At 69.1% G+C, this 56100-nt stretch carries 50 protein-coding genes and 2 pseudogenes (2 of these 52 only partly in view); 21 read left to right on the forward strand and 31 right to left on the reverse strand.

Annotation, left to right across the window (positions count from 1 at the left end; translation table 11 throughout):
• Positions 1-208, reverse strand: the 5' end (the start) of a protein-coding gene (locus AVAK2825_RS07525; RefSeq protein ID WP_284396109.1) for an RluA family pseudouridine synthase. It extends 806 nt beyond the left edge of the window; 208 of the gene's 1014 nt are visible here — the first part of the coding sequence; the start codon lies at positions 206-208; the stop codon falls past the left edge of the window.
• Positions 209-615: 407 nt separating this feature from the next.
• Positions 616-804, reverse strand: coding sequence for a hypothetical protein (locus AVAK2825_RS07530; RefSeq protein WP_272567848.1), 189 nt, complete (start codon positions 802-804; stop codon positions 616-618).
• On the opposite strand from AVAK2825_RS07530, the gene AVAK2825_RS07535 reads away from it, so the two are divergent.
• The 4 genes from AVAK2825_RS07535 (at position 788) to queF (ending at position 6832) form a co-directional block, all read left to right on the forward strand.
• On the forward strand, positions 788-4039 hold the full coding sequence (locus tag AVAK2825_RS07535) for an Rne/Rng family ribonuclease (RefSeq protein ID WP_284396111.1): 3252 nt from the start codon (positions 788-790) through the stop codon (positions 4037-4039). The two genes, AVAK2825_RS07530 and AVAK2825_RS07535, sit on opposite strands and share 17 nt — an antisense overlap.
• Before the next feature lie 114 nt (positions 4040-4153).
• Positions 4154-4930, forward strand: coding sequence for a peroxide stress protein YaaA (gene yaaA / locus AVAK2825_RS07540; protein ID WP_284396117.1), 777 nt, complete (start codon positions 4154-4156; stop codon positions 4928-4930).
• A gap of 86 nt (positions 4931-5016) precedes the next feature.
• Complete coding sequence (locus tag AVAK2825_RS07545) at positions 5017-5913, forward strand: 2OG-Fe(II) oxygenase (protein WP_284396119.1); 897 nt, start codon at positions 5017-5019, stop codon at positions 5911-5913.
• A gap of 73 nt (positions 5914-5986) precedes the next feature.
• Positions 5987-6832, forward strand: coding sequence for an NADPH-dependent 7-cyano-7-deazaguanine reductase QueF (gene queF, locus AVAK2825_RS07550; RefSeq protein ID WP_284396122.1), 846 nt, complete (start codon positions 5987-5989; stop codon positions 6830-6832).
• A 45-nt stretch (positions 6833-6877) separates the two neighbouring features.
• Here the strand turns inward: queF and AVAK2825_RS07555 are convergent, their stop codons facing one another.
• Positions 6878-7732 carry a SirB1 family protein gene (locus AVAK2825_RS07555; RefSeq protein ID WP_284396124.1) on the reverse strand — a complete coding sequence of 285 codons (855 nt, stop codon included), beginning with the start codon at positions 7730-7732 and terminating at the stop codon, positions 6878-6880.
• A gap of 73 nt (positions 7733-7805) precedes the next feature.
• Positions 7806-9371, reverse strand: a complete 1566-nt coding sequence (gene murJ / locus AVAK2825_RS07560) for a murein biosynthesis integral membrane protein MurJ (protein WP_272567837.1) — start codon at positions 9369-9371, stop codon at positions 7806-7808.
• 180 nt (positions 9372-9551) lie between these two features.
• Between murJ and rpsT the strand changes: the two genes are divergently transcribed.
• Together rpsT and mqo are read left to right on the forward strand one after the other, a co-directional pair.
• Positions 9552-9851 carry a 30S ribosomal protein S20 gene (rpsT, locus tag AVAK2825_RS07565; protein ID WP_272551520.1) on the forward strand — a complete coding sequence of 100 codons (300 nt, stop codon included), beginning with the start codon at positions 9552-9554 and terminating at the stop codon, positions 9849-9851.
• A gap of 306 nt (positions 9852-10157) precedes the next feature.
• Positions 10158-11867 (forward strand): malate dehydrogenase (quinone), encoded by a 1710-nt coding sequence (gene mqo, locus AVAK2825_RS07570; protein WP_284396130.1) that lies wholly within the window; start codon positions 10158-10160, stop codon positions 11865-11867.
• A gap of 251 nt (positions 11868-12118) precedes the next feature.
• On the opposite strand, the gene AVAK2825_RS07575 is transcribed toward mqo, so the two are convergent.
• Positions 12119-12451 (reverse strand): DUF3579 domain-containing protein, encoded by a 333-nt coding sequence (locus AVAK2825_RS07575; RefSeq protein ID WP_284396132.1) that lies wholly within the window; start codon positions 12449-12451, stop codon positions 12119-12121.
• 253 nt (positions 12452-12704) lie between these two features.
• On the opposite strand from AVAK2825_RS07575, the gene AVAK2825_RS07580 reads away from it, so the two are divergent.
• From AVAK2825_RS07580 to AVAK2825_RS07595, 4 genes are all read left to right on the forward strand, one after another.
• Positions 12705-13901, forward strand: a complete 1197-nt coding sequence (locus AVAK2825_RS07580) for an aspartate aminotransferase family protein (protein ID WP_284396135.1) — start codon at positions 12705-12707, stop codon at positions 13899-13901.
• A gap of 10 nt (positions 13902-13911) precedes the next feature.
• Complete coding sequence (argF, locus tag AVAK2825_RS07585) at positions 13912-14835, forward strand: ornithine carbamoyltransferase (RefSeq protein WP_284396138.1); 924 nt, start codon at positions 13912-13914, stop codon at positions 14833-14835.
• 43 nt (positions 14836-14878) lie between these two features.
• On the forward strand, positions 14879-15550 hold the full coding sequence (locus tag AVAK2825_RS07590; RefSeq protein WP_284396141.1) for an HD domain-containing protein: 672 nt from the start codon (positions 14879-14881) through the stop codon (positions 15548-15550).
• 81 nt (positions 15551-15631) lie between these two features.
• A complete protein-coding gene (locus AVAK2825_RS07595) occupies positions 15632-16093 on the forward strand; it encodes a hypothetical protein (RefSeq protein WP_284396145.1) in 462 nt (153 codons plus the stop codon).
• Between the two features lie 19 nt (positions 16094-16112).
• On the opposite strand, the gene AVAK2825_RS07600 is transcribed toward AVAK2825_RS07595, so the two are convergent.
• From AVAK2825_RS07600 to AVAK2825_RS07610, 3 genes are read right to left on the reverse strand one after another with little or no spacing between them, the layout of a single operon-like run.
• Complete coding sequence (locus AVAK2825_RS07600; RefSeq protein ID WP_284396148.1) at positions 16113-16352, reverse strand: hypothetical protein; 240 nt, start codon at positions 16350-16352, stop codon at positions 16113-16115.
• Positions 16353-16356: 4 nt separating this feature from the next.
• A complete protein-coding gene (feoB, locus tag AVAK2825_RS07605) occupies positions 16357-18243 on the reverse strand; it encodes a ferrous iron transporter B (RefSeq protein WP_284396151.1) in 1887 nt (628 codons plus the stop codon).
• Positions 18240-18548, reverse strand: coding sequence for a FeoA family protein (locus AVAK2825_RS07610; RefSeq protein ID WP_502870508.1), 309 nt, complete (start codon positions 18546-18548; stop codon positions 18240-18242). The genes feoB and AVAK2825_RS07610 overlap by 4 nt, the downstream gene beginning before the upstream one ends.
• A gap of 158 nt (positions 18549-18706) precedes the next feature.
• Here AVAK2825_RS07610 and AVAK2825_RS07615 point away from each other — a divergent pair, with 158 nt between their 5' ends.
• Complete coding sequence (locus tag AVAK2825_RS07615; RefSeq protein WP_272551504.1) at positions 18707-19030, forward strand: YkgJ family cysteine cluster protein; 324 nt, start codon at positions 18707-18709, stop codon at positions 19028-19030.
• A gap of 41 nt (positions 19031-19071) precedes the next feature.
• On the opposite strand, the gene AVAK2825_RS07620 is transcribed toward AVAK2825_RS07615, so the two are convergent.
• On the reverse strand, positions 19072-19548 hold the full coding sequence (locus AVAK2825_RS07620; RefSeq protein ID WP_272551503.1) for an Lrp/AsnC family transcriptional regulator: 477 nt from the start codon (positions 19546-19548) through the stop codon (positions 19072-19074).
• A 104-nt stretch (positions 19549-19652) separates the two neighbouring features.
• Here AVAK2825_RS07620 and kynB point away from each other — a divergent pair, with 104 nt between their 5' ends.
• Genes kynB through kynA form a run of 3 tightly spaced genes read left to right on the forward strand, consistent with a single transcriptional unit; the run spans position 19653 to position 22538 of the window.
• The gene (gene kynB / locus AVAK2825_RS07625; RefSeq protein ID WP_284396159.1) at positions 19653-20294 is read left to right on the forward strand and encodes an arylformamidase; all 642 of its coding nucleotides are present in this window, start codon (positions 19653-19655) and stop codon (positions 20292-20294) included.
• A 45-nt stretch (positions 20295-20339) separates the two neighbouring features.
• Positions 20340-21647 carry a kynureninase gene (gene kynU / locus AVAK2825_RS07630; RefSeq protein ID WP_284396162.1) on the forward strand — a complete coding sequence of 436 codons (1308 nt, stop codon included), beginning with the start codon at positions 20340-20342 and terminating at the stop codon, positions 21645-21647.
• Positions 21648-21650: 3 nt separating this feature from the next.
• Positions 21651-22538 (forward strand): tryptophan 2,3-dioxygenase, encoded by an 888-nt coding sequence (kynA, locus tag AVAK2825_RS07635; protein ID WP_284396163.1) that lies wholly within the window; start codon positions 21651-21653, stop codon positions 22536-22538.
• Positions 22539-22578: 40 nt separating this feature from the next.
• Here the strand turns inward: kynA and AVAK2825_RS07640 are convergent, their stop codons facing one another.
• The 10 genes from AVAK2825_RS07640 to AVAK2825_RS07685 form a co-directional block, all read right to left on the reverse strand.
• The gene (locus AVAK2825_RS07640) at positions 22579-23580 is read right to left on the reverse strand and encodes a 2-hydroxyacid dehydrogenase (protein WP_284396164.1); all 1002 of its coding nucleotides are present in this window, start codon (positions 23578-23580) and stop codon (positions 22579-22581) included.
• 60 nt (positions 23581-23640) lie between these two features.
• Complete coding sequence (locus AVAK2825_RS07645) at positions 23641-26100, reverse strand: penicillin acylase family protein (RefSeq protein WP_284396165.1); 2460 nt, start codon at positions 26098-26100, stop codon at positions 23641-23643.
• Between the two features lie 107 nt (positions 26101-26207).
• Positions 26208-27014: a helix-turn-helix domain-containing protein gene (locus tag AVAK2825_RS07650; protein ID WP_284396168.1), complete on the reverse strand. Its 807-nt coding sequence runs from the start codon at positions 27012-27014 to the stop codon at positions 26208-26210.
• Positions 27015-27139: 125 nt separating this feature from the next.
• Positions 27140-28195, reverse strand: coding sequence for an adenosine deaminase (locus AVAK2825_RS07655; protein WP_284396171.1), 1056 nt, complete (start codon positions 28193-28195; stop codon positions 27140-27142).
• Positions 28196-28350: 155 nt separating this feature from the next.
• Positions 28351-29517: a BMP family ABC transporter substrate-binding protein gene (locus tag AVAK2825_RS07660; protein WP_284396174.1), complete on the reverse strand. Its 1167-nt coding sequence runs from the start codon at positions 29515-29517 to the stop codon at positions 28351-28353.
• Positions 29518-29605: 88 nt separating this feature from the next.
• Positions 29606-30526: an ABC transporter permease gene (locus AVAK2825_RS07665; RefSeq protein WP_284396176.1), complete on the reverse strand. Its 921-nt coding sequence runs from the start codon at positions 30524-30526 to the stop codon at positions 29606-29608.
• On the reverse strand, positions 30527-31600 hold the full coding sequence (locus AVAK2825_RS07670) for an ABC transporter permease (RefSeq protein WP_284396180.1): 1074 nt from the start codon (positions 31598-31600) through the stop codon (positions 30527-30529).
• The gene (locus AVAK2825_RS07675) at positions 31587-33188 is read right to left on the reverse strand and encodes an ABC transporter ATP-binding protein (RefSeq protein WP_284396184.1); all 1602 of its coding nucleotides are present in this window, start codon (positions 33186-33188) and stop codon (positions 31587-31589) included. The genes AVAK2825_RS07670 and AVAK2825_RS07675 overlap by 14 nt, the downstream gene beginning before the upstream one ends.
• Positions 33189-33267: 79 nt before the next feature.
• A complete protein-coding gene (locus AVAK2825_RS07680) occupies positions 33268-34200 on the reverse strand; it encodes a LysR family transcriptional regulator (protein ID WP_284396187.1) in 933 nt (310 codons plus the stop codon).
• 159 nt (positions 34201-34359) lie between these two features.
• Complete coding sequence (locus tag AVAK2825_RS07685) at positions 34360-34998, reverse strand: flavin reductase family protein (RefSeq protein ID WP_272551489.1); 639 nt, start codon at positions 34996-34998, stop codon at positions 34360-34362.
• 237 nt (positions 34999-35235) lie between these two features.
• On the opposite strand from AVAK2825_RS07685, the gene xdhA reads away from it, so the two are divergent.
• Both xdhA and xdhB read left to right on the forward strand, forming a co-directional pair.
• On the forward strand, positions 35236-36783 hold the full coding sequence (gene xdhA / locus AVAK2825_RS07690; RefSeq protein ID WP_284396195.1) for a xanthine dehydrogenase small subunit: 1548 nt from the start codon (positions 35236-35238) through the stop codon (positions 36781-36783).
• Positions 36780-39224 carry a xanthine dehydrogenase molybdopterin binding subunit gene (gene xdhB, locus AVAK2825_RS07695; RefSeq protein ID WP_284396197.1) on the forward strand — a complete coding sequence of 815 codons (2445 nt, stop codon included), beginning with the start codon at positions 36780-36782 and terminating at the stop codon, positions 39222-39224. The genes xdhA and xdhB overlap by 4 nt, the downstream gene beginning before the upstream one ends.
• Here xdhB and AVAK2825_RS07700 read toward each other — a convergent pair.
• From AVAK2825_RS07700 to AVAK2825_RS07715, 4 genes are all read right to left on the reverse strand, one after another.
• Positions 39212-41350, reverse strand: coding sequence for a TonB-dependent receptor (locus AVAK2825_RS07700; protein ID WP_284396198.1), 2139 nt, complete (start codon positions 41348-41350; stop codon positions 39212-39214). The genes xdhB and AVAK2825_RS07700 overlap by 13 nt on opposite strands.
• 112 nt (positions 41351-41462) lie before the next feature.
• Entirely contained in the window at positions 41463-41777 is a 315-nt protein-coding gene (locus AVAK2825_RS07705; protein ID WP_284396311.1) for a DUF2946 family protein, read from the reverse strand.
• Positions 41778-41954: 177 nt separating this feature from the next.
• A complete protein-coding gene (locus AVAK2825_RS07710; protein ID WP_284396200.1) occupies positions 41955-44060 on the reverse strand; it encodes a sensor domain-containing diguanylate cyclase in 2106 nt (701 codons plus the stop codon).
• A 251-nt stretch (positions 44061-44311) separates the two neighbouring features.
• Complete coding sequence (locus AVAK2825_RS07715) at positions 44312-44935, reverse strand: Crp/Fnr family transcriptional regulator (RefSeq protein ID WP_284396205.1); 624 nt, start codon at positions 44933-44935, stop codon at positions 44312-44314.
• A gap of 202 nt (positions 44936-45137) precedes the next feature.
• Here AVAK2825_RS07715 and AVAK2825_RS07720 point away from each other — a divergent pair, with 202 nt between their 5' ends.
• A complete protein-coding gene (locus AVAK2825_RS07720; protein ID WP_272567786.1) occupies positions 45138-46166 on the forward strand; it encodes a porin in 1029 nt (342 codons plus the stop codon).
• Positions 46167-46254: 88 nt separating this feature from the next.
• On the opposite strand, the pseudogene AVAK2825_RS07725 reads toward AVAK2825_RS07720, so the two are convergent.
• From AVAK2825_RS07725 to AVAK2825_RS07740, 4 genes and pseudogenes are all read right to left on the reverse strand, one after another.
• A pseudogene (locus AVAK2825_RS07725) lies at positions 46255-46443 on the reverse strand (aminotransferase class V-fold PLP-dependent enzyme); the annotation flags it as partial.
• A 117-nt stretch (positions 46444-46560) separates the two neighbouring features.
• On the reverse strand, positions 46561-46968 hold the full coding sequence (locus AVAK2825_RS07730) for a hypothetical protein (RefSeq protein WP_284396209.1): 408 nt from the start codon (positions 46966-46968) through the stop codon (positions 46561-46563).
• On the reverse strand, positions 46968-47384 hold the full coding sequence (locus AVAK2825_RS07735; protein ID WP_284396212.1) for a hypothetical protein: 417 nt from the start codon (positions 47382-47384) through the stop codon (positions 46968-46970). The genes AVAK2825_RS07730 and AVAK2825_RS07735 overlap by 1 nt, the downstream gene beginning before the upstream one ends.
• Complete coding sequence (locus AVAK2825_RS07740) at positions 47384-48271, reverse strand: DUF6402 family protein (RefSeq protein WP_284396215.1); 888 nt, start codon at positions 48269-48271, stop codon at positions 47384-47386. The genes AVAK2825_RS07735 and AVAK2825_RS07740 overlap by 1 nt, the downstream gene beginning before the upstream one ends.
• Before the next feature lie 315 nt (positions 48272-48586).
• Between AVAK2825_RS07740 and AVAK2825_RS07745 the strand changes: the two genes are divergently transcribed.
• Together AVAK2825_RS07745 and AVAK2825_RS07750 are read left to right on the forward strand one after the other, a co-directional pair.
• The gene (locus AVAK2825_RS07745; RefSeq protein ID WP_284396217.1) at positions 48587-49237 is read left to right on the forward strand and encodes a response regulator; all 651 of its coding nucleotides are present in this window, start codon (positions 48587-48589) and stop codon (positions 49235-49237) included.
• Between the two features lie 94 nt (positions 49238-49331).
• Positions 49332-51284 (forward strand): annotated as a pseudogene (locus AVAK2825_RS07750) (EAL domain-containing protein).
• A 15-nt stretch (positions 51285-51299) separates the two neighbouring features.
• On the opposite strand, the gene AVAK2825_RS07755 reads toward AVAK2825_RS07750, so the two are convergent.
• Together AVAK2825_RS07755 and xdhC are read right to left on the reverse strand one after the other, a co-directional pair.
• Positions 51300-52550, reverse strand: a complete 1251-nt coding sequence (locus tag AVAK2825_RS07755; protein WP_284396219.1) for a urate hydroxylase PuuD — start codon at positions 52548-52550, stop codon at positions 51300-51302.
• 222 nt (positions 52551-52772) lie between these two features.
• Positions 52773-53615 (reverse strand): xanthine dehydrogenase accessory protein XdhC, encoded by an 843-nt coding sequence (xdhC, locus tag AVAK2825_RS07760; RefSeq protein WP_284396220.1) that lies wholly within the window; start codon positions 53613-53615, stop codon positions 52773-52775.
• A gap of 144 nt (positions 53616-53759) precedes the next feature.
• Between xdhC and AVAK2825_RS07765 the strand changes: the two genes are divergently transcribed.
• Positions 53760-54248 (forward strand): hypothetical protein, encoded by a 489-nt coding sequence (locus AVAK2825_RS07765; protein WP_272569618.1) that lies wholly within the window; start codon positions 53760-53762, stop codon positions 54246-54248.
• 37 nt (positions 54249-54285) lie between these two features.
• Here AVAK2825_RS07765 and uraH read toward each other — a convergent pair whose 3' ends face one another.
• Entirely contained in the window at positions 54286-54636 is a 351-nt protein-coding gene (gene uraH, locus AVAK2825_RS07770) for a hydroxyisourate hydrolase (RefSeq protein ID WP_284396223.1), read from the reverse strand.
• Positions 54637-54909: 273 nt separating this feature from the next.
• Between uraH and AVAK2825_RS07775 the strand changes: the two genes are divergently transcribed.
• Positions 54910-55344: a VirK family protein gene (locus AVAK2825_RS07775; RefSeq protein ID WP_284396224.1), complete on the forward strand. Its 435-nt coding sequence runs from the start codon at positions 54910-54912 to the stop codon at positions 55342-55344.
• Positions 55345-55481: 137 nt separating this feature from the next.
• On the opposite strand, the gene AVAK2825_RS07780 is transcribed toward AVAK2825_RS07775, so the two are convergent.
• A protein-coding gene (locus AVAK2825_RS07780; RefSeq protein ID WP_284396233.1) for a cellulase family glycosylhydrolase crosses the window boundary here: on the reverse strand, positions 55482-56100 show its end. Its footprint extends 854 nt past the window's final position; only the last 619 of its 1473 coding nucleotides appear in the window; the start codon falls outside the window, past its right edge; its stop codon occupies positions 55482-55484.

A 56100-nucleotide genomic window follows, 5' to 3' on the forward strand; every position in this document is an offset into this window, starting at 1 on the left:
CGCTGGCGCGGCCCTTGTTGATGCGCACTTCGCCGCTGCGGATGATGCGGTACACGTGCGTTTTGGGGACGCCCTTCAGATGGCGTATCAGAAAGTTATCGAGCCTTTGGCCGGCAGAGTCCTCGTCGACTTCGACGATGCGGGCTGCAGCGGGGGCGGGGTTTGGGGCACGGTCCGTCGCCGGTTTGCCCCCTATAATGTGTTTCACCTGCGCGATGTTCTGTAAGTGGTTGATTTGTCTGGAGTTTAGTCCACGCAACCTTGCAAGCCGCGCAGGCAGGTCGATGCCAACGGGTGTCGTGTGCGCAGATTGCAGGCCAGATGCCTGTGGTGGCTCCCACGCCGCGCGGCCGGCTGACAAATTGAAACACCGAAACCGGAATCCCCAGTCCGCAGGCCGCCCAACAGGCAGGTTCTGCGGGCGGATCAAAGCGAAAACATGTGGGCATTGTTGGCATGGATTGTGACCCTTTGGCGAAGGCGCCTGCCTTCGGCATGGGCTCCGCAATCGCCGGCATCGCCCGTGCAGCCCGCGCCATCAGCCAAGTCTTTCATGGCAACGCTGCACACATTTCCCCTCGCCCCCATCCACGCGCCCCCGCCACGACTGCGAAGCTAGTGCTTCGCAGCCGCGTGGCTTTGCGGCAATTCCCTTCGTTTCAACGCGTCGGCCCTGGCATCCATGGCTCCTGAAGAGCCTGTGTCATTGGTTTGAATGGTCGGGACGCGCGCCGATGCAGCTTTTTCGCTGCGCGCCGCCCGGCCGACAACGAAAAGGAATCCCATCATGAAGCGGATGCTCATCAACGCCACGCAGCCCGAAGAACGCCGCCTGGCCATCGTCGACGGCCAGAAGCTGCTGGACTACGAAATCGAGATCGAAGGGCGCGAGCAGCGCAAGGGCAACATCTACAAGGCCGTCGTCACCCGCGTCGAGCCCTCGCTGGAAGCCTGCTTCGTCGACTACGGCGAAGACCGCCACGGCTTCCTGCCGTTCAAGGAAATCTCCCGCCAGTACTTCGCCGAAGGCGTTTCGGTCAGCCAGGCGCGCATCAACGACGTGATCCGCGAAGGCCAGGAACTGCTGGTGCAGGTCGAGAAGGAAGAGCGCGGCAACAAGGGCGCCGCCCTGACCACCTTCGTGTCGCTGGCCGGCCGCTATGTGGTGCTGATGCCCAACAACCCGCGCGGTGGCGGCGTGTCGCGCCGCATCGAGGGCGAAGACCGGGCCGAACTCAAGGAGGCGATGGACCAGCTCGAATACCCCAAGGGCATGAGCATCATCGCGCGCACCGCCGGCATCGGCCGCACGGCGCCGGAACTGCAATGGGACCTGAACTACCTGCTCAAGCTCTGGACCGCCATCGACGGCGCGGCCAAGGGCGGCAAGGGCGCATTCCTGATCTACCAGGAGTCGAGCCTGGTGATCCGCGCGATCCGTGATTATTTCAACGGCGATATCGGCGACATCCTCATCGACACGGACGACATCTACGAGCAGGCGCACCAGTTCATGGCGCACGTGATGCCCGAGCATGCCGGCAAGGTCAAGCGCTACCGCGACGACGCCGCGCTGTTCAGCCGCTTCCAGATCGAGCACCAGATCGAGTCGGCCTACGCCCGCACCGTGACCCTGCCCTCCGGCGGCGCCATCGTGATCGACCATACCGAAGCACTGGTGAGCGTGGACGTGAACTCCGCCCGCGCCATCAAGGGCGGCGACATCGAGGAAACCGCCACCCGCACCAACCTGGAAGCCGCCGACGAAGTGGCCCGCCAGATGCGCCTGCGCGACCTGGGCGGCCTGATCGTGATCGACTTCATCGACATGGAAGAGTCGAAAAACCGCCGCGAAGTGGAAAACCGCTTGCGCGACGCGCTGCGCCAGGACCGCGCCCGCGTGCAGTTCGGCACGATCAGCAAGTTCGGCCTGATGGAGATGAGCCGCCAGCGCCTCAAGCCTGCGCTGAGCGAAGGCTCCTCCATCCCCTGCCCCCGTTGCGGCGGCTCGGGCCACATCCGCGACACCGAATCGTCGGCGCTGCAGATCCTGCGGATCATCCAGGAAGAGTCCATGAAGGACAACACGGCCGCCGTGCACTGCCAGGTGCCGGTGGAAGTGGCCTCGTTCCTGCTCAACGAAAAGCGCCCCGAGATCGCCAAGATCGAACTCAAGCAGCGCGTGACCGTGCTGATGGTGCCCAACAAGACCCTGGAGACGCCGAATTACAAGCTCGAGCGCCTCAAGCACGACGACCCGCGCCTGGACCACATCGACGCCAGCTACAAGCTCGTCGAAGAAGTGGAAGACCCCACCGCCGTCACGCGCCGCTCGCAGGAGCCCACCAACAAGCAGACCCCGGTGATCAAGGGCGTGCTGCCCGACGCGCCGGCGCCGATCGCCGAGCCCCGTCCGGAAGGCGCGGCCCGCAACCCGTCGCACAGCCGACCCGCGGCAGCGGCCGCCGCTGCGGCTGCGGCGGCCACCCCGGCTCCGGCACCCGCGCCGACCGTGGCGCCCGCGCCCCAGGAGCAAGGGTTCTTCGCATGGCTCAAGAGCCTGTTCGGTTTCGGCGAGCCCCCACGCGCTCCGGCGCCTGTGGCAGCGCCGGCACCGGCCCCGGTGGCCGAACCCGCACGGGAAGGCCGGCGTGAAGGCCGTGGCGGCGAACGCGGCCGCCGCGGTGAACGCAACGGCAGCGACCGCAATGGCTCGCGCGACGGCCAACGGGAAGGCAATGGCGAAGGCCGTGGCCGCCGCGATGGCCGTGACGGCCGTGCGGAGCGCCCGGAGGGCGAAGCCCCACGCAACGGGAACGGCAACGGCCGCGGCCCCCGCGACGGTGAAGCACGCGGTGGCCGGGAAGGCCGCGAGGGCCGTCCGGAAGGCGAACCCCGCAATGGCGGGCGCGAGCCCCGTGAAGGCCGTGAACCCCGCGAGCCACGCGAAGGCCGCGGCCGCGGCCGGGACGGCGAGCCCCGCCAGGCCCCGCTGAACGCCGAAACCGGCGCTGCGTTGCCCGCGACCGCTTCCGTCACCCTGGACGGTGCCGGTGAACCCGTGGAAGCCGCACGCAGCGAGCGTGGCCCCCGCCGCGAACGTGGCGAGCGCGGTGGCCGCGGCGAGCGTGGCGGGCGTGGTGAACGCGCTCCCCGCGTCGACGAGGCCGCCGGCGCAGGCCAGGGCCCCGTGGCGGACTTCGTGGACACGTCCCCCATGGCGTCCCTGCCCGACCTGGACCTTACCGGCAACGACGCCGCCCCGGCCGCACCCGCCGCCGGAGGCGATGAGCGCCGTGAACGCCGGTCGCGCGACCGTTACGGCCGTGATCGCCGCGAGCGCGGCGAGCGGGCTCCGCGTGAAAACGGTGCGGAGCAGGAGCAGCCTGTCGGCAACCTGATGGACTTCGATGTCAGCGCGACGGCCCCTGCCGACAGCGCGCCCGCCGAAGCCTCGCAGGAACCCGCACGCCGCAGCTACTTCAACGCGTCCGCTGCCGCCGCGCCGCAGGCCCACGAGCCCGTCGCCGCACCAGCCACCGATGCGCCCGTGGAATCGGCGGTGCCCAGCGCGCCTGCCTTGGAGCCGGTGGCCCCTGCGCCGGTCGCCCCGCGTCCCGTGTCGGCACCCGCTCCGGTCGCGGCCCCGGTCGCGCCAGTGGCCTCCACGGCGGCCCCAGTGGCTCCGGTGGCGCCAACGCCCGTGCCGGCCCCCGTGGTGCAGCCTGCTGCCGCCGCTCCAGCCCAAGCCGCAGCCCCTGCCCAGCCGAATGGCGCCATGCCACGGGTGCAGTCATTCACCCTGCCGGTGGACGAGCTGAACCAGGTCGCCCAGACCTCGGGCCTGCAGTGGGTCAACTCCGATGCGGAGAAGATCGCCGCCGCGCAGGCCGCCATCGCGGCCGAACCGCGCCCGGTCCACGTGCCGCGCGAACGCCCCCCGGTGGTGGCGATCGATGAAGGCCCGCTGGTGCTGGTGGAAACGCGCCGCGACCTGCGCGACCTGACGCTGCCGTTCGAGCAGCCGCCCGCCGCCTGATGCGGCGCCGCCGGCCCGCGGTGCAATGCCCGGGCCGGTTGTCGTCTTTGCCGGAAAGCCCGCTGCCGGGCTTTCCGCTTCCCCCTCCGAGGTCACCGGACCATCGCGACTCCCATGCTGTTCCTGCTGTCTCCCGCCAAATCCCTGGACTACGACACGCCCCTGCCCGAAGGCGTCGGGCACACGCTGCCGCAGTTCGTCCCCCAGTCCACCCGGCTCATCGAAGTGCTGCGGCAGAAGTCGCCGCAGGACGTTGCCGCCCTGATGGGCATCAGCGATCCGCTGGCCACGCTGAACGTGGCGCGGTATGCCGCATGGCGGCCGAAGTTCACTGCGGCCAATGCGCGCCAGGCCGTGCTGGCCTTCAACGGCGATGTGTACGAAGGCCTGCAGGCCCGCTCGCTCACGCTGGCCGAGCTGGACTGGGCCCAGCGCCATGTCGCCATCCTGAGCGGCCTGTACGGCGTGCTGCGCCCGCTGGACCGCATGCAGCCCTACCGTCTGGAAATGGGCACCCGGCTCGCCACCGATGCGGGCGCCAACCTGTACCAGTTCTGGGGGGCGTCGATTGCGGAGCACCTCAACCGGCAACTGGCGGCCGACGCCACGCCGGTGGTCGTGAACCTGGCGTCGCAGGAATACTTCAAGTCGGTGGACCGCAAGGTGCTGAAGGCGCGCGTCATCGAGTGCGTGTTTGAAGACTGGAAAGGCGGGGCCTACAAGATCATCAGCTTCCACGCCAAGCGGGCGCGCGGGCTCATGGCGCGCCATGCCATCCAACACCAGGTGGCCACACCGCGCCAGCTCGAGGGTTTTGACCTGGAAGGCTATGCTTTCGCCAGTGCCGCCTCCACGCCGGAGCGGCTCGTGTTCCGCCGCAAGGCCGCCTGAGGGCGGATGGCCCCGCGCCTCCCGGCCCCGACGATCGACTGGATTCCTCTTCCCGAAACGCCAACGCCACTGACGCCCACCACGCCATGCCCGCACGTTCCCGCCAGACCACCTCCTCCGCCCCGGCCGATGCCCCGTCCCAATCCGTGACGCCGGAGCTGCGCGAATGGATCATCGCGCAGGCCCAGGCCGGTTTTCAGGCGCCGGTGGTGCTCCAGTCCATGCTCGACGCGGGCTGGCGGGAGGACGTGGCCGCGCACGCCATGGAGCATGTGCTGCGCGACCACCTGGAAGCGCTGGCGGTGCAGCAGGGGCAGCCTCCTGCCTCGCGCGTGCCCGAACCGGCCGTGGGCGAATCGCCGCTCTTCATCGACGTGGGCGACCGCCAGGTCGAGGTACTGATGTCCATGGCCCAGCCCCGCGTGGTGCTGTTCGGCAACCTGCTCTCGCCCGAGGAGTGCGAAGCGCTGGTGGCCGAAGCCGAGCCGCGCATGGCGCGTTCGCTCACCGTGGCCACGCGCACGGGCGGCGAAGAGGTGAACGACGACCGCACGAGCGACGGCATGTTCTTCCAGATCGGCGAGAACGCGGTGGTGCGCCTCCTGGAAGAGCGCATCGCCAAGCTGGTGAACTGGCCGCTGGAAAACGGCGAAGGCCTGCAGGTGCTGCACTACCGCCCGGGCGCGGAGTACAAGCCCCACTACGACTACTTCGACCCTGCCGAGCCCGGCACGCCGACCATCCTGCGCCGCGGCGGGCAGCGGGTGGCCACGCTGGTGATCTACCTGAACAACCCGGACAAGGGCGGCGGCACCACCTTCCCCGACGTGCACCTGGAGATCGCGCCGCGCCAGGGCAACGCGGTGTTCTTCAGCTACGAACGCCCCCACCCGTCCACGCGCACACTGCACGGCGGCGCGCCGGTGATCGCCGGCGAGAAGTGGATCGCTACCAAATGGCTGCGCGAACGAAAATTCGAATGAAATCGGCCTGACGCCCTAGTTCTCATTGCCTCCATAGCTATTAAATCAATAGCAAACAGAAACACGGAGTTCCATGAACACCCCCGAACAATCGCAGCTGGGCCGCGCATCCGCCTATGCGGACCAGTACGACGCCGCCCTGCTCTTTCCGATCCCCCGGGCCGGCAAGCGGGCGGAGATCGGCATCGGCGACACGCCGCCCTTCTTCGGCGCCGACCTGTGGACGGCGTTCGAGCTGTCCTGGCTCAACCCGCGCGGCAAGCCGCAGGTGGCGATCGCCCATGTGACGGTGCCGTGCGAGACGCCGAACATCGTCGAGAGCAAGTCGTTCAAGCTCTACCTGAACAGCTTCAACAACACGCGCTTCACGGACGCCGCCGAGGTGCAGGCCCGCATCCGCGCCGACGTGAGCGAAGCCGTCTGGCGCGGGGCGCCCCACGCAGGCACGGTGGGCGTGAAGCTGCTGCAGCCCGAGCTGTTCGACCGCGAGCCCGTGCAGGAACTGGACGGCCTGCTGCTCGACCGCCTGGACGTGGAATGCACGAAGTACACGCCGGCCCCCGAGCTGCTGTCGGCCAACCATGCCGAGACGCCGGTGACCGAGGCGCTCACGAGCCACCTGCTGAAAAGCAACTGCCTGGTGACCGGCCAGCCGGACTGGGGCAGCGTGCGCATCCACTACAGCGGCCCGCAGATCGACCAGGCCGGGCTGCTGCAGTACCTGGTGAGCTTTCGCAACCACAACGAATTCCACGAGCAGTGCGTGGAGCGCATCTTCATGGACGTGTGGACGCGCTGCAAGCCGATCAAGCTGTCGGTGTATGCGCGCTACACCCGCCGCGGCGGGCTGGACATCAACCCGCTGCGCACCAGCCACCCGCAAGCCCTGCCACCCAACGTGCGCACGGCGCGCCAGTAAGAGCGCCCAGCAGAGCCCTTCCAGCGCCGTTGGCCGTGCTGCGCCTCAGTTGCTGGCGCGGCGCAGCAGGCTCACGCGCTCGGCGATGGCGTCGATGTCGAGCCCGTCTTCCACGCGCGCCAGGTACGTCTCGAGGTCGGCCACGGCCAATGCCGTGTCGCCCCGCTCCGCATGGGCCAGGCCCCGGTCCCGCCACTCGCCCCAGGCGTCGGGCAGCAGCACGATGAGCCGGTCCTGCACGGCCACCAGCCGCGCCCAGTCCTTTTGCGAGCGGTGGATCTCCTTGAGGTTGCGCAGCATGCGCGCGATCACGTCGCGCGGCGGCGCCGCCTGCAGGTACAGGCCCAGCGGAATGTCGTAGTCGTCCACCAAACCGCTGCTGCGGTGCCGGTAGGGTTCGAGCCGCTCGGACAGCTCTTCCCGCGACAGCGACTGGCCCGTGGTCGGGTCCATCACCACCTGCCCTTTGGGCAACAGCACCTTGATCATGAAGTGCCCAGGAAACGAGACGCCGCGCGCGTGCAGGTCCAGCCCCTGGGCCAGTTCCATCCACACCAGCGCCAGCGAAATCGGAATGCCCCGTCGCGTGCGCAGCACGGCATTGAGGTAGCTGTTCTCGGGGTCGTAGTAATCGTTGACGTTGCCCGCGAAGCCCAGGTCGCCGAAGAAGAACTGGTTGAGCGAGCGCAGGCGCTGCAGCGACGACGCATCGGCGGGCAGCCGCCGGCGCAGCCGGGCGAGCAGCTGGTCCACGTCGCCGAGCAACTGCTGCACGTCCAGCTCGGGGTACTCGTCCTGCGCGATGGACGCCGCCGCCTCCAGCAGGGGAAACTGGTCGTCGCTGCGCACCAGCGTGGCGAAGTACTCCAGCGGAGTGGGAAGGGAATAGCTCAGGGCCATTGGAGGGTTGTAAGGGGCGTGCCGGGCGGCGTCAAGCGGGGTTCCGAAGGGACGAAACCCGGCGCGAAGGCGGTCAGCGGCGCAGCAGTTCGCGCAGCTTGAGGCCCGCCGCCCAGAGCGCCCCGAAATACAGCAGCGCCGCGCCGCCCATCAGCAGGGCCAGAAGCCCGGCGCGCTGCCCCTCGTGCGCCCGCAGGGCCAGCCAGTCGAAATGGCGCGATCCCCACATCAGCAGCACCGCCAGCAGCGCGCTGGCGGCCACCACCTGCAGCGCCAGCCGGGCCCATCCGGGCTGGGGCTGGTAGGTGCCGCGCCGCAGCAGGCCGATCAGCAGCCACAGCGCATTGATCAGGGCCCCGAGGCCGATGGACAGCGCAAGGCCCGCGTGGTCGATCAGCGGCACCAGCGCGGCGTTCAAGAGCTGCGTGACCACCAGCACCACGATGGCGATGCGCACCGGCGTGCGGATGTCCTGGCTGGCGTAGTAGCCGGGTGCCAGCACCTTGATCGCCACCAGGCCCAGCAGCCCCGCGCCGTAGCCGGCCAGGGCCAGGGCGATCTGGCCGACGTCGCTGTCCTGCAGCGCGCCGTGGTGGAACAGCGTGGCCACCAGGGGCTCGGCAAAGGTGAGCAGGCCCACCGCGCAGGGCACGGACAGCACCACGACGATGCGCAGCCCCCAGTCGAGCATGGACGAGTAGCGGGCGGCATCGCCGGCCGCCTTGGCGGCCGCCAGTTGCGGCGTCAGCACCACGCCCAGCGCCACGCCCAGCAGCGAGGTGGGAAACTCCATGAGCCGGTCGGCGTAGAACAGCCAGGTCACGCTGCCCGGCGCAAGGTACGAGGCGATCTGCGTGTTGATCATGAGCGAGATCTGCGCCACGCCCACGCCCAGCAACGCCGGGCCCATCAGGGTGAGGATGCGGCGAACGCCCGGGTCGTGCCACGCCGTGCGAATGGCCCCGGGGGTGAGGCCGATGCGCGGCAGCAGGCCCAGCCGGAACAGCGCGGGCAGTTGCACCGCCAGTTGCGTGATGCCGCCCAGCATCACGCCTCCGGCCATGGCATAGATGGGCTCGATGCCGCGCGCAGCCAGCTGCGGCGCGCCCAGCCAGGCGGCGGCGATCATGCAGACGTTGAGCAGCACCGGCGTGGCCGCCGGCACGGCGAAGCGCTTCCAGGTGTTGAGCACGCCGGCCGAGAGGGCCACCAGCGACATGAAGCCGATGTATGGGAACATCCAGCGCGTCATGACCACGGCGGCATCGAACCCGCCGGCGCTCTGGCGCAGGCCGCTGGCGAGCAGCCACACCAGCAGCGGCGCGCCCAGCACGCCCAGCACGCAGGTCAGCAGCAGCACCCAGAACAGCACCGTCGCCACGCTGGCGATGAGCCGGCGCGTGGCCTCGTCGCCGTGCTGGGCCTTGTGCGCCGCGAGCACGGGCACGAAGGCCTGGCTGAAGGCCCCTTCGGCGAACAGCCGGCGAAACAGGTTGGGAATGCGGAAAGCGACGTTGAAGGCGTCGGTGAGCGCATTGGCCCCGAACAGCGAGGCCATCAGCAGATCGCGCACCAGGCCCGTCACGCGGGAGGCCAGGGTCAGCAGGGAAACGGTGGAGGCGGCTTTGAACAGGGACACGGCCGCGAGTGTATGCGCTGCGCTGCGGCCGGCGCCGGTCCGCGGAATGCCTGCCCCTCGGACCTCACCGAAGGGAGCCGCCTGCCTGCGTCGAAGCGACCCTGCGGCCTCGCCCGAGTCGCTGGGCTATAATCGCGGGCTTTGCTGACATCATCCTCAGACACTTAAGGAAAATTTACCATGGCATCTGCCAAGCCCAAGAAAAAGAACCCCCGTCTCGCCTCCGGCCGCAAGCGCGTCCGCCAGGACGTCAAGCTGAACGCCGCGAACACCTCGCTGCGCTCCAAGTACCGTACCGCGGTCAAGAATGTCGAGAAGGCCGTCCTGGCCGGCGACAAGACCAAGGCCACCGAACTGTTTGCGAAGATGCAAGCCGTCGTCGACACCATCGCCGACAAGGGCATCTTCCACAAGAACAAGGCCGCTCGCGACAAGAGCCGCCTGTCCGCCAAGGTGAAAACCCTGGCCCTGGCCGCCTGACCTTTCAGGCAAACAGCCCGGACGGCCCTGCCGTCCGCCGTTTGTAACGGGTGCGCTGTCAGCAAAACGAAAGAACCGCCTTCGGGCGGTTTTTTTGTGCCCGAAACACGGCCAACCCAATATCCATGCGGGTTTGCGGCCGGTGAGCCCGATTTTCACCGGCCGATTTCGTGAAACTTTGATGTTTGTCAGGGTATTTACCTAATGGGACAATTCCCGATGTCAGGGAGCTTCAATTTTTGATAAGCGTGAAAGCCTGCCGAGTCCGCGCAGGCTTTTTCAATTGCAATCAGTCCAACCAAATCTATGAAAAAGTCGATCAAAGCGTTGTTAGGCGCCGTTGTGGTGCTGATCCTTGCGGCCGTCCTGTTCCTGTACTGGCCGCTCTTTCCCCGCTCCGTTCCTCCTGCCGAGAACGACCAGCCCGTCGACGTCGTGATGGTGGGCGCGGGCGTGATGAGCGCCACGCTCGCCACCTACCTGCAGGAGTTGCAGCCGGACTGGAAGATCGAGGTGTTCGAGCGCCTGGACGGCGTGGCGCTGGAAAGCTCCAATGGCTGGAACAACGCGGGCACGGGCCACTCGGGCTTCGCGGAACTGAACTACACGCCCGAGCTGCCCGATGGCACGATCGAGACCAAGCGCGCCGTCGGCATCGCCGAGCAGTTTGAGGTGTCGCGCCAGTTCTGGGCGCACCAGATCGGCCGCGGCAACATGCAGTCGCCCGAAACCTTCGTGAACCCCACGCCGCACATGAGCTTCGTCTGGGGTGACGAAAACATCGAATACCTGCGCAAGCGCCGCGAGGCCCTGATCAAGAACCCCCTGTTCTACGGCATGGAGTACTCGGAAGACCAGGCGCAGATCCAGAAGTGGGCGCCTCTGATGATCGAAGGGCGCGACCCGAAGCAGAAGGTGGCCGCCACCTTCATGCCCCTGGGCACCGACGTCAACTACGGCGCCGTGACCAGCCAGCTGGTCCAGGGCCTGCGCAAGAGCCCCAACTTCCAGCTGCACCTGCAAAACGAAGTGCGCGCGCTGCGCCAGAACGACGACAAGACCTGGAACGTGACCGTGGCCCACCTGGGCGACGGCGGCAAGGAACGGACCGTCAAGGCCAAGTTCGTCTTCGTGGGCGCCGGTGGCGCCGCGCTGCAGCTGCTGCAGGCTTCGGGCATTCCCGAATCGAAGGACTATGCGGGCTTTCCAGTCGGAGGCCAGTTCCTGTCCATCGAGAACGCCGCCCTGACCGCCCGCCACACGGTGAAGGCTTACGGCAAGGCCGCCACGGGCTCGCCCCCGATGTCGGTGCCCCACCTCGACGCCCGCAACATGGACGGCCAGCCCGTCGTGCTGTTCGGACCGTTCGCGCTGGCCACCAGCAAATTCCTCAAGCAGGGCTCCTGGTTCGACCTGTTCTCTTCCGTCACGCACGACAACCTGGTGGGCATGCTGCGCGTGGGCATCCACAACCTGGACCTGGTCAAGTACCTGCTGCAACAGGCCGAGCTGACCGATGACGACCGCCAGCGCGCGCTGCAGGATTACTTCCCCAACGCCAAGCGCGAAGACTGGAAGCTCATCACCGCGGGCCAGCGCGTTCAGGTCATCAAGCGCGACCCCAAGGAAGGCGCGGTGCTGCAGTTCGGCACCGAGATCGTGTCCGACAAGGACGGCACCATTGCCGCCCTGATGGGCGCATCGCCCGGTGCCTCCACCGCCCCGCACATCATGCTGAACCTGATGGCCAAGGCCTTCCCCCAGCAGATGACGGACACCGGCTGGAAGGCGCGCCTGAAGGAGATCATTCCTTCCTACGGCCGCAAGCTCAATGAAGACCCGGCCCTGACCAACGAGATCCGCCGCATGACCAGCAGCGCCCTGCACCTGCCCTACCTGGACGTGCCGGCCACCCTGGGCAAGACGGCGGCGACGGCGGCCGGCGCAGCGCCCGCACAGCCCAAGGCGCCGGAGGCCGCAGGCCCCAGGACGAACAAGGAAATGCAGGCGCTCTGACGCCGGCGCCCCACCTGCGCGGCTGCGGCCGCGCCTGATCGCCCCGCTACTGCGACGCTGCAGTGCGGGGCTTTTTCATGGCGGCGCAGGTCATCTGCGGTGGGTCGGCCCAGATTGGGTCGGGCCTCGAAATCGCGGATCGGAAGGCGCTCGCCAGCCCGTCTTCCGACGCCCATGAAAAAGCCCCCGAAGGGGCTTTGACCATTTATTCGTTCCCGCCGCCAGCGCCAGAGCGCTGCGACATGGCGCCGTCAGCCTTTGCGGGCGATGTCAGGCGCTTGGTCCGGCAGAAGGCAGGCCTCGGCCACCTGCAACTGGTTGTCGCGCGCGAAGTTCATGACGAAATCCCACGCCATGGGTTCGTGGCCCTGCAGGTCCCGGTGCACGATCACGCACTTGATGCCATTGAGCGTGGTGGGCACGCACCAGGGCGAATAGCTCAGGTGGCTGCCGGGGCGGGCGCCGCCGGGGCGGAACTGGCTCATGACCCCCGCCAGGCGCTCCGCCCAATCGCTGGGGCGGAAGGTTTTCCCGTCGAGGGTGATGCCCTGGATGAAAACTTCTTTGGAGGTGGGGGAAACCATCAGGATCGGGGGTCGTTGGGGGGAAGTCGCCGCAGGATCGCCGCATGGCGCGCCACAGGCCGGCATTCTAACTCTTATATAAGAGCTAACCCATCCAAAGACCCCTGGATCGGCGCTGGACGGCGCATGGCTGTGATGCGCAATCGTCAACAGCCATGCAAAGCCCTGCCCCTAGAATCGTGCTTCGTTTTGCCGGCCACGAGCCGGCTCAGCCCCTCCCCCTTTCGCACTGCCCTTCTCTGGAGATTTCCGCATGACCGCTTCCGCCCCGGCCGCCTCGCCCCACGTGATGAACACCTACGGCCGCCTGCCGATCGCGCTGGAACGTGGCCAGGGCGTGCACGTGTGGGACGTGGACGGCAAGCAATACATCGACGCGCTCGGCGGCATCGCGGTCAACACGGTGGGCCACAACCACCCCAAGCTGGTGCCCGCGCTGCAGGAGCAGATCGCCAAGCTGATCCACAGCTCCAACTACTACCACGTGCCCCTGCAGGAGCAACTGGCCGCCCAGTTGGTGGAGCGCTCGGGCATGACCAACGTCTTCTTCTGCAACTCGGGCCTCGAAGCCAACGAAGCCGCGCTGAAGCTGGCCCGCAAGTTCGGCCACGACAAAGGCATCGACAAGCCCGTGGTCGTGGTCTATGAAAAAGCCTTCCACGGCCGCTCGATCGCCACGCTGTCGGCCACCGGCAACCCCAAGGTGCAGGCCGGGTTCGGCCCGCTGGTGGAGGGCTTCATCCGCGTGCCGATGAACGACATCGACGCCATCCGGCAGGCCACCGAAGGCAACCCGAACGTGGTGGCCGTGTTCTTCGAGACCATCCAGGGCGAAGGCGGCGTGAACCCCATGCGCATCGACTACCTGCAGCAGCTGCGCCAACTGTGCGACGAGCGCGACTGGCTCATGATGATCGACGAGGTGCAGTGCGGCATGGGCCGCACCGGCAAGTGGTTCGCGCACCAGTGGGCCGGCATCGTGCCGGACGTGATGCCCCTGGCCAAGGGCCTGGGCTCGGGCGTGCCGATCGGCGCCGTCGTGGCCGGCCCCAAGGCCGCGAATATCTTCGCACCCGGCAACCACGGCACCACCTTCGGCGGCAACCCGCTGGCCATGCGTGCCGGCGTGGAAACCATCCGCATCATGGAAGAGGACGGCCTGCTGCAGAACGCCGCCGTCGTGGGCGCGCACCTGAAGGCCGCGCTGGAGCGCGAGCTGGGCGGCCTGCCCGGCGTGAAGGAAATCCGCGGCCAGGGCCTGATGCTCGGCGTGGAACTGACCAAGCCCTGCGGCGCGCTGGTCGGCCGCGCGGCCGAGGCCGGCCTGCTGCTGTCCGTGACGGCCGACACCGTGATCCGCATGGTGCCGTCGCTCATCCTCACCCAGGCCGAGGCCGACGAAATCGTGGCCCTGCTGGTTCCCCTGGTCAAGGCGCTGCTCGCCGAATGAACGTTCCGTTATGAAGCATTACCTGCAATTCAACGATCTCACCGCCGACGAGTACGCCTACCTGTTCAGCCGCGCGGCCGTCATCAAGGGCAAATTCAAGAGCTACGAGAAGCACCACCCTCTGACCGACCGCACGCTGGCCATGATCTTCGAGAAGGCCAGCACGCGCACCCGCGTGAGCTTCGAGGCCGGCATGTACCAACTGGGCGGCAGCGTGGTGCACCTGACCACCGGCGACAGCCAGCTGGGCCGCGCCGAGCCCATCGAGGACAGCGCGAAGGTCATCAGCCGCATGGTGGACTTGGTGATGATCCGCACCTACGAGCAGACCAAGATCGAGGCCTTCGCCGCCCACTCCCGCGTGCCGGTCATCAACGGGCTGACGAACGAGTTCCATCCCTGCCAGATCCTCGCGGACATCTTCACGTACATCGAGCACCGCGGCACCATCCGGGGCAAGACCGTGGCCTGGGTGGGCGATGGCAACAACATGGCCAACACCTGGCTGCAGGCGGCCGAGCTGCTGGGCTTCACCGTGCACGTGAGCACACCGCGCGGCTACGAGATCGATGAGAAATTGGCCCTCGGCGCAAATGGTTCTAGGGCAGATAGCTATAAATTTTATAGCAACCCGCTGGAAGCCTGTGCCGGCGCCGACCTAGTGACCACCGACGTGTGGACCAGCATGGGCTATGAAGCCGAGAACGAAGAGCGCAAGAAGGCCTTTGCCGACTGGTGCGTCGATGCCGAAATGATGGCGGCCGCCAAGCCGGACGCCCTGTTCATGCACTGCCTGCCCGCCCACCGTGGCGAGGAAGTCGAGGCCGACGTGATCGACGGCCCGCAGTCCGTGGTGTGGGACGAGGCCGAAAACCGCATGCATGCGCAGAAGGCGCTCATGGAATACCTGCTGCTCGGCCGCATCACCAGCTGATCGCCGAAATCGCCACCTCCTCCTCCGCCCCAACCGCCGCCGCATGAAGCCCAGCCAAGGTGAACTGCTGGCGCGCTGGGAGGCCCTGGGCACCGCGCTGGAGCGTGCCGGCCCCGCATGGACCGCCGAGGGCCGGCGCCTGCTGCACCACTGGGGCCGGTGGCCCCGCGCCTACCACGACACCCGCCACCTGCACGCCTGCCTCCTGCACCTGGAGGCCGTGCAGGCCGCCCAGCCGACAGCGCTGCAGCAGCCGCACGCTGTCGAACTGGCCCTGTGGTTCCACGACGCGATCTACTGGCCCTGGAGCGGGCACAACGAAGAACGCAGCGCGCAATGGGCGCGTCGGTTCCTGCTGGCCCAGCGGTTGCCCGAGGGCCTGGTGCAGACGGTGGAGCGCCACATCATGGACACGCGCCACACGCCCGATGCGCCGCTGGAGGGCGACGCGTGCTGGGTGGTGGACATCGATCTCGCCGTGCTGGGCGCCCCGCCCGAGGTGTATGGCGAATTCGAGCGTAACGTGCGGCGCGAATACCGGTTCGTGCGTTGGCCGCGCTACGTCGCGGGGCGCACCGCGGTGCTGCGGTCGTTCATGGATCGGCCACACGTCTACGCGACCCCCTGGTTCAGGGCGCAACGCGAAGCGCAGGCACGCCTCAATCTCCAGCAGGCCGTTGCGGCGCTGGGGCGGGGTGTGCTGTTCGGCGAATGATTTTTCCAACAGCGTCTGGCGCCATCGAACCCGACAGGAAAACCGCCGAATGAGAGCCGAAACATCCAGGGCCAGAAGGCAATGACCATCAAGCACTTCCTGGCTTCGGCCCTTTTTGCAGGCGCAGGCATCGCTTCTTTCGCCTCCCCCACGAGCGATTTCGACAAGACGCTCCAGCCCAAGAAATACCGTCTCGGCCCGATCAAGTCAGTCGTGGTGCAGGACCGCACTGCCAAGGGTTTCGGCGCGGAGGCCGACTGCGGGCACCTGGCGATCGACGAGAAAAGGGTGCGCTTCTTTTTGGCGAATGCCCAGTTCCGCAGCGAGTATCAATACAGCCAGGAACTGCAGACCGGCGATTGCAACGCACAGGCCAGGGTGATATTCCAGGATGGCCGAACCGCCAAAGTCTCCATCGACCACTGGACGGGGTGGGGCGCGATCACGGCCCGGGGAGCGACCTACTTTCTGCGGTGCGAAGCCTGCACCGACATCCTGCAGACCGGCTTTCCATTCGACGCCCGCAAGCTGGCTCCGCCTTGAGCCTGCCGCCGTGGCGCCCCTACTTCGGCACCGAAGAACGGCTGCCCGGCATCTGCACGACCTGCTCCTTCCCTACCGCACTGCCGCCCGTCCCGCAGCCGCCCGAATCGCAGCTGCTGCAGCCCCCGCAGCTGCTCGACTGCGCCAACGCCGGGTGTACGCGGTCCAGGCGGGTGCGCCAGCGGGCGGGCATCCACTTCCACACCATGTAGGCCACGGCGAGAGCGACGATCACGCCGACGATGATTTCCTGGGCCATGGGCTCAGCCTCCTCCCAGCGCCAGGGCCAGGCGATACGTGATGAAGCTGGCGGCGTACGCCAGCGCGAACAGGTAGCCGGTCATCAGCAGCGGATAGCGCCAGCTGTTGGTCTCGCGGCGCACGGCGGCGATGGTCGAGATGCACTGCGGCGCGAAGACGAACCACGCCAGCAGCGACAGCGCCGTGGCCAGCGACCAGCTCTGGGCGATCAGCGGGCCCAGTTGGGTGGCCACTTCCTCGCCGGTGGCCGAGAGGGCATACACGGTGCCCAGCGCCCCCACCGCCACTTCGCGCGCGGCCATGCCGGGCACCAGGGCGATGGCGATCTGCCAGTTGAAGCCGATCGGCGCCACCAGCACCTCCAGCACGCTGCCGATGCGGCCGGCGAAGCTGTACTGGATGGCAGCGCCGGTGGCGCCCTCGGGCGGCGCGGGATAGGTGGAGAGGAACCACAGCAGGATGGTGACGGCCAGGATGATGCCGCCCACGCGGCGGATGAAGATCAGCGCGCGCTCGTACAGTCCCTGCGCCAGGCTGCGCACGCTGGGCCAGCGGTAGGCGGGCAGTTCCATCAGCAGCGGCGCGTGGCCGGCGCCCCGGCGCGCGAGGCGGGCGACCGCCGCCACAGCCATGGCGCTCACGATGCCGCCGAAATACAGCGCGAACAGCACCAGCCCCTGCAGGTTGAACACGCCGCCCACGGTCTGCTCGGGGATGAACGCGCCGATGAGCAGCGCATACACCGGCAGGCGCGCGGAACAGGTCATGAGGGGCGCGATCATGATGGTGACCAGCCGATCGCGCCAGTGGGTGATCGAGCGCGTGGCCATCACGCCGGGCACGGCGCAGGCAAAACTCGACAGCAGCGGAATGAACGACCGCCCCGACAGCCCCACCGTGCCCATGACGCGGTCGAGCAGGAAGGCCGCGCGCGGCAGGTAGCCGGAGTCTTCCAGCGCCAGGATGAAAAAGAACAGGATCAGGATCTGCGGCAGGAACACCAGCACCCCGCCCGCGCCTGCCAAGATGCCGTCGGTGAGCAGGCTGCGCAGCACGCCATCGGCCATGTGCGCATTGATCCAGGCCGACAGCCCGTCCACGCCGGCCTTGATGGCGTCCATGGGCATCGCGGCCCAGCTGAACACGGCCTGGAACATGAGGAACAGCGTGACGGCCAGCAGCAACAGGCCCCACACCGGGTGGAGCACCACGGCGTCGATGCGGTCGTCGTTGCGCAGGCTGACCGCGGGCTCGCGCACGGCGGCGGCCATGATGCGGCGCACTTCCTGGTGCAGTTGCAGCACCTGGGCGCGCAGGTCCACGCCCGCCGCCCGGTGCACGGACGCCGTGCCCTCCAATGCCTGCGGCGCCTGGGTGTCGAGCCACTGCAGCAATTCCTGCGCGCCGTCGCTGCGCACGCCCACGGTGGACAGCACCGGCATGCCGAGTTCGCGCGAGAGGGCTTCGCGGTCGATCTCGATGCGCTGGCGCGCCGCCATGTCGCTCATGTTAAGCACCAGCACCATCGGCAGCCCCAGCGCGCGGGCCTCCAGCACCAGGCGCAGGTTCAGGCGCAGGTGGGTGGCATCGGTCACGCAGACCAGTAGGTCGGGCACGGCCTCACCGGGCCGCTCGCCGGTGACGATGTCGCGCGTGACGGCTTCGTCGGCGCTGTGGGCGTTCAGACTGTAGGCACCGGGCAGGTCCAGCACGCGCACGCGGCGGCCGCTGGCGGTGTGCAGCAGGCCTTCCTTGCGCTCGACGGTCACGCCAGCGTAGTTGGCCACCTTCTGGCGGGCGCCGGTGAGCAGGTTGAACAGCGCGGTCTTGCCGCAGTTGGGGTTGCCCAGCAGCGCGATGCGCAGGGGCGACGTGGCAGCGCCGCTCATGCGGGCGCTCCGGCTTGCACATGCACCAGCGCGGCCTCGTGGCGGCGCAGTGCGAAGGTGGCCTGGCCCACGCGCACGGCCAGGGGATCGCCGCCGGGGAAGCCGCTGGCCACCACGCGCACGGGCTCGCCGGGCAGGAAGCCGATTTCCATGAGGCGCTGGATCACCGCGCGCTCCTGTTCGTTGCGGGCCGGCTGCAGCGCCGTCACATGGGCGTGCACCTGCCGCGGGAGGCGGTCCAGGCCCGTGGCGGTGGGCAAGGCAGTGCCTGGGGCCAGCGCAGGGCCCGAAGATTCTTCAGTCATCTTCATCGGATTGTTATGAATGAGTTTAGTTCTCATTTTAGGCCGCATCCTTTCGGCCGGCTTGAGGCGCATCAGCCCCGGATGCGATGCGCTGCCGGGCCAGCCCATGCGCCCGAGCCCGCACAATGCCGGTTTTGCGCCGATATGCACCCCCTGCCATGACCCATCCCTGCCTGAGCTGCGGCGCGTGCTGCGCGAGTTTCCGTGTCGATTTCTCGGTGCATGAATCGCAGGAGACGGGCGGCAGCGTGCCGCAGGGCCTGGTGGTGGAGGTGACCGACCAGTTGCGCCGCATGCGTGGCACCGACCACGCGTCGCCGCGCTGCGCCGCGCTCACCGGCACCGTCGGCGTGCGCGCTGCCTGCGGCATCTACGAATGGCGTCCCTCCCCCTGCCGCGAGTTCGAGGCGGGCAGCGATGCCTGCCGCCGTGCACGCCAGCGCCATGGCTTGGCGGCGTTGCCGGACAGCGCGATCTACTGACTGGGGATGGATCGCAGCGGCCGCGGCGCAGGCCGCTGGTGCTACGCCGGCACGGGCAGGCCGCCGACCTGGCCCTTGAACTCCTGCAGCGAAAAATACGAGTGCATGTGCCGCACGCCCGGCAGGCGGTGCAGACGGCGCTGCAGCAACTCGGAATAGGCGTCCAGGTCTTTCGCGACCACGACGAGCATGAAGTCCTCCGGGCCCGAGATGCCGTGGAACATGACCACCTCGGGGATGGCGCACACCGCCTCCTCGAAGGCCTGGGACGAGATCTCGGTCTGGTGGTCGATGCCCACCATCACGAACGCCATCACCCCGAAACCCAGCGCGCGCCGGTTGAGGCCCGCGTGGTAGCCGCTGATGACGCCGTCGTCTTCCAGCCGCTTCACGCGCCGCCAGCACGGCGACTGGGACAGGTGCGCCATCTGCGCCAGTTCGCCCGAGGTGAGGCGGGCATTGCCCTGCAGGGCTTCGAGCAATTGCTTGTCGGTGCGATCGAGGGAGGCGGCCTGCATGATTTGTTCTGTTTTCGGATTTAAAAGAATGGATTATTCAATTTTTCCCAATGCAGAGGATAGCCCCTTGGGAAATCACCCACTATGCGCATAGCATGCGCGCCATGAACACGAATTCACCCCGGCTGTGGGACATTTCGGCGCCGGTGCATGCCGCCACGCCGGTCTTCCCCGGCGACACGGCCTACACGCAGCAGTGGTGCGCCACCATCGGGCCCGGCTGCCCGGTGAACGTGAGCGCCATCACGCTGTCGCCCCATGTCGGCTCGCATGCCGATGCCCCGCTGCACTACGACCCGGACGGCGCTTCCATCGGCGAGGTGCCGCTGGACGCCTTCATCGGCCCCTGCCGCGTGATCCATGCCATCGGCACGGGGCCGCTCATCGAATGGGCGCACCTGGCCCACGCCGTGCAGGACCTGCCGCCGCGGGTGCTGGTGCGCACCTACCAGCGCATGCCGGTCGATCGCTGGGACGGGGCCCTGGCCGCCTACGCGCCCGGCACCATCGAGCGGCTGGCCGATCTGGGCGTGGTGCTGGTGGGCATCGACACCGCCAGCATCGACCCGGCCGACAGCAAGACGCTGGACAGCCACCAGGTGATCCGCCGCCGCGGCCTGCGGGTGCTGGAGAACCTGGTGCTCGACGAGGTGCCGGAGGGCGACTACGAACTCATCGCCCTGCCCTTGAAGCTGACCACGGCCGACGCATCACCGGTCAGGGCCATATTGCGCCCATGCCGTTGATTTCATTGCCCTGATTGCTATCATTTTTGATTAACCGAGCCTTCCATGACCACCTTGCAAGACTGCCGCGCACTCGATGCGCAGGACCCCCTGGCCCCGCTGCGCGCGCACTTCGACCTTCCCCCCAACGTCATCTACCTGGACGGCAATTCGCTCGGCGTACTGCCCAAAGCCACGGCGGCCCGTGTGGCCGATGTGGTGACGCGCGAGTGGGGCACGGACCTGATCCGTTCGTGGAACACGGCCAGCTGGTTCGACCTGCCCCAGCGCCTGGGCAACCAGCTCGCGCCGTTCATCGGCGCCGGTGCCGGTGAGGTGGTGTGCACCGACAGCACGTCCATCAACCTCTACAAGGTGATGAGCGCGGCGCTCAACATCGCCCGTGAAGAAAGCCCGGCCCGCCGGCGCGTGGTGAGCGAGCGCAGCAACTTCCCCACCGACCTCTACATCGCCGAGGGCCTGTGCAAGGAGCGCGGCCTGGAACTGGTGCTGGTGGAGCCCGAGGAGATCGCCGCCTCGCTCACCGGCGAGGTGGCGGTGCTGATGCTCACCCACGTGAACTACCGCACCGGCGCCATGCACGACATGGCGGCCCTCACGGCGGCGGCGCATGCGGCCGGCATCCTCACGGTATGGGACCTGGCGCACAGCGCCGGCGCGGTGCCGGTCGACCTGCAGGGCGCCGATGCCGACTTTTCCATCGGCTGCGGCTACAAGTACCTGAACGGCGGCCCCGGTGCACCGGCCTTCGTGTGGGTGCACCCGCGCCATGCCGACCGTTTCTGGCAGCCCCTGTCCGGCTGGTGGGGCCATGCGGCACCGTTCCAGTTCACGCCCGGCTACCAGCCCGCGACCGGCATCACGCGCTACCTGTGCGGCACGCAGCCCATCATCAGCCTGTCGGCCTTGCAATGCGGCCTGGACGTGTTCGATGCCGCGCAGCCGCTGGGCGGCATGGCCGCGCTGCGCGCCAAATCGCTGGCACTGACGGACCTGTTCATCCAGCTGGTTCAAGCGCGTTGCGGCGACCATGGTCTGGGCCTGGCAACCCCGCGCGAACACGCCCGGCGCGGCTCGCAGGTGTGCCTCACACGGGACGAAGGCCAGGGCCTCCACGGCCAGGGCAGCGGGGCCTACGCGATCGTGCAGGCGCTCATCGCGCGCGGGGTGATCGGCGACTTCCGCAAGGGCGACGGCGGCCAGGGCCCGCACAAGGACATCCTGCGCTTCGGCTTCACGCCGCTGTACATCGGCTTCGAAGACGTGTGGAATGCGGTCGAGCATCTGCGCCAGGTGCTCGACGGCGCCGAGTGGCAGCGCGCCGAGTTCAACCAGATCAACGCGGTGACCTGAGCCATGTGCCCCCATTCCCAATCCCCCGCGCCCGCCGGCAGCGAAGCGACCGCAGGCAAGCCCGAATCCATCGTGCACGAAGAGCGGGCCCAGCTCGACTTCAGCCAGAGCATGAGCTACGGCGACTATTTGTCGCTCGATGCCATCCTCACCGCGCAGAACCCCCGCTCGCCGGCGCACGATGAAATGCTGTTCATCGTGCAGCACCAGACCAGCGAGCTGTGGATGAAGCTCATGCTGCACGAGCTGCGCGCGGCCATCGCGCTGGTGGCCAAGGACGAGCTGCAGCCGGCCTTCAAGATGCTGGCGCGCGTGTCCAAGATCATGGAGCAGTTGGTGCACGCCTGGGACGTGCTGGCCACCATGACGCCGCCCGAGTACAGCGCCATGCGGCCCTACCTGGGCAGCTCCAGCGGGTTCCAGAGCTACCAGTACCGCAGCATCGAATTCGCGCTGGGCAACAAGAACCGCGCCATGCTCCGCCCGCACGAGCACCGCGCCGACCTGCTGGCCCAGGTGCAGGCCGCCTACGAGGCGCCCTCGCTCTACGACGAGGCCCTGCGCCTGCTGGCGCGCCGCGGCATCCCGGTGCCGGACAGCCACACCGCCCGCGACTGGACCCAGCCCTATGAGGAAAGCGACGCCGTGGAGCAGGCCTGGCTGGTGGTGTACCGCAACCCGCGGCAGCATTGGGACCTGTACCAGCTGGGCGAAGAACTGACCGACCTGGAAGACGCCTTCCGGCTCTGGCGCTTTCGCCACGTGACCACGGTGGAGCGCGTGATCGGCTTCAAGCGCGGCACCGGCGGCACGGGCGGCGTGAGCTACCTGCGCAAGATGCTGGACGTGGTGCTGTTTCCCGAGATCTGGAAGCTGCGCACCGACCTTTGAAACCAAGCGGTGGAGGCCCCCGAAGGGCCGTCCACGCGGCTCACACCGGCGCCACGACCCCGGTGCCCGCGAAATGCCCGCCAGCGTTGGCCAGGAACTGGTTCACGCTGGCCTGCACGGCCTCGGGCGACCAGCCCGCCACGTGCGGCGTGAGCAGCACGTTGTCCAGCCCGATCAGCGCCTCGGGCGGGTGCGGCTCGCTTTCGTAGACATCGAGCCCCGCGCCGGCGATGCCGCCCACGCGCAGGGCCGAGGCCAGCGCCTCGGTGTCCACCACGCTGCCCCGGGCGATGTTCACCAGGTAGCCCAGCGGGCCCAGCGCCTGCAGCACCTCGGCATTGACGGCATGGCGCGTGGCCGCGCCGCCCGGCGTGGCGCACACCAGCACGTCGCACCATTTCGCCAGTTCCAGCAGGCTGCCGAAGTACTCGTAGGCCACGCCGTCGCGCGGCTTGCGGTTGTGGTAGCCCACGGCCATGTCGAAGCCCGAGGCGCGGCGCGCGATCTTCTGGCCGATGGTGCCCAGGCCGAAGATGCCCAGGCGCTTGCCCGACACGTTGGGCGGCAGGCCGATGGCGTCGCGCCACACGCCTTCGCGGCACAGGCGGTCCAGCGGGCGCAGGCCGCGCACCGCGCCGATCAGCAGGCCGAAGGCATGGTCGGCCACGCAGTCGTCGTTGGTTCCGGCGCCCGAGGCCACCACGATGCCACGCGCGCGGGCCGCGGCCAGGTCCACGTTCTCATAGCCGGCACCCAGCACGCAGATGAGCTCCAGCGCCGGCATGGCCTCGATCTCCTGGGCGCTCAGGCCCAGCGAGCCGATGGTGAGCACCGCCCGGAACCGCCCGCCCTGGGTGACGATGGCCGCGGTGCGGTCCGCCGCCGTGGGGGCGTAGTGCAGGTCGTAGAGGGCCGCGATCTGGGCCTGGCTCTGCGGGGACAGGTGGTTGAGAACGAGCAGGGGAATGCGAGGACTGGACACGACAGGATGCTTCCATATTGATAGCTGAACGGGCAGGCGGATCAAGCGCTGCCGCCCCATTTTGCGCCAATCGACCGGGGCGCGCCACCGGGTCCCGTCAACCCGGGGGCACGCGGCCGATCATTCCCTCACGGTGACGGTGCTGTAGCCCGCGCTCGACGTGATCTCCGATTCCGAGAACGGCAGGCGCAGCCACTGCTTGGCCCCGTAGGCCCGGGTGTAGTCGCCGTTGCGGCTGGAGGCCGGATCGTCCGACAGCGAATAGGTGAGGAACGTGTGCGCCTCCACCCCGCCGGCCGGAAAACCCACCACCTGCATGTAGCTGTTGCCGTGCGGCTGCCCGTCCATGCTGTAGCCGCCCTGCTCGATCGGGTTTTCCGAGCAGTTGATGGTGAAGTAGCCCGGATCGCCGCAGCCGCCGTACAGCGCGATCTTGCTGCCGCCGCGCGTGGCGAACAGCACGTCGCCGCGCGGCGCATCCAGCGCGAAGCCGCTGCGCTGCACGCTCAGCACGGCGGCACCGAAGGCCTGCCGCAGCGCATCGGCAGCGCTGGCGCGCAGCTCGCGCGGCGTGTTCAGCGGGTCGGCGGCGCTGAACGGCACGGCATAGAGCTGAGCGGCCGGCACCTTCACGCGGTTCCAGAACTCGTCCCACACATGCGAGCCCCGCGCCGTGGCGTTGCCGGTGTTGTTCCAGGCGCGCAGCGTGGCGCAGGCGGCGGCCACTTCCACCGTCCGGCCCTCGGCCGCGACCGTGATCTGGGGCGCCACGCAGACCAGGGACAGGGCCTGGTCCTTGAAGCGCTCGGCGCTGAACACCCGGCTGTCGAGCACCATCTGCCGCACGATGGCGCTGGTGGCCTGCTGGCCGGCATAGGCATCGGTTCCGGCCAGGCGCTCCAGCGCCATGGTGTGGCCCATGCGCGTGCGCAGGCTCTGCGCCTGCGTTCCGGCCGGGCCGAAGATCGCCGGAAAGCCCGTGAGCGGCGCCTTGGCGTTAGCCAGCCAGTAGCTGTCGTTCATGTTGCCCACGTAATCGTCGCGCAACAGGCTGGGCATGCGCGAGGCGCCGATGGTGCCCTTTTGCGCCGAGTCGCTGTCGGTCTGCCAGTCGCAGGCGCTGCGCGAGCCGTCGAAGAACGGCACGTTGGGCAGGGCCGCCGCCATCGCCTTGCCGAAGCCCGTGGTGCAGGTAGCCACCTGCTCGGGCGACACATTGGGCACGGCGCCGATGTCGGCATACCAGGCGCGCGGGTTGCCGCGCCCCACGGCCACAGTGTTGACCCAGGGAATGGCCGATTCCTGCTTCTGGATGGCGATGAACTCGTCCAGCGAGGCCGCCTGGTTCCAGCGCATCCAGTTGCGGAAGGTGCGGAAGTTCTCGCCGTTGACGTCGCGCATGGCGAAGGCCGTGGTCTGGCTCCAGGCCAGCGCCGGGTTGAGGCCGCCCAGGTTCACCACCGGCCCGTACTCGGTCTTGTAGAGGGTGCGCGTGACATCGGTGAGCGCGCCGGAGGCGCCGCGCACCTGCACGGTGATGGGGGTGGCCGCCATCTTCACCGCCTTGCCATCGCGCACGTAGGTCGTGCGGTCGCCATCGGCCAGCTGCAGCTGGAAGACGCCGAAACGCCGCGCGGTGGAGACGGTGTGGCTCCAGGCCACGTTGTCGTTGAAGCCGATCAGCACCACCGGCACGCCCAGGAACGACGCGCCGCTCACGTTCAGCTCGCCGGGAATGGTCAGGTGGGCCTGGTAGAACCGGTCCGGCCCCTTCCAGTACCAGTGCGGGTTGCCGAAGAGCAGGCCGCTCGACTCGCCGGTGGCGGCGGTGCCGAAGCCGTACATGTTGCTGCCGATGCCCGCGGTGCCACCCACCTGCAGCCGGGGCGGCTGCGTGCGCGCGGGATCGAGTTGCGCCACCTTCTGGGATGGCGACGCGGGCGTGGTGGTCCCGGCCGTCGCGCTGGCGGCCGCACTGGGCAGTGTGGCATTCGCCAGCGGCGCCACGAAGTTGCTGTAGCCTCCGGCCAGATTGGCCGCGACCATCCGCCGCCAGATGTCCCGCGCGGTGACGGGCTGCACCCATGCCGCCGTGCGGCAGGCCGCATGGGCGGTGCCACCGGCCTGGGCCTCGCGCACATAGCGGTTGTAGCCGGCGGCGAAGCCCTCCACCATCTTCTTGAGGTTGTCGGGCTGGGCCGCCACCATGGCATCCACCACGTCGCTGGAGATCACGTGGCGGTGGAAGAAATCGGAGTCGAGATTGCGCGGCCGGTCGATGGTGCTTTCGTACACCAGCAGCGCATCGCCCCCGAAGTAACGCGAGCGCTCGCCGCGGTAGGTCACGAACGAATCGGCCATGGTGCACAGGTTGTCCTGCGCCTGCGCATAGCCGTATCCGAAGCCCGCATTGCCCCAGTTGGACGCCTTGATGTGCGGCACGCCCATGGCCGTGCGCCGGATCTCCGCGCTGTAGCGGCCGTTGTCACCGCCCTCGCCGCCGCCCCCGCCGCAGGCAGCCAGCGCCGACAGCGCCAACACGGAAAGCGGCAGGCCGCCACGCCGAATCATGTCTCTCATGTCTTGTCTCCTTGGATGACCGCCTACGGGCCGGCGGAAGGGAGCCAAGGATAAAGGGCGCGCGGCTCCCTGGCTTGTACGCAGCCGCTACACCCGCGGAGGCTCACTCACCCATGCCAGACGCGCTGCGCATGCGCGTCAACCACCACCGACACTTGGCCGGCTCGCGCGAGGAACGATGGCGGCAGCCCGAAGCAGCGCTGGAAGGCGTGGCTCATGTGGGCGCTGTCGGCAAAGCCGCCCGCCAACGCGACATCGGTCAGCGGCCGGGCCGTGGCCAGCATGTGCACCGCGCGCCGGATCTTGGCCCACAGCAGATAGCGCTTGATCGACAGGCCCGTCTGCTCCCGGAACAGGTGGGTGAGCCGGTCCGGCGACAGCTGCGCGCATGCGGCCAGCTCCTGCAGCGGCACAGCGCCTTCGGCCGCCCGGGCCTGCAGCCGAGACAGCACGCGCACCACCCGGGGATCCATCGGCGCAGGCCCAGGCCGCTGTCCGCAGACGGTGTGCACCATGTCCACGCTCAAAGCGCGCAACGCCTCGGCAGGCAATTGCCCATGCACCGCACCTTCGAAGGCCTCCCGCAGCCGTGGGCCGAAGCAACGGGCATCCAGCGGCAGGATGCCGGCGCCGCCCAGACGGTCGGACAGGCCGCGGAACACGGCCGAAGCGGGATCGATGTTGAGCGACAACAGCCCGCAGCCGTCCGCATCCAGCCGGCGCGGCACATGCGGCGCCACCAGGGCCGCGGTGCAGCGCAGCACCTCGCCGCCGTGCGTCACCAGGGTGAAAGGCCGTCCGTCACCGCAGGCGAGCAAGGTCGCGGACGAACGCGCGGTCAGACCCGACTGGATGGCCGGCGTGATGTAGAAGAACCGGTCGTCCCAGAGGTGAAGTTGGTTGGGGGTGGGCATGCGGTGCGGACGTCGGGCAGGGCTGCATTTTTCAGCACCGCGGCGCGGCGCGTCGATCCGCATCGACCCTGCCCCGGTTTGGAATGCAGCGCCGGCACCCGGCCGGGCCAGGCCGGCCAGGGAGGTCAGTAGTCCTGCTCGACGCTTTGCTGAAAGCACACCTTCAGCCGATGCTCCCAGGCGTGCTTGTCGGCCTCGGGGACGAAGCTCGCCTCGAAGCTGTTGAAGGCCAGTTGGTAGGCGTGGCGCGCCGTGAGCTGCGGATCGGCCGCGAACAGCTGCGTGAAGTTGTCGTTGATGTAGCCGCCGAAGTACGCCGGGTCGTCCGAGTTCACCGTGGCCGCCAGCCCGGCATCGAGCAGCTGGCGCAGGTTGTGGTCGGCCAGGTCGGGGAACACGCACAGCTTCTGGTTGGACAGCGGGCACACCGTGAGCGCGATGCGCTCCTGCGCCAGCCGCTGCATCAGCGCCGGGTCGTGCACGGCCTGCACGCCGTGGTCGATGCGCTCGGCCTTCAGCACGTCGAGCGCGCTCCAGATATACGCCGGCGGTCCCTCCTCGCCCGCATGCGCCACGCGCCGCAGGCCCAGTTCGGCGCAGCGCGCGAACACGCGCGCGAACTTCTCCGGCGGGTGCCCGACTTCGCTGCTGTCCAGCCCCACGCCGATGAAATGCGCGCGCAGCGGCAGCGCCGCCTCCAGCGTGGCCAGGGCGTCTTCCTCGCTCAGGTGGCGCAGGAAACACAGGATGAGCGCGGACGAAATGCCCAGCGTCTGGCGCGCATCGGTGCAGGCCCGGTGCAGGCCGTGGATCACGGTCTCCATCGGCACGCCCCGCGCCGTGTGCGTCTGCGGATCGAAGAAGATTTCGGCATGCACCACGCTGTCGGCCGCGGCGCGCTGCAGGTAGGCCCAGGCCATGTCGTAGAAGTCCTGCTCGTGCAGCAGCACGCTGGCGCCGGCGTAGTAGATGTCGAGAAAGCTCTGCAGGTCGGTGAACGCGTAGGCATCGCGCAGGGCCTGCACGCTCGCGTACGGCAGTGCCACGCCGTTGCGCTGCGCCAGGGCGAAGATCAGCTCGGGTTCGAGCGAGCCTTCGATGTGGATGTGCAGCTCGGCCTTGGGCATGCTGCGCAGCAGCGCGGGCAGGCGCTGGGCGGGAATGGGGGGGACCTTGAACATCGGCGGACTCCAAAAAGGGATGCCGCGCGCCCGATCGGGGCGGCGGTAGGCCAATGATGCCTTGTCCGCGGCCCGCCGCCATCGGCGCCTGCCTTGGGCAAGGCAGGCCGCGCCAGGCCGGCACGCGCGCCGGCCTGGATTCGCTGGCGGATTGCTTACTTCTTGTCGCCGCCGGGCACGGTGCCTTCGACGCCCTTCACGTAGAAGTTCACGCCGCCCAGGAACTTGTCGTCGGCCACCGCGTCCTTCGCCAGCACTTCCTTGCCGGTGTTGTCGGCGATCGGGCCCTTCCAGATCGAGAAGCTGCCGTCCTTGAGGCCGGCCTTCACCTGCTCGACCTTGGCCTTGGTGTCGGCGGGCACGTCCTCGGCGATGGAGACGAGATCGATCGCGCCTTCCTTCACGCCCCACCAGCTCTGGCCGGTCGTCCAGGTGCCGCCCAGCGCATCCTTGGTGGCCTTGATGTAGTAAGGGCCCCAGTTGATCACGGCCGAGGCCAGGTGGGCCTTGGGACCGTAAGCGGTCATGTCGGAATCCCAGCCGAAGGCGCGCTTGCCTTTTTCCTGCGCGGTCTTGAGCACGGCGGGCGAGTCGGTGTTCTGGAACAGCACGTCGGCGCCGCCGTTGATGAGCGACGTGGCGGCCTCGGTTTCCTTCGGGGGGCTGAACCATTCGTTCACCCACACCACCTTGGTCTTGATCTTGGGATTGACCGACTGCGCGCCCAGCGTGAAGCTGTTGATGTTGCGGATCACCTCTGGAATCGGCACCGAGCCCACGACGCCCAGCGTGTTGGTCTGGGTCATGGCGCCGGCGATCACGCCGGCCATGTAGGCGCCTTCGTAGGTGCGGCTGTCATAGGTGCGCACGTTCTCGGCCGTCTTGTAGCCGGTGGCGTGCTCGAACTTCACGTCCTTGAAGTCGGGGGCGATCTTCTGGATCGACTCCATGTAGCCGAACGTGGTGCCGAAGATCAGCTTGTTGCCCTGCGAGGCCATGTCGCGCAGCACGCGCTCGGCGTCGGCCGACTCGGGCACGCTCTCCACGAAGCTGGTCTGCACCTTGTCGCCGAACTCCTTCTCGATCGCCTTGCGGCCGTTGTCGTGCGCGAAGGACCAGCCACCGTCGCCCACCGGGCCCACGTAGGCGAACGCGATCTTCAAAGGCTCGGCCTTCGCGGCGGGTGCGGACGCGGCGGGCGCCGGGGCGGTGGCCGGCGCTGGCGCGGGCTCGTCCTTCTTGCCGCAGCCGGCCAGGGCGGCGGCGGCCACGGCGGAAAGCGCGGCCACCTTGAGCAGCGAGCGTTTGTGCAGATCGGTCATGTCGGTTCCTTCGAGGAAAAAAGTAAGGGGAGAGGCAACGAAAAATAAATTATCGGGGGCCCGTGCAGCACCGCGCGGGCCGTTCGGGTCACGACCCGGGATGGAACGGCTTGCCGAGCGAGGCCGGCATGTTCACGCGGATCCAGGCCGGGTTGCGCGAGATCAGCGCCAGCACCACGATGGTGGCCACGTAGGGCAGCATGCTCAGCAACTGGCTGGCCACCTGCACGCCCGTGGCCTGCAGGTGGAACTGCAGCATGGTCACGCCGCCGAACAGGTAAGCGCCAAGCAACACCCGTGCCGGCCGCCAGGTGGCGAAGGTGGTGAGGGCCAGCGCGATCCATCCGCGGCCGGCCACCATGCCCTCCACCCACAGCGGCGTGTAGACCGTGGAGATGTACGCGCCCGACAGCCCGCACAGCGCCCCCCCGGCCACCACGGCCGCCAGGCGGATGCGCCGCACCGGATAGCCCAGCGCATGGGCCGACTCGGGCGACTCGCCCACCGAGCGCAGCACCAGGCCGGCGCGCGAGCGGTACAGGAACCACACCAGCCCCGCCACCAGCGCCATGGTGAGGTACACGAGGGGGTGCTGGCGGAACAGCGCGGGCCCGACGATGGGCAGGTCGCCCAGCCCGGGCACGGCGTACTTGGGCAGCTCCGGCAGCTTGGCCTGCACGTAGCGGATGCCCGCGAAGGCGGAAAAGCCCACCCCGAACAGGCTCAGCGCCAGGCCCGTGGCGTACTGGTTGGTGTTGAGCCAGATCACCAGCACGCCGAAGATGGCCGCCAGGAACGCCCCCGCCGCCATGCCGGCCGCAAAGCCCAGCCAGGTGTTGCCCGTGTGCACCACGGTGGCGAAGCCCGCGATGGCCGCGCAGAGCATCATGCCCTCGGCCCCCAGGTTGACGATGCCGGCCTTCTCGTTGATGAGCAGGCCCAGGGCGGCGATGGCCAGCACGGTGCCCGCGCTCAGCGTGGCGCCCAGAAGCAGTGCGTACGATTCCATTTAAGCGGCCCTCCCCTGGGACCCGACCCACCGCACGCGGTAGGCAATGAGCGTGTCGCACGCCAGCAGCGTGAACAGCAGCAGGCCCTGGAACACGCCCGTGAGCGACTTGGGCAGGCCCAGGCGCGACTGCGCCAGCTCGCCGCCGATGTAGAACATGCTCATCAGCACCGCCGAGAACACCATGCCCACCGGGTGCAGCCGCCCCACGAACGCCACGATGATGGCCGCGAAGCCGTAGCCCGCCGGCACGTAGGGCGTGAGCTGGCCGATGGGCCCCGCCACCTCCAGCGCACCCGCCAGGCCCGCCGCGCCGCCCGAGATGAGCAGCGCCGTCCACAGCGCGCGGCGCGAGGAAAAGCCCGCGTAGCGCGCCGCCGCCGGGGCCAGGCCGCCCACCTGCTGCGCAAAGCCCGCCCGGGTGCGGAACAAGAACACCCACAGCGCCGCGGCGCCCGCCAGCGCCAGCAGCAGGCCGATGGACACGCGCGAACCCTGCATGAGCCGCGGGATCTGCGTCACGCGCTCGAAGGTCTTGGTCTGCGGGAAGTTGTAGCCCATGGGGTCCTTCCACGGCCCGTAGACCAGATAGCCCAGCACCAGCGTGGCCACGTAGACCAGCATCAGGCTCACGAGGATCTCGTTGGCGTTGAACCGGTCGCGCAGCAGCGCCGTGATGCCGGCCCAGGCCATGCCGCCCAGCACGCCGGCCAGCAGGATGGCGGGCACGATCCACGGGCCCGTGGTCTGGTCGGCCAGCAGCGCGATGCCGCCGGCCGCGACGGCGCCGATCACGAACTGCCCCTCGGCGCCGATGTTCCACACGTTGGAGCGAAAGCACACCGCCAGGCCCAGCGCGATCAGCAGCAGCGGCGTGGCCTTGACCATCAGCTCGCCGATGGCGTACTGGTTCTTGACGGGCTCCCAGAAGAACACCTGCAGCCCGCGCACCGGGTCCTTGCCCAGCGCCGCGAACAGCGCCAGCCCGATGAGCACGGTGACGGCCAGCGCCAGCAGCGGCGAGCCGTAGGTCCACCAGCGCGAGGCCTGGGGTCGGGCTTCAAGCTTGAGCATGGGCCGCCTCCGTTTGCGCGCGCGCCGCTTCAGCCCGGGCGAGGTGCGACTGCACGTCGGCATGCCAGAGCCCGCTCATCCATTCGCCGATGCGCTCCACCGTGGCCTCGGCGCGCGGCACCGAAGGCGACAGGCGCCCCTTGGCCACCACGTGCAGGCGGTCGCAGATTTCGAACAGCTCGTCCAGCTCCTCGCTGAGCACCAGCACGGCGCAGCCGGCATCGCGCAGCGCCAGGATCTCGCCGCGGATCTGCGCGGCCGCGCCCACGTCCACACCCCAGGTCGGCTGCGAGACGATGAGCAGGCGCGGATTGGCATCGATCTCGCGGCCCACGATGAACTTCTGCAGGTTGCCGCCCGACAGCGACCGCGCGGCCGCATGGGGCCCGCCCGCCTTCACGTGGAAGCGTTCGATGATGGCGCGGGCATGCGCCTGCAGCGCGCCGGTGCGGATCCAGCCGCCCGGCCCCACGCAGTTGCTGCGCGTGAGCAGCAGGTTGTGCGCCAGTCCCATGGTGGGCACGGCCCCGCGGCCCAGCCGCTCCTCGGGCACGAAATGCAGGCCCAGCGCGCGGCGGCGACGCGGGTTCATGCGCCCGGCCGCCTGGCCGGCCACCTGCACCATCGCGGGCTGCGCGCGCGTGTCCTCGCCCGACAGGGCATAGAGCAATTCCTTCTGGCCGTTGCCGGAGACGCCGGCGATGCCCAGCACCTCGCCCGCCCGCACCTCGAAGCCGAGGTCGATCAGATCGACGCCGAACGGATCCATGCGCGGCAGCGACAGGCCCTGCACGCGCAGCACCGTCTCGCCCAGGTGCGCGGGGCGGTGGGTGAGCGCCGGCGGCTCGGCACCGATCATCAGGCGCGACAGCGAGGCGTTCGACTCTTCGGCTGGGTTGCACACGCCCGTCACCTGGCCGCCGCGCAGCACCGTGCAGGCGGTGCACAGCGCGCGGATCTCGTGCAGCTTGTGGCTGATGTAGAGGATGCTGCAGCCCTGGCTGGCGAGCTGGCGCAGCACCACGAAGAGCTTTTCGACCGCCTGGGGCGTGAGCACCGACGTGGGCTCGTCCAGGATCAACAGCTGCGGCTGGGTGAGCAGCGCCCGGATGATCTCCACACGCTGCATCTCGCCCACGCTCAGGGTGTGCACCGGGCGCAGCGGGTCGATGTCCAGCCCGTACTCGGCCGCGGTGGCGGCGATGCGGCGCGTGACCTCGGCCAGCTGCAGCCGCTTGTCCAGGCCCAGCCACACATTCTCGGCCACGGTGAGGGTGTCGAACAGGCTGAAATGCTGGAACACCATGGCGATGCCCAGCGCCCTCGCCTCCTGCGGATTGCGCACCGCCACCAGCTGGCCGTTGAAATGCAGGCTGCCCTCGTCGGGCTTGACCGCGCCGTAGATGATCTTCATCAGCGTGGACTTGCCCGCGCCGTTCTCGCCCAGCACGGCGTGGATCTCGCCGGGCTGCACCGTGAGGGACACGCCGCTGTTGGCCACCACGGCCGGATAGCGCTTCGTGATGCCCGCCAGCTGCAGGCGCGGCACCGGCGCCGCGGCGGCGGGGGAGGTGTGGAAGGAATTCATGCGGGCGATTGTCTCTTGATTTTCAAAGGGGGTTGGGCACGAAACCGGAATGCTGCGCACGTCCGTCATGCGTTGGCCGCTATGTTTTTCGTAGCGATGCCGCCACGGTGCGCACGCTGTCGCGCAGCCACATGGCAGCGGCCGAATGGTGGGTGCGGGCATGCCACAGCTGGTAGTACATCAGGCGCGGGAAGGGCACCGGGCACGGCAGCACGGTGAGCGACAGGCGGTCGGTGAAGCGTTCGCAGAACTGCCGCCCCGTGGTGAGCACCAGCAGGCTGGCGGCGACCATCTCCGGGATCAGGCTGAAATGGGCGCAGCGCGCGGTCACGCGGCGCTGCAGGCCCAGGGAGTCGAGGTGCGCGTCGATCACGCCGCGCGCGCCGGGGTGCGTAGGCGTGGGGGCGATGTGCTCGGCGGCCAGCCACTCGTCCGTGTCCCAGCCGCGGCGCACCGCCGGGTGCGCGGGGCTCACGAGGCAGACCACCTCGTCGCCGAAAAGCCGCCCCATGTGCAGGTCGTCGGGTGGCTGGGGCCAGTTGCCGATGACCACGTCCACCTCGCCCTGTGCCAGGTGCGCGTGGTAGTGCGCGTCGGCCGACAGCGGCAGCACCTCGACCGGGCACAGCGGGGCCTCGGCCTTGAGGCGAGCCACCAGGCGCGGCAGGAAGAGCGGGTCCAGGTAGTCGCTCGCGGCGATGCGGAAGGTGCGCGTGGCAGTGCGCGCGTCGAACCCGCGCGCATCGGAGAACAGCGCCTCGGCCGACCGCAGGATGGCGCCCGCCGGCTCCACCATGCGCAGCGCGGCATCGGTGGGCAGCATGGCCGCGCCCGAGCGCACCAGCAGCGGATCGCCCGCCAGGTCGCGCAGGCGGCGCAGCGCCGCCGACACGGCCGGCTGGTGCATGCCCAGCCGCACGGCGGCCCGCGATACGCTGCGTTCAGTCAACACGGTGTGCAAGACCCTTATGAGATGGAGGTCTATCTTGTCGAAAAGGGCTTGGTCTCTCATAAGGGTCGGGGCATTCCAGCCATACGCCATCGCGTATGGCACGCCGGGCCTGCCGGTGGCGAGCGAAGGCGCAGTGAAGAAGGCAAGGGAAGATCGCACTGTAGCGCCGAGGCCGCGCGACCGCGAGCCAGGCAACTACCGAGGCGGCGGCGCGGGTGGTCAGATCTCGTCGATGGCCGTCGAACGCGCGGCGCCCGGCTGCGGCGCCGGGTCGAGCGAGAAGCGGTCGCCGGTCGTCACATAGAAGCTCGCGCCGAACCGCCCCACCGGGTGGTAGTCCTGCAGCCGCACCCGCCAGCGCTCGGTGTCCACCAGGCCCTCTCGCGCGCCCAGCCACTGCACGCGGCCGATGAAGACGTAGCGGCTGGCCGTTTCCATGGTTTCGTGCAGCACGCATTCGAACGCCACCGGGGCCTCGGCGATGCGCGGCGGGGCCACGCTGCGCGACGGCACCGGCGTGAGGCCGGCATGCACCAGTTCGCTCTCGTGCGGCGGCAGCGCATCGCCGCAGGCATGCATGCGCTGGGCCATGGCCTCGTCGGCGATGTGCACCACGAATTCGCCGGTGCGCAGGATGTTGGCGGCCGTGTCCTTGAGGCGGCCACCCTGCAGCCGGTTGATGCTCACCATCAGCACCGGCGGGTCCTCGCCCAGCATGTTGAACATGCTGAACGGCGCGGCGTTCACCGTGCCGTCCTCCCCGAGGGTGGTGATGAGCGCGATCGGGCGCGGCACGATCAGGCTGGCCATCAGCTTGTAGCGCTCGTAGGCGCCGAGTTGCGAGAAATCGATGTCCATCCGGTGTCCTTGGGGTCTGCGGCCTGCCACCTTGGCGTGGCGCCACGAAGGGACGCAGCATCCGTGCCAGGCGAAGGCAGTAAAGGGTGCCAAAGCAACGGCCGGTGTGCGGGCATGGCGCCCGGCGCATGGCCGTTATACGCTCGCCCATATGCGCCGCCACCCCCGGGCCCACTACCCTGTACCGACATGGCGCGCACACTGGCCCCAACGACCGAACCCTGCCCTGCACAACGCATGACCACCACCCGCCCGCTGCGATTCATCCGCCGGGGCCAGCCCGTGACGCTGGCCCATGTTCCTCCCGACCGCACCCTGCTGGAGGTGCTGCGCGAAGACCTGGGCCACACCGGCACCAAGGAAGGATGCGGCGAGGGCGACTGCGGCGCCTGCACCGTGGTGCTGGGCGAGGCCGTGGACGGCCGCGTGCGCTACCGGGCCGTGAACAGCTGCATCCGCCTGGCCCACTCCATCGACGGCATGGCGCTGTGGACGGTGGAAGACCTGGACCAGGACCCGCTGCTCCAGCCCGCGCCGCCCGCCACCCCGCCCTCCAGCGGCGCCCCCTCCAGCGCGCCGGGCCTGCACCCCGCCCAGGAAGCCATGGTGCAGTGCCACGGCTCGCAGTGCGGCTTCTGCACGCCGGGCTTCGTGATGAGCCTGTTCGGCATGTACCAGAATCACGTGTGCCAGGGCCGCGCGGTCACGCGCGAGCAGGCCGTGCACGACCTGTCGGGCAACCTGTGCCGCTGCACCGGCTACCGCCCCATCCTGGACGCGGCCGAGCGGATGGCCGCCCTGCCCCGCATGCAGGTGGACGAAGCGCAACTGCTGCCGCAGCTGGCATCGCTGTCCCGGCCGGAGCCGGCCGCCAACGGCGCCTACCTGGCCCCGGTCACGCTGGCCGAACTGCTGGCCGCGCGCGCCGCGCACCCCACCGCCCAGGTGGTGGCCGGCGCCACCGACGTGGGCCTGTGGATCACCAAGCAGCACCGCCAGTTCGCGCAGATGCTCGACGTCACGCGGGCGCAGGAGCTGCGCCGCATGGGCACGCAGGGCGGGCGGCTGTCCATCGGCGCGGCCGTGCCGCTGGCCGACGCGTTCGATGCGCTGCAGGCCCACTGGCCCATGCTGCACCGCTTCGCCGCGCGCTTCGCCGGGCTGCCCGTGCGCAACTCCGGCACGCTGGGCGGCAACGTGGCCAACGGCTCGCCGATCGGCGACTCCATGCCCCTGCTGATCGCGCTGGGCGCCAGCGTGGTGCTGGCCAGCCTGCGCGGCGAACGCACGCTGGCGCTGGAAGACCTGTACACCGGCTACCGCCAGAACGTGATGGCGCCGGATGAGCTGCTCGTGCGCATCGAGGTGCCGCTGCCCGCGCCGGGCGAATCGCTGGCGGCCTACAAGGTGTCCAAGCGCTTGGACGACGACATCTCCGCCGTGTGCCTGGTGCTGAACCTCGACATCGCCGACGGCCGGGTGCGGCGCGCCCGCATCGGCGCGGGCGGGGTCGCCGCCACGCCCGCGCGGGCCCGGCAGACCGAGGCCGCACTTGCCGGCCAGCCCTGGACCGTGGAGACGGTGGAGCGCGCCGCGGCCGCCCTGCAGGCCGAGTTCCAGCCCATCTCCGACATGCGGGCGAGCGGCGAATACCGCCGTGCCGTGCTCGCGGGGCTGCTCCGCCGCTTCTGGCTGGAGCGCCAGGGGCCGCAGGCCGTTCCCCTGCCCGTTCCCCTGCCCATTCCCGTCTTGCTGGAGCAACTGCGCCCGGAGGCCCTCGCATGAAACGGCACGACGACGCCCCCTTGAGCCGCGACGCCGAAGACGACCCCGTGGCCATCGCCGCCAACGCGGCCGGGGCCGCCGGCCCGCAAACGCCCCAGGCCCGCCCGCCCGAGGGCGCCCCCGCGCCGGCCCGCGCCATGGGCCGATCGCATCCCCACGAAAGCGCGCGCGCCCAGGTGGCGGGCAGCGCCCATTACATCGACGACCTGCCCGAGGTGAAGGGCACGCTGTATGCCGCGCCCATCCTCTCGCCCGTGGCGCACGGGCGCCTGAACGGGGTGGACACCCGCGCGGCGCTGGCCCTGCCCGGCGTGCTCGGCGTGGTGCTCAGCGCCGACGTGCCGGGCGACAAGCTGCTGGCCGCCTTCGCGCACGACGAGCCCGTGTTCGCCATCGACACCGTGCAGCACGTGGGCCAGGTGATCGGTCTGGTGGTGGCCGACTCGGTCATGCAGGCCCGCCGCGCCGCGCGCGCCGTGGTGCCGGACATCACCCCCCTGCCCGCGGTGCTGACCGTGCACGAGGCGCTGGCCGCCGAAAGCTACGTGCTGCCGCCCGTCTTCGTGCGCCGCGGCGACGCCGACGCGGGCCTGGGCCGCGCGGCGCACCGGTTGCAGGGCCGCTTCGAGGTCGGCGGGCAGGAGCATTTCTACCTGGAGGGCCAGATCGCCTACGCGCTGCCGCTGGAGCAGCGGCAGTGGTGGATCCACTCCAGCACCCAGCACCCGGGCGAGGTGCAGCACTGGGTGGCACACGCCCTGGGGCTGGAGAACCACGCGGTGCGCGTGGAATGCCGGCGCCTGGGCGGGGGCTTCGGTGGCAAGGAAACGCAGGCCGGCCACCTGGCCGTGTGGGCGGCAGTGGCGGCCCATAAGTTCGGCCGCCCGGTCAAGCTGCGGTTGGACCGGGACGAGGACTTCATGGTGACGGGCAAGCGCCACCCGTTCGCCTACGAATACGACGTGGGCTTCGACGGCACGGGCCGCATCACGGGCCTGCGGCTGCGCATGGCGGCCAACTGCGGCTTCTCGGCCGACCTGTCGGGCCCCGTGGCCGACCGCGCCGTATTCCACAGCGACAACGCGTACTTCCTGGAAAACGTCGAGATCGCCTCGTACCGCTGCAAGACAAACACGCAGAGCCACACGGCCTTTCGCGGCTTCGGCGGGCCGCAGGGCGTGATCGCCATCGAGGCCATCCTGGGAGACATCGCACGGGCCCTGGGGTGCGATGGGCTCGCGGTGCGCATGCGCAACCTGTACGGCACCACCGACCGCAACGTCACCCACTACCAGATGCCGGTGGAGGACAACATCCTTCACGATCTGCTACCAAAATTAGAGCAATCCAGCCAATATAAACGCCGGCATGAGGCCATTTTGGCCTGGAATGCCGCGAGCCCCGTGCTCAAACGCGGGCTGGCGATCACGCCGGTGAAGTTCGGCATCAGCTTCACCGCCACGCTGTTCAACCAGGCCGGCGCGCTGGTGCACGTGTACACCGACGGCAGCGTGCAGGTGAACCACGGCGGCACCGAGATGGGCCAGGGCCTGCACACCAAGGTGGCGCAGATCGTGGCCGACGAACTGGGCGTGCCGCTGGCGCGCGTGCTGGTGACCGCCAGCGACACCAGCAAGGTGCCCAACGCCAGTGCCACGGCCGCATCGAGCGGCACCGACCTGAACGGCCGCGCCGCCCAGTTCGCCGCGCGCCACGTGCGCGACAACCTCGCCGCCTTCGTGTGCGGCCTGGATCACTGCGGCGCCGGCGAGGTGCAATTCGCCGGCGGGCAGGTCATCACGCCCCACGCGGTGCGCGACTGGGGCGACGTGGTGAAGGAGGCCTATGCCAACCGCATCCAGCTGTGGAGCGACGGCTTTTACCGCACGCCCAAGATCCACTACGACAAGGCCACGCTCACCGGCCGGCCGTTCTACTACTTCGCCTACGGCGCGGCCTGCACCGAGGTGGCCATCGACACGCTCACCGGCGAGAGCCGCGTGCTGGCCGTGGACATCCTGCACGACGTGGGCCGCAGCATCAACCCGGCCATCGACATCGGCCAGATCGAGGGCGGCTTCGTGCAGGGCATGGGCTGGCTCACGACCGAGCAGCTGGTGTGGAACGACCAGGGCCGGCTCACCACCCACGCCCCCAGCACCTACAAGATCCCGGCCACGGGCGACATTCCCGAGCGCTTCACCGTGGCGCTGTGGCACGAGGCCAACCGGGAAGACAACGTGGGCGGCAGCAAGGCCGTGGGCGAGCCGCCGTTCATGCTGGCCATCAGCGTGTACGAGGCCCTGCGCAACGCGATTGCCGCAGCGCGCCCGGCTGAGGCGGCCCGGCAGCCGGTCACGCTGACCGCGCCCGCCACGGCCGAGAACGTGCTTCGGGCACTGGGCGGGATGGACCGGGCGGCGGACGCTCAGAAGCGGTAGGTGGCCGAGACGAACGCGTTGCGCCCCTGCCCCGGCGTGATCCAGCGGCTCACGTGCAGGTGGCTCGACACGAAGTAGTGCTGGTCGAACAGGTTGCGCACCGTCGCCTGGACCTCGACGCTCTGGCCGTGGGCCAGCGTCGTCGTCCAGGTCTGGCTCAGGTCGACGCGCGCGTAGCCCGGCAGCACCGTGGTGTTGGCCTCGTCGGCGAAGCGCCGGCTTTGCAGGTACAGGCCCGCGCCCGTCTTCCACTGCGCATTCCAGGCGTACTGCGCCCACAGCGTGGCCGCATGCCGGGCCACGTTGGGGACGGACATGCCGCCGTACACGGGGTTCTGCAGGTACTTCGCATGGGTGAAGGCATAGGTGGCGGCCACGGCCACCCGGTCCGTCACCTGGCCGGACAGCGACGCCTCGATGCCCTGCGACCGCGCGCTGCCGGCCGTGGTGAAGTCGAAGTTGTTCAGCGGCGTGCTCAGGTCGGACGCGATCATGTTCTTCTGATCGAGGCGGTACACCGCCAGGTCGCTGACCACCGCGCCGCCGCGCCACAGCGATTTCCAGCCGGCTTCGACCTGCGCCGAACGGCGCGAGGGCAGGGACTGGTTCGACGATGAAGCCACCTGGTTGGGCGAGGTGCCGGTGGACACGTTGGCATACAGCGTATCGGTCTCCGACAGCCGGCGCAGCACCGCCAGCTTCGGGTTCCAGCGCGACTCCTCCACGGGCAGCACGCCGGCCGTGCCGTACAGGAAGCGCTGGCGCGTGAAGCGCAGGCCCGCCACCACCGACCACGCGCCGAAGTCGATCTGGTCCTGAGCGGACGCCGACACGGATTCGAGATCCTGCGTCGTCAGGCTCTGCGCCAACACCGCACCGGCCGGGGGCGCGGTCACCCGGCCATACACCGGGTCGAACACGTTGATGGCCGGGCTGGTCGAGGCCGGCACCGACAGCGCGGGCTGGTTCAGCACCTCCTTGTAGTAGTCCGCCCCGAAGTACAACTGGTGCGTCACCGCGCCGGTGCCCTGCGTGCTGGAAAGCGCGGTCGAGAACGAGTCGATGCGGCGCTCGGTGCCCGGCTCCCAGGCCGAGACCCGCGCATAGGTGCCGGCGGGCTGGCCCGCCAGCGGCGAGCCGTTCAGCAGGTTCTTGATGGAGGTCGAATGCGCCTCCAGGTGCGTGAAATCGGCCGACCACCGCGTGTGGGCCGACAGGGCGACATCGCCGTGCAGGTCGTAGATGCGGTTGTTGGTGGTCGAGTCGCCGAACGGCTCGCCGAGCTGCCGGTCCCGTGGCACGGCGACCGGCCGCCCGCCCAGGGCGGGAAGTCCATAGTCCGGCTGGTAGGTCTGGTTGGTGGCCTCCACGTTGGCGCGCAGGTGGTAGCGGTTGCCATCGCTTTGGGCCAGGCCCAGCTTGATGCCGTCGAGGCGGTCTTCCACATGCCGCCATTGGCTGGCCTGGGACCGCGTGGCCGTCACGCGGGCGGCCAGTTCGTTCTCCGCCGACAGCACGCGGTTCAGGTCGATGGATGCCTCCAGCGCGCCGTGCGCGCCCGCGCCGAGCGAGGCGCTGCCGAAGTTCGCCAACTGCGGCTGGCGCGTCACGAGGTTGACGGTGCCGCCCGGTTCGCTGCGCACGCCGAGGGCCGCGCCGGGTCCCCGCAGCACGTCCACGCTTTCCACGAACGCCGGGGTATAGGGGTAGTTGGACAGCCGCACGCCGTCGCGCAGCACGCGGTTGGAGCCGGTGCCGCTGTCGGTCACCGCGCCGCGCAGGATGAAGAACTGCGTGTGCGACCCGTTGAAGCCCGAGTCGGCCTGCGCGCCGGGCACGTTGCGCAGCGCGTCCTGCAAGGTGGTGCCGCCCTGCTGGCGGACCAGCTCGGCGGGCACGGTGGTGACGGAAAACGGCGTGTCCAGCGACGATCCCGCCGTGCCGGTGGCGAGGCGGGAACTGCGCTGCGCCGCCGGTGTGGCCGGCGCCGTGACGGTGACGGCAGGCAGTGCCGGGCTGCGTTCGGCCGCCGGGTCTGCAGGGGTGGGCGTCTGGGCGGTGGCGGCCAGGGCCAGCCAGGCCAGGGCCATCCCCAGCGCGACGGGTCGTGCAATGGTTGGGTGCATAAAAAAATGGCTCTCTGTGGCGCCCCATCGGGCGCCGCTGATCGGTGCGAAAAACATCGCATCGCGTGGCCTGCCGTGGTGGCCGGCCAGCGCTGCGAAATCGGAAGGCGGATCAGGAGAGCGGCGGCGGCCCACGGGCCGGAAGCGGCGCCGCGGTGGCCGCGGCGATGCGCGCGGCCGCAATGGATTGCACCGCGCGCGACAGCGGCAGCACGACCGGCAGAGCGACCGCCGGCGGCTGCGCCGGGGGCGCGGCCAGCAGGCACAGCGGGCAGTCCCAGTGCGCCAGGCCCGCGGGCTGCACGCCGTCATCGGCATGCACGACGGCCTTCACCGTTCCGACGCCGGTGCAGACCCACTCGACCCCCTGGGGATGCACGATGGGCGAGGCCACCGCCACGCCCAGCGACAGCACGAACCACGCCATGACCCAGCGCACGCTGGCTTGCCAACGCGCCAGCCCGCCGTGGACAGCAAGGGGGTTGCGCAGCGGGCGATGGGGTTGGGGCACGGGGCGATTATCGGCAAACCGACGAGGCAAGGGCGATGCATCCAGCGATGGGGCGGCGGCAGGGCGCGATGGCCGCCGCGGCACATCCCGCCTTCACGCCGCGCGCACCTGCGCGCGACCACCCCGCACCGAGCGCACCTCGACCCGGTCGCGGCCCGCGCGCTTGGCCTCATAGCACGCCATGTCGGCCGCATGGAGCACCGCGGTCACGTCGTACACGCCGCTGTCCAGCGGCACGAGGCCGATGCTCACGCCCAGCGTGTAGCTGCGGCCCTGGTACGAGGGCTCCCACGCACGGACGGCGGCGCACAGCTGCTCGGCGATGGCCAGCCCGCGCCCCAGCGGGCAGCCGGGCAGCACCACGGCGAACTCGTCGCCACCCAGCCGAGCCGCCCAGCCCACCGACCGCACCTGGGTCTCGATGAGGCGGCCCACGTGGCGCAGCACGTCGTCGCCCGCGTCGTGCCCGGCGATGGCGTTGACCACGGTGAAATGGTCCAGGTCCAGGAACAGCACCACGCCCTCGCCCACCTCCCCGCCCGGGTGCGCCTGCACCGTGTCGGGGCGGGCCGCGCGGTCGGCCAGCAGCGCATGCAGGCGCTGGCTGAACGCGTCGCGGTTGGCCAGCTGCGTGAGGGCGTCGAGCCCGCCCGCCCAGTTCTCGCGGCGGCGGGCCTCGCGCGCAGCGGTGAGGTCCTCCAGCATCCAGACGGTGCCCGCATCGCCCAGGGCGTCCCGCACCGAGCGACCCAGCACGCGGGCCCACACCGCGCTGCCGTCCTGGCGCAGGAAGCACACGTCGCCATCGAAGGTGCCGTGCGCCGAGAACTCCGCCCGCACGCGCCGCTTGAGGTGCTCGTACTCGGCATCGCTCACGTAGAGCGCGCGGGCCAGCCGCCCCTGCAGCTGCGCCGGCTCGTAGCCCAGCATGCGGCCGGCCTGCAGGCTCACGACCTGCAGGTTCTCGCCGCGCGTGATGATGATGCCGGTGGGTGCGTGGTCCAGGATGGACTGCAACTGCCCCCGCAGCAGCCCCATCTGCGACTGCGTGCTGGCGCGCTCGTCGAGCAGGCCGCGGCAGGCTGCCACCAGCCCGTCCACCTCGCCGGCGCCCTGCGGCCAGGGCATGTCTTCACGGGCGCCGGGCGCGCGGGCGCCCAGGTGCGCGGCGCGGTGGCACAGCCGGGCGAGGGGCTGCGCCAGCCAGGCCATGCAGGCCACGGCCAGCAATGCGGCCGCGCCGATGAGGGCGGCCGCCAGCCAGGCGGCCCGGCGCTGCGCGCCCTCCAGTGGCGCGAGCAGGGCCTGGGCATCGTTCACGCGCGCCACCGTCCACTGGGTCATGGGCATGCCGGCCAGACTGACCACATGGCCCGGCAGCCGCTCAGTGAAGCCGCGCCCCATGACCGGCTGATCCTTGTCGCCCGACCGCGCGAACACCTGCGACAGGCCGGCCTCGTCGCGCACGCTGCCCATCACCCGCGCGGGGTCGGGGTGCGACAGGATGGTGCCGTCGCGCGTGAAGACGATGAGCCGGGATTCCTTGCGCGCCGGCAGCGACATCGAGGGCGGCAGCAGCCCCTGCGACTGCAGGCGCAGCACGCCCGAGACGGCGCCCACCACCGTGCCCTCGTCCCGGTGCAGCGGTATCGTGAACATCACGCGCGCCTCGCTCGGCCGCCCGCCGATCAGGCCCGACACCAGCGGCTTGCCTTCCAGCATGGTGCGGCGCAGGCTGTCGCGCTCGGCCGGATCGAGGCTGGAGCCGCTGTCCAGGCGGCCGTATTGCAGGTTGATGGCCACGGTGCCGTCCTGCCGCACCACCTGCATGGCATCGAAGAAGCGCACCGCCGGCAGGCCCTGCTGCAGCAGCCACCCGAGGGACGACGGCGAGTCGAGCATGACGGGCTGGATGCCCTCGGCCACGGTGCTGAGCACCTTCTGGCTCTGCTCGATCTTGCTGGCCAGCAGCCGCGCGACCACTTCGACCTCGTCGGTCTGCTGGCTCACCAGGCGGCGCATGGCCTCCTCGCCGGCCGCGCGCGAAACGGTCCAGGCGGCCATCGCCCCGGCGAACACCACCGCCAGCACGGCCACCAGCATCAGGCGCTGCACCAGGCGGCCGGGCAGCAGCCAGCCGGGCGTGTCGCCCGCCGCGTCCTGCTCCGCCTCGAGCGCCTCGTGCGAGGGCGGCGTCATCGGCGCTCCGTGGACGAAGCACCTCTGGCAAAGGGGCGGCGAAAGGCGCAGGGCATGCTGTCAGGCGGAATGTGCAATGGGGTGCGAACGAATATACGCAGCCCCCTGCGGGCGCGGGTTGGGTGGAACCCTCGGTCGGTCCGGGGGAAACCCTGAGCCCTTTCGCACCGCCGTGCCATGGCCGCGCTGCCCGATCGGCCGCGCGTTGCAGCCACCCCACCCCGCTCCTTGCCAGGGCGGCCGAACGCGCTTCAGCCGACCCCGGCCACCACCTGCAGCGCGCCGGGCCGTGGCAGATTGAGCACATTGCCCGTGCCCGAAATGAGCCCGTGGTCGCGCAGGTGGCGCAGCACGCGCGACAGGGTTTCCGGCGCGATGCCCAGTTGCGCGGCGATGAGCCGCTTGCGCTGGTGCAGCGTCACGCGCATCGTGCCCGCATCGTCTTGCTGGGCGTGCCGCAGCAGCCACTGGGCGCAACGCGCCTCGGCGTCCTGCGCGAGCCGGCTCACGGCCAGCTCGGTCTGCTGGCAGTAGCCCCGCGCCATGTCGTACACCAGCGCCCGGGCGGGCGACGGCAGCGATTCGAAGCCGGACCGGAAGGCCTCCAGCGGCATGCGGCGCAGCAGCACGCGCGTGTCCGCCACCATGTCCACCATGCACGCCTGGCCGAGCAGCGCGGGAGCGGCATCGAGCCAGCACGGCCCCTCCACCGCACCCAACTGGTGCCGAAGCAGCCCATCCTCGCGCACCCCGAGCAGCACACGGCCGCTGTCCAGGTACAGCACGCTGGCCGGACGCTGGTGGCGCTCGCGCAGCACTTCGCCTGCAGGGGCCTCGGTCTTGGTCGGCGCGGGGGTGGAAGAAGAGGGAAACATAGAGCCGCCACTGTGACCGCAGCACCGCCGCGCGGTGTTGAGCAAAGTCAAATGCGGTGCGCTCAGGCCGCAGCCGCCGCGCCCGGATGCCACGAGCGCCGCATGCCCCCACAGGCCGAATGGTGAAGGCACGGTCCTTGCTTGGAGCCCTTTGCAAATTGACACGTTTTTCCTTCCCCCCCTTCCCTTTCGCAGGAGTCGTATGAAAAAGAATTGGATCGCGCTGGGTGCAGCGCTGCTTTGTTCCGCCGGGGCGCAGGCCCAAAGCTCCGTGCAGCTCACCGGCTTGGCCGACGTGTTCGCTGGGTCCATCAAGATGGCCGGCGATGCGGGCCGCAAGTCGGTCGTGGACAGCGGCGGCCTCACGACCTCGTGGTTCGGCTTCAAGGGCACGGAAGATCTCGGCGGCGGACTGAAGGCCAACTTCCAGCTGACCTCGTTCATCAAGGTGGACAACGGCTCGCAGGGGCGCTTCGCCAACGACACGTTCTTCTCGCGCGATGCCAACGTCAGCCTGTCGGGCGACTTCGGCTCGGTGATGCTGGGCCGCTGGATGGCGCCCAACTTCCTGCCCTCGGTGGTGGGCAATCCGTTCGGCGATTCGTTCACCTTCTCGCCGCTGATCCTGCACATGAACGTGCCGCTGTTCAACGGCACCGGCTGGGGCGCGACCACGCCGTCCGACACGGGCTGGAGCAACCAGATCGTCTACAGCACGCCGAAATTCGGCGGCTTCTCGGCCAACATCCAGTACCAGTTCGGCGAGCAGCCGGGCGACAACGGCAAGAAGAACTTCGGCGCGAACTTCTTCTACTTCGGCGGCCCCGTGACGCTGACGGGCTTCTACGAGCGCGACCAGATCAGCAACCCTGCCGTTCCCAATGCCTACCTGGGCACGAAGAAGACCGACTGGATGCTGCTGGGCGCCTACGACTTCGGCCTGGTCAAGCCCTTCGTGAGCTACGGCGAGGCCAAGGCCGACAACACCACCAACAAGGCCAAGACGGTGCAGCTGGGCGCCTCGGTGCCGGTCGGCCCGGCCGGCAAGGTGCTGGTGGAGTGGGTCAAGACCGAGATGACGCAGACCGACATCGACCGCAAAACCTTCACGCTGGGCTACGACCACTTCCTGTCCAAGCGCACCGACGTGTACGCCATGCTCATGAACGACCGCATCACGGCGCAGACGAAGGGCAACAGCTTCGGCGTGGGCATCCGCCACCGCTTCTGATCGCCGCACGGCGCGCAGGGCGCCCCAAAACCAAAAGCGCGGGAGTCGCCTCCCGCGCTTTTTTTATGGATGCGGCCGCGCTGCCGGATCAGATCTTGCGCGACAGGTCCCACATGGCATCGACCAGCAGGTCGATGTCGCGCGCGTCGTGCCACAGGTGGGTGGAGACGCGCACGCCGTAGTGGTTGGCGGGCGCTCCGATGACGGGGAAATCGGCGTTGCGGATCACGAAGCCCTGCGGGTATTCGCTCAGCATGCGCGCCACGAAGGCGGCGGCATCAGGACATTTTCCAGTCGTGATGAATGATGCGCCGCACGATGGATGCTTTGTGAAGCTCAAGGAGATAGACGCTCCGAGGGCTGTTTGTTTTCACAAGCTGCCTCGACTGCCACTTCACGAGCGCCCCTCGCAACTGAGCAGCGGCGAAGGCGGCGTGCATTCCGATGGAAGTTTTTCAAAAACCACATCGCGGCCCACGTGCACCCTGTTCACGGGGCCGGGCGTGTCCACGTCCCAGACGATGGCGTCGTTGTGCCACAGATCGACCACGGGGCTCTCGCCGAGCAGCGCCCTGGACTCGAATCGGTGCAGGCGCACCACGGCCGGCTTTTTCATCTCGGGGTGTGTGATCCGCTGCCACCAGGAGGCGTGGTAGATGTCCACTCGGTACACATACCGGGGGCTGTTGTAGCGGTTGTAGAGCGTTGGAGTGGAAACGTACCAAGCCAGGAACAGTGCGGCGTGCAATGCCAGCCACCAGGCGATGCACGGGATTTTCTTCAACAAGGAAAGCATCTTCATCACTTGCCGAAATTCTTCTGGCACTCGGGCAGATGCAAATCCTGCTCGGCGCATTCCAGCGGAACGTTCTTGAACTCCACATCCATGCCCACGCTCACTATTTGCAGGTCCTTGGGGGGGTCCACGAACCACATGATCTGGCTATTGCCGCCATTCATATCGACCATCTGGCTTTCGCCTAGCATGGCCCTAGGGTCCACTTGGTACAAGCGCACCATGGCGGGCATCCTGAAATCGTAATGAACGATGCGCTGAAGAAGGGATGGGTCATAAAACTCCAGGCGATACGCCATGCGGGGGCTGTTGTAGCTGGAGCGGAAAGTGGGGGTGGACACATACCAGCCAGCCAACAGCAACAGGTCCAGCGCCAAGCACCAGGCAATGCACGGAACCTTCTTGAAATCGGGCAATTTCATTACCACTCCAGCGATATAGAAAAAGGCAGGCGGATCCGATGCACGTCGGACAGGACAATGAAGTCCCCGCCCCGTCCGTACATGCCGCGCCATCGGCGAAAGTCCTGATTCTGAACCCAGTAGGCATGGCCCCGTGCTTGGGCCTCTTCCTCATTCGCCCACTGTTCAGAAATCGACACGCGTCCCCCCAGGTCGATGCGGCTGACGCCCCCATACCCCCAGAAGCCCAAGGGCTGCGAGAGGAAGGGATGGTCGCCATCGTTGAAATCGTAGGAGTCTCGCAAGTAAAAGCCCAGTTCATCGATCCGGATGACCGTCTTTCCAGCGCCGTTGGAGGTGACGACCCCGGACACCGCCACTTTGAGTATCGCCTCCCCCATCGCACCGTAGAAGTCGTCCAGCGGATCGCTCAAACGCCCTACGCTCAAGATATTCACTTGGCAGCTTTTATCCACGGCCTTGGCCGGCTGACCCAGCGAGCCGAACCGCCAAGACGACTGAGGGCGCCCCCTGCCCTGCTGCACCACCAGTTTCCTCAGTTGTGCCAAACCGGCCGGGCTGGCCCACTGCGCCTGCAACGTCGCCATAGCTGTCCGCACCCGTGCGAAACCCAGAGCCCAGGCCATGGAGACGGTGCTCTCATCCAGTTGCACCGAATTCAACGTGGCGGTTTGATAGGGAGGATCACCCCGCTTCATCTCATAGGGCATCTCAAAAGCCGCCCCGCGAAACCACCGCTCCATCAGCGCCGCCGCCACCGGCCACCCCATGCGCGAACGCATCACGCCGGGAATGTCGTCGAGCTGAAACAGCCGCACCTTCGGCGGCAGCTTTTTCTGCAGTTGCGCGCGCAACTGCTCCTGGTCCACCTTGACCACGTCTTTCATGCATCCTCCCTTTTCCCGGCATCGCTTGTTTTTGGAACTGCGGATTCTAGGAAGAAAGGTGGCGCAAAACCCTGGGCTCATCATCTTTATAGTTACGCAGCGTAACTATAAAAACCCCAGAAGCGAGCGACACTATGGGAGGCCACGCCACGACGGCAAGCGCGGAACGATGGACCTGAGCTACACCTGCGCCGCCGGAACAAGTGCAGCCAGTTGCACGATGGATCTCGGCGGCACGCGCGTGCTGGCCGTGCTGCCGCTGCAGGGCGACAACGACGCGCCCTACCCCGGGTTCGAACCGTCGCAGGTGCCCGCATGAGCGGCGGCGCCCCCATCCGCGTGCTGCTGGTGGACGACCACCCGCTGGTGCGCGACGGCGTGCGCATGCGGCTGGAGGCCACGGGCCACATCCGCGTCGCGGGCGAGGCGGGCGGCGTGCAGGAGGCCGTGGACCTGGCCGCCGCCCTGCTGCCCGACATCGTGGTGACCGACATCCGCATGCCGGATGCGAGCGGCATCCACCTGGCCACGGTGTTCCGCGACCGCTTTCCGCAGGTGCGCGTGCTGGTGCTGTCCATGCACCACGATGGCGAATACGTGCGCCGTGCGGCCGCGCTGGGCGTGCGGGGCTACGTGCTCAAGGACGCGCCGGCGCGCCAGCTGGTGGAGGCGATCGAGGCGGTGCACGCCGGCGGGCGATACTTCACCGAAGGCGTGCAGGCCCTGCTGTACGAGGCGCCTCCCGTTCCAGCGCCGTCGGGCCGCGCGCTCACCCCGCGCGAGGCCGCCGTGCTGGAGCTGCTGGCCGAGGGCCGATCCAACAAGGACATCGCCCAGCGCATGGGCACCTCGGTGCGCACGGTCGAGACCCATCGCCTGCACCTGCGCCGCAAGCTGCGCATCGAGGGCCAGGCGGCGCTCGTCAAATACGCGGTGGACTACGCCGACCTGCGCAGCGACCCCTGAGCGGCGTGGGCGATCCCTGGCGGCATGGCACCTGTCATTTCGCTGTCACGGCGCACGGCTATGGTCCGCGGTGAAATTGTGTAAGGTTGTAACCATGATCGATGCATCTCCCCGGGGCCGGCGCGATGCCTTGCTGGCGGCGTTGTCGCCCGGGGTGCGCAACGGCCATGGGCCGCTGGCGCAGCTCATGCGCGGCGACGGCCTGCACTGTGTCTTCCAGCCCCTGGCCGATCTGCGCGAGGGCGGCATCTACGCGCACGAGGCGCTGATCCGCGGCCCGGAGGGCACGCCCCTGCACACGCCCGATGCGCTGTTGCGCTGCGCGAGCGAAGAAGGCCTGCTGCAGGACTTCGAACTGCTGTGCGTGTTCATCGCGCTGCAGCAGTGGGGCGTGCTGGGCGCGGCCGGCCGCCTGTTCGTGAACATCAGCGCCGATGCGCTGGTGCGCGGCGTGGCGCTGTGCGGTGGCGCCTCGCTGGCCGAGGCCGCGCAGGCGATGGGCGTATCAGCCCGCATGGTGGTGCTGGAGATCACCGAGCACGAGCGTGTGACCGACATGGAGCCGCTGCGCCACGCGCTGAAGGAAGTGCACGCCAGCGGCGCCCGGCTGGCACTGGACGACTTCGGCGACGGCCGGTCCAGCCTGCGGCTGTGGTCCGAAGCCAAGCCCGACTTCGTCAAGATCGACAAATACTTCGTGCGCGACCTGGGCGCGCACCCCGAGAACCTGCAGATGCTGCAGGCCATCAAGGGCATCGCCGACGTGTTCGGCACCACGCTCATCGCCGAGGGCATCGAGACGCAGGAGGACCTGCGCGCCCTGCGCGACCTCGACATCCCCTACGGCCAGGGCTACCTGCTGGGCCGCCCGGCCCCGCTGCCGCGCGACACCATCCTGCTGCCCGCGCTCGATGCGCTGCGCGACCGCCGCGTGGCCGTGCTGCCGCACCTGGGCCAGAACGTGCGGCCGGGCATCCTGCGCAACCTGCTCGTGGTGCAGGCGCCCACGGCCACGCCTGAGACCCGAAACGACACGGTGGCCGGGCTGTTCAAGGCCCATGCCGACCTGCACGCCATGGCGGTGGTGGACGGCACGCGGCCCGTGGCGCTCATCAACCGCCAGCAGTTCATGAACCACTACGCCACGCTGTACTTTCGCGAGGTGCACGGGCGCAAGCCCTGCATGGCGTTCGCGAACCACGCACCGCGCGTGGTGGAACTCGACTGCGACGTGGACCAGCTCGTGGGCATCCTCACCTCGCAGGACCAGCGCTACCTGAACGACGGCTTCATCGTCACCGACAACGGCCGCTACGTGGGCCTGGGCACGGGCGACTAACTGGTGCGCAGCGTGACCGAGGCGCGCATCGAGGCGGCGCGCCACGCCAACCCGCTCACCTTCCTGCCGGGGAACATCCCCATCAGCCTGCACATGCAGCGGCTGCTGGACAGCGGCACCGAGTTCGTCGCCTGCTATGCCGACCTGAACCACTTCAAGCCGTTCAACGACTATTACGGCTACTGGCGCGGCGACCAGATGATCCGCCTCGTGGCGCGCCTGGCCGTGGCCCACTGCGATGCGCAGCGCGACTTCGTGGGGCATGTGGGCGGCGACGACTTCATGCTGCTGTTCCAGAGCACGGACTGGCTGCACCGCTGCCAGCGGATCGTGGACGAGTTCGCGCAGGAGGCCCTGGCCCTGTTCGACGACGCCTCGCGCAAGGCCGGCGGCATCTGGGCCGAGGACCGGCACGGCGTGAAGCGCTTTTTCACCTGCACCACGCTGTCGATCGGCGCGGTGCGCATCACGCCCGGCACCATTGCGCATGCGGAAGAAGTGGCCAACCTCGCGGCCCTGGCCAAGCACGATGCCAAACTGGCCGCGAGCGGCCTGGCCTGGCGCGACGCGGCGGACGACTCGGAGGCGGACGGCCACGATCGCGGCCCAGCCCGCATCGGCGGTCTGGGCGCGGACCGCGCCATCGCCCCCCGGTCGGGCGCACCGCTGGGCGCACGCAAAGCCGCCGCCCGCGTCGCGACGGACTGAGCGCCCCCGGCCGCGTCAGGGCACCGGTGCGCCGCCTTCGAACCAGCGCCGCACCACGTCGCGCTCCTCGTCCGTCATGCCGGTGGCGTTGTTCATCGGCATGAGCTTTTGCACCACGGCCTGTTGGTAGATGGCCTGGGCGTGCTGCTTGACCGACGGGGCCGAATCGAGCCGCAGGTTCTTCATCTGCACCTGCTCGCCGTGGCACAGGAAACAGCGCTGCGCCAGCACGGGCTGCAGCTTTTCGTAGCCGATCGTGCCCGATGCCGGCGGATTGCTTGTTTCTTTAGCTATCAAATTTGTAGCATTTCCTGCAGCCACCGGGGTGGTGGCCGGTGGCACGGGCCGCATCCACACGATGGCGCCGACGATGGCCGCCACGCCCACCAGCGCGTAGGGCAGCGGGTTGCCGTTGCGTCCGAGCTTGTGGCCGTGGCGCATGACGAAGAACTGCCGGATGGCCGCGCCGGCAAACATCATCACGATCAGCACCAGCCAGTTCTGCGGGTGGCTCCAGGTGAAGCTGTAGTGGTTGGACAGCATGGCGAACAGCACCGGCAGCGTGAAGTACGTGTTGTGCACGCTGCGCTGCTTGCCGCGCTGGCCGTGGACCGGGTCCACGGGCTGGCCGGCCTGGATGGCGGCCACCATCTTCTTTTGCCCCGGAATGATCCAGAAGAACACGTTGGCGCTCATGGCCGTGGCGATCATCGCGCCCACCAGCAGGAAGGCCGCCCGGCCGGCGAACCAGTGGCAGGCCAGCCAGGAGGCCACGCACACCAGCCCGAACACGAGCGCGCCGACGATGGCGTCGCCGTTCCTGCGCCGCCCGAACAGGCGGCACACGGCGTCGTACAGCAGCCAGAAGACGACCAGGAAGCCCAGCGCCGCGCCGATGGCCGCGGGCGGCGCCCAGTCCATGCGCGATTTGTCGATGAGGTAGGTGCCGGCGCTCCACAGGTACGACACGGTGAACAGCGCGAAGCCGCTCAGCCAGGTGCTGTAGCTTTCCCAGTAGAACCAGTGCAGGTGCGCGGGCAGTTTCGGCGGCGAGACGGCGAACTTCACCGGATGGTAGAAGCCGCCGCCATGAACGGCCCAGAGCTCGCCGCTCACGCCCTGCTTTTTCAGGTCGTCGTCGACCGGCGGCGTGAGGCTGCTGTCCAGGAAGACGAAGTAGAACGACGAGCCCACCCAGGCGATCGCGGTGATGACGTGGACCCAGCGCAGCAGCAGGTTGGCCCAGTCGAGGAGATAGCTTTCCATGTGTCTCAGCCTCGGCGGCGCACGAAGGCGCCATGGGGGCGGCGCGCGGCGCACCACCCGGTCAACCTGCTCACCACTGCGGGCGCTCTGAGCAGAAGAAAAGGCCGCGCACCTGGGGGCTGACGACACGCGTCGGCTCCGGGCACCGCTGCGACCTGTGCCGCGAGTGTATGCAGGAATCGTTCCTGCCGAACGCCCGGCGCGGCACGGCGGCGTGCGGATTTACCCGGGCTGCGCGGGGTCCGGCGGCACCGGCAGGGCCAGCAGCTGCGCCGCCACCGACACGGCGATCACCTCGGGCTCCTTGCCCGCGATGCCGGGCAGCCCGATGGGGCAGGTGACCCACGCCAGTTCGTAGGGCGCGAAGCCGCGCGCGGCCAGCCGGTGCGAGAACGTCGCCCACTTCGTGCGGCTGCCGATGAGCCCGATGAAGGACAGGTCGCCCCGTTCGCGCCGGCGCAGCAGGCAGGCGGCCACCACGTCCAGGTCCTCGGCGTGGCTGAAGCTCATGACCAGCACGCGCGAGCCCGGCGCCAGCGACGGCACGGCGGCGTGCACCGGATCGGAGTGCTCGCACGCCACGCCTGGCGGCGCCTCGGCCGGGGCCACGGGGAATGCGGGGAACACGCTGTCGCGGCTGTCGATCCAGGTCAGGGCGAACGGCAGGGCCGAGAGCACGCGGACCAGCGCATGCCCCACATGGCCCGCGCCGAACAGCGCCACGGGCGTGCGCCGGGGCGCCAGCCGCTGCGCCAGCGCGGCACGCTCGCCCGGTCCCACCACGGTGAACCGCAGGAACACCACGCCGCCGCAGCACTGCCCCAGGCTGGGTCCGAGCGCGAACCGCAGCACGGCGGCCCCCCCCTCGCCCGCCAGCCGGCGGCGCGCCTGCGCGATGGCATCGAACTCCAGCCGCCCGCCGCCGATGGTGCCGGCCAGGCCATCGGCCAGCACGGCCATCCACGCACCGCTTTCGCGCGGCACCGAGCCTTGGGTAGACTCCACCTCCACCATGCAGGCCGGGCCGTGCGCCAAGCCCTCCAGCAAACGATGCAACGCCGCCATCACCATCCGAGTCCTCCGGTACGCCCCGCGCAACGGCAGCACGGGCACCGCACAGCATAGCCACAGCGAGACCTGCCCATGCCCACCCCTTCTCCTGAACGGCCCCACAGCCGGCCGCGCGGCCGGTGGCTGGCGGCCAGCGTCATGGCCGCCCTGGCATCCCTCATCGCGGCCTGCCGGTCGTCGGGACCGGAACCGGCCCCCCCGCCCGCCAAGGCCGCGTCGGACACCAGCAGCCCGCTGGAGAAGGAGGTGGTGGGCCCGGTGCCTGCCGAGCAAGGCTCCGCGCGCCCCTCGGCCGCCGAAACGCCCCGCGCCTACCGGCAGGACGCCGCCACCCACCTGTACGGCCTGAACGCCCACCGCATCTACAAGGGCAAGCTGCCGCCCTTGCTGTACGCCATCGGCACGCTGCAGGTGGACATCGACCGCGCCGGCCGCGTGACCCGGCTGAACTGGATGCGCGCGCCGCGCCACGCGCCCGAGGTCATCGCCGAGATCGAGCGCACGGTGCGCGCCGCCGCGCCCTACCCCGTGCCTTCGCGGATGGGCAAGGTCACCTACACCGACACCTGGCTGTGGCACAAGTCCGGGCGCTTCCAGCTCGACACGCTGACCGAGGGCCAGCTCTGAGCCGGGCCTGCGCCCCGGGCCGCCCGGCGGCCCGCGTTCAGGAGCCGCGGTAGGTGGAGTAGCTCCACGGGCTGACCAGCAGCGGCACGTGGTAGTGCTGGTCCGCGTGGGCCACGCCGAAATCGAGGCTCACCTGGTTCAGGAAGTTCGGCTCGGGCAGTTGCACCCCCCGGCTGCGGAAATAGCCCGCCACGTCGAACGTGAGGCGGTAGGTGCCCGCGCGCAGGCTGGCGTTGTCGAACAGCGGCGCATCGGTGCGGCCATCGGCGTTGAGCACCAGCCGCTGCAGCAGCGTGGCGGCCTCGCCATGGGTGGCATACAGGGCCACGGCCATGCCCGCCGCGGGGCATCCGTGCATGGTGTCGAGAACGTGGGTGCTGAGGCCCATGGGCCATCTCCTTGGGGTGGATTGAAGGGATCGGAAACCGCCCCCGCCGGCAGCGCGGCGAGCGGACGACCCGCCGAGTATGCATGGCCGCCATGGCCCGCACGGCGCGCCTGCCTCATACCCCAGGCAGTTTGTCCGAATATCTTTCGGACATTTACAAAAATGCTTTTCAGCATACAAATCCGGGCGATTTTCCTGCCATGGCTTGGATATCATCGCCACGCTTGAATTTTCAAGCCGCGATATTCAAAACCATGAATGGAGGTTTTTCCAATGCAACGCCTTGCCGCCGTTTTGCTGGCTTCTTCGTTTTCCCTGATGGCCCTGCCGGCCAGCGCCAAAAGCCGGCTCGATAATCCGGCCGACATCCAGCAGGCGCTGGCCGCCGGGGACGCGGTGTCGGTCGCCATCGACCTCTCGCTGTGCACCCCCAACTCCGCCAACGCCACCCCGAGCCGCACGCGCGGCGGCCTGCGCATCGAGGCCTACCGCATCGTCGAAGACGGCACGCTGTCCTTCAGCGACGCCCATTTCACCGTTGCCCGCGACGGCCTGCCGATCCAGCAGCTGCTGCGCTACCAGGTGCGCCCGGACGGCACCATCGACTTCACCATGTTCGTCTTCGACCTGCCCGGCTACCAGCAGCGCGCCGAACCGCTGGCCTACCGCTGCGCGATCAACCAGGGCCTGCGCTTTCACGCCGATTAATCCAACCAGGGCCTGAAAAGCACACCGCCCCGCCGATCCCAACGATCGGCGGGGCGGTGCAGGTGATTTTCAAGCCGCCGCCCCATATTCAGGGCGGCATTTTTTCGGATTATCGAAGCCGTTGAAGGCCCGCCGCGTCAACGCGCCGCGCAGAAACCGAATTCCGCCTTCGCGCCGGGGGCCAGCGTCTTGTTCCAGTCCACACCCGAAGCGTGGAGCGTGCTGCCCGATTGCGACCACACGGCGTTCCAGAGGTTGTTCACCGTGCCGGTGATGGTCAGGTTCAGGGCCCAGTCGCCCGCCGCGCCGCCGGTGTTGGTGACCTGCATGCGTTCGCAGTAGCCGGTGTTCCATTCGCTGTCCACGATGACCTGGGTGCTGAAGCTGGCGCCGCCCGTGGGAGGGGTGGTCGGCGGCGTGGTGGGTGGCGTCGTCGGGGGCGTCGTCGGAGGGGTGGTGGGCGGTGTGGTCGGCGGCGTCGTGGGAGGGGTGCTGGAGCCGTCGCCCCACAGGCGCTGGAGCAGCGTGACCTTGTCGGTCCGCACCGTCGTCCAGTCGTCGTTCAGGATGCCGCCCGTGTCGCCGCTGTTGGGGTTCCACGACCAGTAGAAGCCGCTGCGGATGCCCTTGCCGATGAGGTAGTCCACCAGCTTGTTCTGCCAGGCCACGTCGCGGGCATCGCCCTGGCCGAACTTGCCGCCGAACTCGCCCAGCAGCACGGCGTGGCCGGCCTGCACGAAGCGGCCGAAGTGCTGC

Origin of the sequence: Acidovorax sp. SUPP2825, from assembly GCF_030158995.1 — a bacterium.
In the GTDB taxonomy this organism is placed as follows: domain Bacteria; phylum Pseudomonadota; class Gammaproteobacteria; order Burkholderiales; family Burkholderiaceae_C; genus Paracidovorax.

Bases quoted from the DNA above. Each gene is read 5' to 3' on its own strand.
- AVAK2825_RS07620 (WP_272551503.1), bottom strand. From the start codon at position 19,548: ATGCAGGCCGCCTCCCTCGATCGCACCGACAAGCAATTGCTCGAAGCC.
- AVAK2825_RS07595 (WP_284396145.1), top strand. From the start codon at position 15,632: ATGACCATCAAGCACTTCCTGGCTTCGGCCCTTTTTGCAGGCGCAGGC.
- AVAK2825_RS07610 (WP_502870508.1), bottom strand. From the start codon at position 18,548: ATGACTGAAGAATCTTCGGGCCCTGCGCTGGCCCCAGGCACTGCCTTG.
- xdhB (WP_284396197.1), top strand. From the start codon at position 36,780: ATGAAACGGCACGACGACGCCCCCTTGAGCCGCGACGCCGAAGACGAC.
- AVAK2825_RS07765 (WP_272569618.1), top strand. From the start codon at position 53,760: ATGGCCGCCCTGGCATCCCTCATCGCGGCCTGCCGGTCGTCGGGACCG.
- AVAK2825_RS07745 (WP_284396217.1), top strand. From the start codon at position 48,587: ATGAGCGGCGGCGCCCCCATCCGCGTGCTGCTGGTGGACGACCACCCG.
- AVAK2825_RS07705 (WP_284396311.1), bottom strand. From the start codon at position 41,777: ATGGCGTGGTTCGTGCTGTCGCTGGGCGTGGCGGTGGCCTCGCCCATC.
- AVAK2825_RS07580 (WP_284396135.1), top strand. From the start codon at position 12,705: ATGACCGCTTCCGCCCCGGCCGCCTCGCCCCACGTGATGAACACCTAC.
- yaaA (WP_284396117.1), top strand. From the start codon at position 4,154: ATGCTGTTCCTGCTGTCTCCCGCCAAATCCCTGGACTACGACACGCCC.
- AVAK2825_RS07720 (WP_272567786.1), top strand. From the start codon at position 45,138: ATGAAAAAGAATTGGATCGCGCTGGGTGCAGCGCTGCTTTGTTCCGCC.
- AVAK2825_RS07660 (WP_284396174.1), bottom strand. From the start codon at position 29,517: ATGACCGATCTGCACAAACGCTCGCTGCTCAAGGTGGCCGCGCTTTCC.
- AVAK2825_RS07575 (WP_284396132.1), bottom strand. From the start codon at position 12,451: ATGGTTTCCCCCACCTCCAAAGAAGTTTTCATCCAGGGCATCACCCTC.
- AVAK2825_RS07650 (WP_284396168.1), bottom strand. From the start codon at position 27,014: ATGCCCACCCCCAACCAACTTCACCTCTGGGACGACCGGTTCTTCTAC.
- AVAK2825_RS07665 (WP_284396176.1), bottom strand. From the start codon at position 30,526: ATGGAATCGTACGCACTGCTTCTGGGCGCCACGCTGAGCGCGGGCACC.
- feoB (WP_284396151.1), bottom strand. From the start codon at position 18,243: ATGAGCGGCGCTGCCACGTCGCCCCTGCGCATCGCGCTGCTGGGCAAC.
- AVAK2825_RS07670 (WP_284396180.1), bottom strand. From the start codon at position 31,600: ATGCTCAAGCTTGAAGCCCGACCCCAGGCCTCGCGCTGGTGGACCTAC.
- queF (WP_284396122.1), top strand. From the start codon at position 5,987: ATGAACACCCCCGAACAATCGCAGCTGGGCCGCGCATCCGCCTATGCG.
- AVAK2825_RS07615 (WP_272551504.1), top strand. From the start codon at position 18,707: ATGACCCATCCCTGCCTGAGCTGCGGCGCGTGCTGCGCGAGTTTCCGT.
- AVAK2825_RS07700 (WP_284396198.1), bottom strand. From the start codon at position 41,350: ATGCACCCAACCATTGCACGACCCGTCGCGCTGGGGATGGCCCTGGCC.
- AVAK2825_RS07535 (WP_284396111.1), top strand. From the start codon at position 788: ATGAAGCGGATGCTCATCAACGCCACGCAGCCCGAAGAACGCCGCCTG.
- kynU (WP_284396162.1), top strand. From the start codon at position 20,340: ATGACCACCTTGCAAGACTGCCGCGCACTCGATGCGCAGGACCCCCTG.
- argF (WP_284396138.1), top strand. From the start codon at position 13,912: ATGAAGCATTACCTGCAATTCAACGATCTCACCGCCGACGAGTACGCC.
- AVAK2825_RS07530 (WP_272567848.1), bottom strand. From the start codon at position 804: ATGAGCATCCGCTTCATGATGGGATTCCTTTTCGTTGTCGGCCGGGCG.
- xdhC (WP_284396220.1), bottom strand. From the start codon at position 53,615: ATGGCGGCGTTGCATCGTTTGCTGGAGGGCTTGGCGCACGGCCCGGCC.
- AVAK2825_RS07710 (WP_284396200.1), bottom strand. From the start codon at position 44,060: ATGACGCCGCCCTCGCACGAGGCGCTCGAGGCGGAGCAGGACGCGGCG.
- AVAK2825_RS07645 (WP_284396165.1), bottom strand. From the start codon at position 26,100: ATGAGAGACATGATTCGGCGTGGCGGCCTGCCGCTTTCCGTGTTGGCG.
- AVAK2825_RS07545 (WP_284396119.1), top strand. From the start codon at position 5,017: ATGCCCGCACGTTCCCGCCAGACCACCTCCTCCGCCCCGGCCGATGCC.
- AVAK2825_RS07735 (WP_284396212.1), bottom strand. From the start codon at position 47,384: ATGAAATTGCCCGATTTCAAGAAGGTTCCGTGCATTGCCTGGTGCTTG.
- AVAK2825_RS07600 (WP_284396148.1), bottom strand. From the start codon at position 16,352: ATGGCCCAGGAAATCATCGTCGGCGTGATCGTCGCTCTCGCCGTGGCC.
- AVAK2825_RS07555 (WP_284396124.1), bottom strand. From the start codon at position 7,732: ATGGCCCTGAGCTATTCCCTTCCCACTCCGCTGGAGTACTTCGCCACG.
- AVAK2825_RS07715 (WP_284396205.1), bottom strand. From the start codon at position 44,935: ATGTTTCCCTCTTCTTCCACCCCCGCGCCGACCAAGACCGAGGCCCCT.
- AVAK2825_RS07675 (WP_284396184.1), bottom strand. From the start codon at position 33,188: ATGAATTCCTTCCACACCTCCCCCGCCGCCGCGGCGCCGGTGCCGCGC.
- AVAK2825_RS07740 (WP_284396215.1), bottom strand. From the start codon at position 48,271: ATGAAAGACGTGGTCAAGGTGGACCAGGAGCAGTTGCGCGCGCAACTG.
- kynA (WP_284396163.1), top strand. From the start codon at position 21,651: ATGTGCCCCCATTCCCAATCCCCCGCGCCCGCCGGCAGCGAAGCGACC.
- AVAK2825_RS07640 (WP_284396164.1), bottom strand. From the start codon at position 23,580: ATGGGGCGGCAGCGCTTGATCCGCCTGCCCGTTCAGCTATCAATATGG.
- AVAK2825_RS07655 (WP_284396171.1), bottom strand. From the start codon at position 28,195: ATGTTCAAGGTCCCCCCCATTCCCGCCCAGCGCCTGCCCGCGCTGCTG.
- mqo (WP_284396130.1), top strand. From the start codon at position 10,158: ATGAAAAAGTCGATCAAAGCGTTGTTAGGCGCCGTTGTGGTGCTGATC.
- rpsT (WP_272551520.1), top strand. From the start codon at position 9,552: ATGGCATCTGCCAAGCCCAAGAAAAAGAACCCCCGTCTCGCCTCCGGC.
- uraH (WP_284396223.1), bottom strand. From the start codon at position 54,636: ATGGGCCTCAGCACCCACGTTCTCGACACCATGCACGGATGCCCCGCG.
- AVAK2825_RS07685 (WP_272551489.1), bottom strand. From the start codon at position 34,998: ATGGACATCGATTTCTCGCAACTCGGCGCCTACGAGCGCTACAAGCTG.
- xdhA (WP_284396195.1), top strand. From the start codon at position 35,236: ATGACCACCACCCGCCCGCTGCGATTCATCCGCCGGGGCCAGCCCGTG.
- AVAK2825_RS07680 (WP_284396187.1), bottom strand. From the start codon at position 34,200: ATGAGAGACCAAGCCCTTTTCGACAAGATAGACCTCCATCTCATAAGG.
- kynB (WP_284396159.1), top strand. From the start codon at position 19,653: ATGAACACGAATTCACCCCGGCTGTGGGACATTTCGGCGCCGGTGCAT.
- AVAK2825_RS07730 (WP_284396209.1), bottom strand. From the start codon at position 46,968: ATGAAGATGCTTTCCTTGTTGAAGAAAATCCCGTGCATCGCCTGGTGG.
- AVAK2825_RS07755 (WP_284396219.1), bottom strand. From the start codon at position 52,550: ATGGAAAGCTATCTCCTCGACTGGGCCAACCTGCTGCTGCGCTGGGTC.
- AVAK2825_RS07590 (WP_284396141.1), top strand. From the start codon at position 14,879: ATGAAGCCCAGCCAAGGTGAACTGCTGGCGCGCTGGGAGGCCCTGGGC.
- AVAK2825_RS07775 (WP_284396224.1), top strand. From the start codon at position 54,910: ATGCAACGCCTTGCCGCCGTTTTGCTGGCTTCTTCGTTTTCCCTGATG.